Source organism: Nocardioides ultimimeridianus, from assembly GCF_054777895.1.
This window is the reverse complement of record NZ_BAAHAB010000017.1, coordinates 167,787-222,402: the sequence shown is the minus strand read 5'-3', so window position 1 is coordinate 222,402 and position 54,616 is coordinate 167,787. Positions and strand designations below refer to the sequence as shown.

General features: G+C 72.3%; 55 protein-coding genes and 1 tRNA gene (1 of these 56 running past the window's edge). 22 read left to right on the top strand and 34 right to left on the bottom strand.

Annotated features, from left to right (window positions below; translation table 11 throughout):
* Positions 1-46 precede the first annotated feature (46 nt).
* Entirely contained in the window at positions 47-1,150 is a 1,104-nt protein-coding gene (locus tag ACYU8V_RS16425; protein WP_460848868.1) for a HoxN/HupN/NixA family nickel/cobalt transporter, read from the top strand.
* A gap of 7 nt (positions 1,151-1,157) precedes the next feature.
* Here the strand turns inward: ACYU8V_RS16425 and mftF are convergent, their stop codons facing one another.
* From mftF to mftA, 7 genes are read right to left on the bottom strand one after another with little or no spacing between them, the layout of a single operon-like run.
* On the bottom strand, positions 1,158-2,546 hold the full coding sequence (mftF, locus tag ACYU8V_RS16420; RefSeq protein ID WP_460848865.1) for a mycofactocin biosynthesis glycosyltransferase MftF: 1,389 nt from the start codon (positions 2,544-2,546) through the stop codon (positions 1,158-1,160).
* Positions 2,543-3,283 (bottom strand): mycofactocin-coupled SDR family oxidoreductase, encoded by a 741-nt coding sequence (locus ACYU8V_RS16415; RefSeq protein WP_460848863.1) that lies wholly within the window; start codon positions 3,281-3,283, stop codon positions 2,543-2,545. The genes mftF and ACYU8V_RS16415 overlap by 4 nt, the downstream gene beginning before the upstream one ends.
* Positions 3,280-3,978 carry a mycofactocin biosynthesis peptidyl-dipeptidase MftE gene (gene mftE / locus ACYU8V_RS16410; RefSeq protein WP_460848861.1) on the bottom strand — a complete coding sequence of 233 codons (699 nt, stop codon included), beginning with the start codon at positions 3,976-3,978 and terminating at the stop codon, positions 3,280-3,282. Before mftE ends, ACYU8V_RS16415 begins: the two co-directional genes overlap by 4 nt.
* A gap of 5 nt (positions 3,979-3,983) precedes the next feature.
* A complete protein-coding gene (mftD, locus tag ACYU8V_RS16405; RefSeq protein WP_460848859.1) occupies positions 3,984-5,213 on the bottom strand; it encodes a pre-mycofactocin synthase MftD in 1,230 nt (409 codons plus the stop codon).
* Positions 5,214-5,219: 6 nt separating this feature from the next.
* Positions 5,220-6,425, bottom strand: coding sequence for a mycofactocin radical SAM maturase (gene mftC, locus ACYU8V_RS16400; RefSeq protein WP_460848857.1), 1,206 nt, complete (start codon positions 6,423-6,425; stop codon positions 5,220-5,222).
* The gene (mftB, locus tag ACYU8V_RS16395) at positions 6,422-6,709 is read right to left on the bottom strand and encodes a mycofactocin biosynthesis chaperone MftB (RefSeq protein WP_460848856.1); all 288 of its coding nucleotides are present in this window, start codon (positions 6,707-6,709) and stop codon (positions 6,422-6,424) included. The genes mftC and mftB overlap by 4 nt, the downstream gene beginning before the upstream one ends.
* A complete protein-coding gene (gene mftA / locus ACYU8V_RS16390; protein ID WP_460848853.1) occupies positions 6,709-6,810 on the bottom strand; it encodes a mycofactocin precursor MftA in 102 nt (33 codons plus the stop codon). Before mftA ends, mftB begins: the two co-directional genes overlap by 1 nt.
* Positions 6,811-6,936: 126 nt before the next feature.
* Here mftA and mftR point away from each other — a divergent pair, with 126 nt between their 5' ends.
* Entirely contained in the window at positions 6,937-7,536 is a 600-nt protein-coding gene (gene mftR, locus ACYU8V_RS16385; protein ID WP_460848852.1) for a mycofactocin system transcriptional regulator, read from the top strand.
* A 48-nt stretch (positions 7,537-7,584) separates the two neighbouring features.
* A complete protein-coding gene (locus tag ACYU8V_RS16380; protein ID WP_460848850.1) occupies positions 7,585-8,772 on the top strand; it encodes a flavin monoamine oxidase family protein in 1,188 nt (395 codons plus the stop codon).
* Here the strand turns inward: ACYU8V_RS16380 and ACYU8V_RS16375 are convergent.
* Genes ACYU8V_RS16375 through ACYU8V_RS16355 form a run of 5 tightly spaced genes read right to left on the bottom strand, consistent with a single transcriptional unit; the run spans position 8,764 to position 14,357 of the window.
* Positions 8,764-9,690 (bottom strand): alpha/beta fold hydrolase, encoded by a 927-nt coding sequence (locus ACYU8V_RS16375; protein ID WP_460848849.1) that lies wholly within the window; start codon positions 9,688-9,690, stop codon positions 8,764-8,766. The genes ACYU8V_RS16380 and ACYU8V_RS16375 overlap by 9 nt on opposite strands.
* Positions 9,687-11,156, bottom strand: coding sequence for a wax ester/triacylglycerol synthase family O-acyltransferase (locus ACYU8V_RS16370; protein WP_460848848.1), 1,470 nt, complete (start codon positions 11,154-11,156; stop codon positions 9,687-9,689). Before ACYU8V_RS16370 ends, ACYU8V_RS16375 begins: the two co-directional genes overlap by 4 nt.
* On the bottom strand, positions 11,153-12,757 hold the full coding sequence (locus ACYU8V_RS16365; protein ID WP_460848847.1) for an AMP-binding protein: 1,605 nt from the start codon (positions 12,755-12,757) through the stop codon (positions 11,153-11,155). The genes ACYU8V_RS16370 and ACYU8V_RS16365 overlap by 4 nt, the downstream gene beginning before the upstream one ends.
* On the bottom strand, positions 12,754-13,551 hold the full coding sequence (locus ACYU8V_RS16360; RefSeq protein WP_460848846.1) for a lysophospholipid acyltransferase family protein: 798 nt from the start codon (positions 13,549-13,551) through the stop codon (positions 12,754-12,756). The genes ACYU8V_RS16365 and ACYU8V_RS16360 overlap by 4 nt, the downstream gene beginning before the upstream one ends.
* A complete protein-coding gene (locus ACYU8V_RS16355) occupies positions 13,548-14,357 on the bottom strand; it encodes an esterase/lipase family protein (protein ID WP_460848844.1) in 810 nt (269 codons plus the stop codon). The genes ACYU8V_RS16360 and ACYU8V_RS16355 overlap by 4 nt, the downstream gene beginning before the upstream one ends.
* 169 nt (positions 14,358-14,526) lie before the next feature.
* Between ACYU8V_RS16355 and ACYU8V_RS16350 the strand changes: the two genes are divergently transcribed.
* On the top strand, positions 14,527-14,715 hold the full coding sequence (locus ACYU8V_RS16350) for a hypothetical protein (protein WP_460848843.1): 189 nt from the start codon (positions 14,527-14,529) through the stop codon (positions 14,713-14,715).
* A gap of 3 nt (positions 14,716-14,718) precedes the next feature.
* Here ACYU8V_RS16350 and ACYU8V_RS16345 read toward each other — a convergent pair whose 3' ends face one another.
* Positions 14,719-16,311 carry a helicase HerA-like domain-containing protein gene (locus tag ACYU8V_RS16345; protein WP_460848842.1) on the bottom strand — a complete coding sequence of 531 codons (1,593 nt, stop codon included), beginning with the start codon at positions 16,309-16,311 and terminating at the stop codon, positions 14,719-14,721.
* Between the two features lie 37 nt (positions 16,312-16,348).
* Here ACYU8V_RS16345 and ACYU8V_RS16340 point away from each other — a divergent pair, with 37 nt between their 5' ends.
* The 5 genes from ACYU8V_RS16340 (at position 16,349) to ACYU8V_RS16320 (ending at position 19,607) form a co-directional block, all read left to right on the top strand.
* Complete coding sequence (locus tag ACYU8V_RS16340; protein WP_460848841.1) at positions 16,349-16,645, top strand: type II toxin-antitoxin system VapB family antitoxin; 297 nt, start codon at positions 16,349-16,351, stop codon at positions 16,643-16,645.
* 9 nt (positions 16,646-16,654) lie between these two features.
* Positions 16,655-17,176: a LytR C-terminal domain-containing protein gene (locus ACYU8V_RS16335; protein WP_460848839.1), complete on the top strand. Its 522-nt coding sequence runs from the start codon at positions 16,655-16,657 to the stop codon at positions 17,174-17,176.
* A gap of 97 nt (positions 17,177-17,273) precedes the next feature.
* The gene (locus ACYU8V_RS16330) at positions 17,274-18,950 is read left to right on the top strand and encodes a C2 family cysteine protease (RefSeq protein WP_460848838.1); all 1,677 of its coding nucleotides are present in this window, start codon (positions 17,274-17,276) and stop codon (positions 18,948-18,950) included.
* Positions 18,943-19,233, top strand: coding sequence for a hypothetical protein (locus ACYU8V_RS16325; RefSeq protein ID WP_460848836.1), 291 nt, complete (start codon positions 18,943-18,945; stop codon positions 19,231-19,233). The genes ACYU8V_RS16330 and ACYU8V_RS16325 overlap by 8 nt, the downstream gene beginning before the upstream one ends.
* Positions 19,230-19,607, top strand: a complete 378-nt coding sequence (locus ACYU8V_RS16320; RefSeq protein ID WP_460848835.1) for a hypothetical protein — start codon at positions 19,230-19,232, stop codon at positions 19,605-19,607. Before ACYU8V_RS16325 ends, ACYU8V_RS16320 begins: the two co-directional genes overlap by 4 nt.
* Positions 19,608-19,622: 15 nt before the next feature.
* Here the strand turns inward: ACYU8V_RS16320 and ACYU8V_RS16315 are convergent, their stop codons facing one another.
* Complete coding sequence (locus tag ACYU8V_RS16315) at positions 19,623-21,128, bottom strand: potassium/proton antiporter (RefSeq protein ID WP_460848833.1); 1,506 nt, start codon at positions 21,126-21,128, stop codon at positions 19,623-19,625.
* Between the two features lie 69 nt (positions 21,129-21,197).
* On the opposite strand from ACYU8V_RS16315, the gene ACYU8V_RS16310 reads away from it, so the two are divergent.
* Both ACYU8V_RS16310 and ACYU8V_RS16305 read left to right on the top strand, forming a co-directional pair.
* On the top strand, positions 21,198-22,679 hold the full coding sequence (locus tag ACYU8V_RS16310; protein WP_460848832.1) for an FAD-binding protein: 1,482 nt from the start codon (positions 21,198-21,200) through the stop codon (positions 22,677-22,679).
* 70 nt (positions 22,680-22,749) lie between these two features.
* Positions 22,750-23,925, top strand: a complete 1,176-nt coding sequence (locus ACYU8V_RS16305; protein WP_460848831.1) for an aminotransferase class I/II-fold pyridoxal phosphate-dependent enzyme — start codon at positions 22,750-22,752, stop codon at positions 23,923-23,925.
* Between the two features lie 10 nt (positions 23,926-23,935).
* Here ACYU8V_RS16305 and ACYU8V_RS16300 read toward each other — a convergent pair whose 3' ends face one another.
* Together ACYU8V_RS16300 and ACYU8V_RS16295 are read right to left on the bottom strand one after the other, a co-directional pair.
* The gene (locus ACYU8V_RS16300; RefSeq protein ID WP_460848829.1) at positions 23,936-25,360 is read right to left on the bottom strand and encodes a vWA domain-containing protein; all 1,425 of its coding nucleotides are present in this window, start codon (positions 25,358-25,360) and stop codon (positions 23,936-23,938) included.
* The gene (locus tag ACYU8V_RS16295; protein WP_460848828.1) at positions 25,357-26,226 is read right to left on the bottom strand and encodes an AAA family ATPase; all 870 of its coding nucleotides are present in this window, start codon (positions 26,224-26,226) and stop codon (positions 25,357-25,359) included. Before ACYU8V_RS16295 ends, ACYU8V_RS16300 begins: the two co-directional genes overlap by 4 nt.
* A gap of 185 nt (positions 26,227-26,411) precedes the next feature.
* Between ACYU8V_RS16295 and ACYU8V_RS16290 the strand changes: the two genes are divergently transcribed.
* The gene (locus tag ACYU8V_RS16290; RefSeq protein ID WP_460848827.1) at positions 26,412-26,774 is read left to right on the top strand and encodes a hypothetical protein; all 363 of its coding nucleotides are present in this window, start codon (positions 26,412-26,414) and stop codon (positions 26,772-26,774) included.
* A gap of 40 nt (positions 26,775-26,814) precedes the next feature.
* Positions 26,815-27,111, top strand: a complete 297-nt coding sequence (locus ACYU8V_RS16285; protein WP_460848826.1) for a metal-sensitive transcriptional regulator — start codon at positions 26,815-26,817, stop codon at positions 27,109-27,111.
* On the opposite strand, the gene ACYU8V_RS16280 is transcribed toward ACYU8V_RS16285, so the two are convergent.
* Genes ACYU8V_RS16280 through ACYU8V_RS16265 form a run of 4 tightly spaced genes read right to left on the bottom strand, consistent with a single transcriptional unit; the run spans position 27,108 to position 30,260 of the window.
* Positions 27,108-27,881 (bottom strand): hypothetical protein, encoded by a 774-nt coding sequence (locus ACYU8V_RS16280; protein WP_460848824.1) that lies wholly within the window; start codon positions 27,879-27,881, stop codon positions 27,108-27,110. The two genes, ACYU8V_RS16285 and ACYU8V_RS16280, sit on opposite strands and share 4 nt — an antisense overlap.
* 1 nt (position 27,882) lies before the next feature.
* Entirely contained in the window at positions 27,883-28,689 is an 807-nt protein-coding gene (locus ACYU8V_RS16275; protein ID WP_460848822.1) for an ABC transporter permease, read from the bottom strand.
* Positions 28,686-29,612 carry an ABC transporter ATP-binding protein gene (locus ACYU8V_RS16270; RefSeq protein WP_460848821.1) on the bottom strand — a complete coding sequence of 309 codons (927 nt, stop codon included), beginning with the start codon at positions 29,610-29,612 and terminating at the stop codon, positions 28,686-28,688. The genes ACYU8V_RS16275 and ACYU8V_RS16270 overlap by 4 nt, the downstream gene beginning before the upstream one ends.
* A 36-nt stretch (positions 29,613-29,648) precedes the next feature.
* Positions 29,649-30,260, bottom strand: a complete 612-nt coding sequence (locus ACYU8V_RS16265; protein WP_460848820.1) for a DedA family protein — start codon at positions 30,258-30,260, stop codon at positions 29,649-29,651.
* A 73-nt stretch (positions 30,261-30,333) separates the two neighbouring features.
* On the opposite strand from ACYU8V_RS16265, the gene ACYU8V_RS16260 reads away from it, so the two are divergent.
* Both ACYU8V_RS16260 and ACYU8V_RS16255 read left to right on the top strand, forming a co-directional pair.
* On the top strand, positions 30,334-31,029 hold the full coding sequence (locus ACYU8V_RS16260; protein ID WP_460848819.1) for a response regulator transcription factor: 696 nt from the start codon (positions 30,334-30,336) through the stop codon (positions 31,027-31,029).
* Between the two features lie 35 nt (positions 31,030-31,064).
* Positions 31,065-32,426 (top strand): sensor histidine kinase, encoded by a 1,362-nt coding sequence (locus tag ACYU8V_RS16255; RefSeq protein WP_460849003.1) that lies wholly within the window; start codon positions 31,065-31,067, stop codon positions 32,424-32,426.
* Here the strand turns inward: ACYU8V_RS16255 and ACYU8V_RS16250 are convergent.
* From ACYU8V_RS16250 to ACYU8V_RS16230, 5 genes are all read right to left on the bottom strand, one after another.
* A complete protein-coding gene (locus tag ACYU8V_RS16250) occupies positions 32,423-33,382 on the bottom strand; it encodes a matrixin family metalloprotease (RefSeq protein ID WP_460848818.1) in 960 nt (319 codons plus the stop codon). The genes ACYU8V_RS16255 and ACYU8V_RS16250 overlap by 4 nt on opposite strands.
* Before the next feature lie 88 nt (positions 33,383-33,470).
* Positions 33,471-34,439, bottom strand: a complete 969-nt coding sequence (locus ACYU8V_RS16245) for a class F sortase (RefSeq protein ID WP_460848817.1) — start codon at positions 34,437-34,439, stop codon at positions 33,471-33,473.
* The gene (locus ACYU8V_RS16240; protein WP_460848815.1) at positions 34,381-35,304 is read right to left on the bottom strand and encodes a hypothetical protein; all 924 of its coding nucleotides are present in this window, start codon (positions 35,302-35,304) and stop codon (positions 34,381-34,383) included. The genes ACYU8V_RS16245 and ACYU8V_RS16240 overlap by 59 nt, the downstream gene beginning before the upstream one ends.
* Positions 35,305-35,518: 214 nt before the next feature.
* Positions 35,519-36,331, bottom strand: a complete 813-nt coding sequence (locus ACYU8V_RS16235; protein WP_460848814.1) for a hypothetical protein — start codon at positions 36,329-36,331, stop codon at positions 35,519-35,521.
* Positions 36,332-36,444: 113 nt separating this feature from the next.
* Positions 36,445-36,534, bottom strand: a tRNA-Ser gene (locus ACYU8V_RS16230).
* A 134-nt stretch (positions 36,535-36,668) separates the two neighbouring features.
* Here ACYU8V_RS16230 and ACYU8V_RS16225 point away from each other — a divergent pair.
* The 3 genes from ACYU8V_RS16225 to ACYU8V_RS16215 all read left to right on the top strand — a co-directional run bounded on the left by ACYU8V_RS16225 (position 36,669) and on the right by ACYU8V_RS16215 (position 39,855).
* Entirely contained in the window at positions 36,669-37,877 is a 1,209-nt protein-coding gene (locus ACYU8V_RS16225; RefSeq protein WP_460848813.1) for a GAF domain-containing protein, read from the top strand.
* An 86-nt stretch (positions 37,878-37,963) separates the two neighbouring features.
* A complete protein-coding gene (exaC, locus tag ACYU8V_RS16220) occupies positions 37,964-39,487 on the top strand; it encodes an acetaldehyde dehydrogenase ExaC (protein ID WP_460848812.1) in 1,524 nt (507 codons plus the stop codon).
* Positions 39,487-39,855 (top strand): DUF779 domain-containing protein, encoded by a 369-nt coding sequence (locus ACYU8V_RS16215; protein ID WP_460848810.1) that lies wholly within the window; start codon positions 39,487-39,489, stop codon positions 39,853-39,855. Before exaC ends, ACYU8V_RS16215 begins: the two co-directional genes overlap by 1 nt.
* On the opposite strand, the gene ACYU8V_RS16210 is transcribed toward ACYU8V_RS16215, so the two are convergent.
* Both ACYU8V_RS16210 and ACYU8V_RS16205 read right to left on the bottom strand, forming a co-directional pair.
* Positions 39,824-40,288, bottom strand: a complete 465-nt coding sequence (locus ACYU8V_RS16210) for a nucleoside deaminase (protein ID WP_460848809.1) — start codon at positions 40,286-40,288, stop codon at positions 39,824-39,826. The two genes, ACYU8V_RS16215 and ACYU8V_RS16210, sit on opposite strands and share 32 nt — an antisense overlap.
* Positions 40,289-40,311: 23 nt before the next feature.
* Positions 40,312-40,803, bottom strand: a complete 492-nt coding sequence (locus tag ACYU8V_RS16205) for a tRNA adenosine deaminase-associated protein (RefSeq protein WP_460848808.1) — start codon at positions 40,801-40,803, stop codon at positions 40,312-40,314.
* 157 nt (positions 40,804-40,960) lie between these two features.
* Between ACYU8V_RS16205 and upp the strand changes: the two genes are divergently transcribed.
* The 3 genes from upp to pntB all read left to right on the top strand — a co-directional run bounded on the left by upp (position 40,961) and on the right by pntB (position 44,686).
* Complete coding sequence (gene upp / locus ACYU8V_RS16200; RefSeq protein WP_460848807.1) at positions 40,961-41,602, top strand: uracil phosphoribosyltransferase; 642 nt, start codon at positions 40,961-40,963, stop codon at positions 41,600-41,602.
* Between the two features lie 133 nt (positions 41,603-41,735).
* A complete protein-coding gene (locus ACYU8V_RS16195; RefSeq protein ID WP_460848805.1) occupies positions 41,736-43,265 on the top strand; it encodes a Re/Si-specific NAD(P)(+) transhydrogenase subunit alpha in 1,530 nt (509 codons plus the stop codon).
* 2 nt (positions 43,266-43,267) lie between these two features.
* Positions 43,268-44,686 (top strand): Re/Si-specific NAD(P)(+) transhydrogenase subunit beta, encoded by a 1,419-nt coding sequence (gene pntB, locus ACYU8V_RS16190; protein WP_460848803.1) that lies wholly within the window; start codon positions 43,268-43,270, stop codon positions 44,684-44,686.
* A gap of 125 nt (positions 44,687-44,811) precedes the next feature.
* On the opposite strand, the gene ACYU8V_RS16185 is transcribed toward pntB, so the two are convergent.
* The 5 genes from ACYU8V_RS16185 to ACYU8V_RS16165 all read right to left on the bottom strand — a co-directional run bounded on the left by ACYU8V_RS16185 (position 44,812) and on the right by ACYU8V_RS16165 (position 50,624).
* Entirely contained in the window at positions 44,812-46,167 is a 1,356-nt protein-coding gene (locus ACYU8V_RS16185) for a cytochrome P450 (protein WP_460848801.1), read from the bottom strand.
* A 91-nt stretch (positions 46,168-46,258) separates the two neighbouring features.
* Complete coding sequence (thpR, locus tag ACYU8V_RS16180) at positions 46,259-46,831, bottom strand: RNA 2',3'-cyclic phosphodiesterase (protein WP_460848800.1); 573 nt, start codon at positions 46,829-46,831, stop codon at positions 46,259-46,261.
* Positions 46,832-47,548, bottom strand: coding sequence for a VIT1/CCC1 transporter family protein (locus tag ACYU8V_RS16175; RefSeq protein WP_460848799.1), 717 nt, complete (start codon positions 47,546-47,548; stop codon positions 46,832-46,834). It abuts the gene before it with no gap.
* Between the two features lie 137 nt (positions 47,549-47,685).
* On the bottom strand, positions 47,686-48,831 hold the full coding sequence (locus ACYU8V_RS16170; RefSeq protein ID WP_460849002.1) for an acyl-CoA dehydrogenase family protein: 1,146 nt from the start codon (positions 48,829-48,831) through the stop codon (positions 47,686-47,688).
* Positions 48,832-48,878: 47 nt separating this feature from the next.
* Entirely contained in the window at positions 48,879-50,624 is a 1,746-nt protein-coding gene (locus ACYU8V_RS16165; RefSeq protein WP_460848798.1) for a serine/threonine-protein kinase, read from the bottom strand.
* Positions 50,625-50,891: 267 nt separating this feature from the next.
* Between ACYU8V_RS16165 and ACYU8V_RS16160 the strand changes: the two genes are divergently transcribed.
* Positions 50,892-53,042: a sensor histidine kinase gene (locus ACYU8V_RS16160; protein ID WP_460848796.1), complete on the top strand. Its 2,151-nt coding sequence runs from the start codon at positions 50,892-50,894 to the stop codon at positions 53,040-53,042.
* Here ACYU8V_RS16160 and ACYU8V_RS16155 read toward each other — a convergent pair.
* Together ACYU8V_RS16155 and ACYU8V_RS16150 are read right to left on the bottom strand one after the other, a co-directional pair.
* Positions 53,032-53,673 (bottom strand): LuxR C-terminal-related transcriptional regulator, encoded by a 642-nt coding sequence (locus ACYU8V_RS16155; RefSeq protein WP_460848795.1) that lies wholly within the window; start codon positions 53,671-53,673, stop codon positions 53,032-53,034. The genes ACYU8V_RS16160 and ACYU8V_RS16155 overlap by 11 nt on opposite strands.
* A 58-nt stretch (positions 53,674-53,731) precedes the next feature.
* On the bottom strand, positions 53,732-54,616 hold the end of the coding sequence (locus tag ACYU8V_RS16150) for an MMPL family transporter (RefSeq protein WP_460848794.1). Its footprint extends 1,287 nt past the window's final position; only the last 885 of its 2,172 coding nucleotides appear in the window; its start codon lies beyond the right edge, outside the window; the stop codon is at positions 53,732-53,734.

Sequence of the window (54,616 nt, the reverse complement as noted above, 5' to 3'; positions counted from 1 at the left end):
CAAGGGATTCGCAATAGCGTCGAGGTCCCGACCAGGAGGAGCAGCGATGTCCCAGGCAGTCTCGAGCAGTGTCCGTCGGATCCGCATCCGCGTCGAGCCGCAGCTCGCCGCGATGGCCGCGGTCGTCGTCGGGCTGCACGCCGCCGGTCTCGGGCTGCTGCTCGCGTGCACCACGCGCCACGACGTGGCCGGCGGCTCCGCGATCGGCGTGGGCACCGGCGCGCTGGCCTACTCCCTGGGCCTGCGGCACGCCTTCGACGTCGACCACATCGCGGCGATCGACAACGCCACGCGCGCCATGGTCCGTCGCGGTCGTACGCCGTACTCCACCGGCTTCTTCTTCGCCCTGGGGCACTCCAGCGTGGTGTTCGCGATGACGCTGCTGCTGTGTACGAGCGTCCGGGCCTTCGCCGGCCCGCTGCGGGATCCCGGCTCGGCCCTGCACGTGTGGACGGGCGTCATCGGCGCGGGCGTCTCGGGCAGCTTCCTGCTGCTGATCGGCCTGCTGAACCTGGGCGTCCTGGTCAACGTCACCCGGGTCTTCCTCGACCTGCGCCGGGGACGGTACGACGAGGGGCGGCTCGAGCAGCTGCTGTCGGACCGCGGTCTGCTGAACCGGCTGCTCGGCCGGGCCCTGCGCCGCGTGGACCGGCCGTGGAAGCTGTACCCGCTCGGCCTGCTGTTCGGTCTCGGCTTCGACACCGCGACCGAGATCGGCCTGCTGGTCCTGGCGGTGTCGGCGGGCGGCGCGCACCTGCCGGTGTGGGCGATGCTGTCGCTGCCGCTGCTGTTCGCCGCCGGCATGGCCCTGCTGGACACCGTGGACGGCGTGCTCATGTGCCGCGCCTACGGGTGGGCGTTCGTCCGGCCGGTGCGCAAGGTCTACTACAACCTGACGATGACGGCGCTCTCGGTGTTCCTGGCGCTCTTCATCGGCCTGCAGATCGTGATCCAGCTGCTGGGCCGGACGTTCGGGCTCCACGACGGTGTGTGGGGATGGGCGGACCAGGTCGACCTGCAGACGGCCGGCTATGTGGTGGTCGTCGTCTTCCTCGTCGTCTGGGGCGTCGCCGCGGCGATCTGGCGGTTCGGCCGGATCGAGCAGCGCTGGACGGCCCGCACCGATCAGGCGACCCACCAGCCGTCCTGAACCCGGATCAGCCGCGGTGGCGCAGCCACCGGACCTTCAGGCAGCCGGGGTCGCGGCGGCGGATGGCGCCCCACCACAGCCCCGACCCGTAGGCGAGGTCGTCGAGGCGCCGGGCCACCAGCGCGGTGGCGGGATGGACCCCGGTGCGCTCCCGGAGGAACAGGGCGAGGTCGAGCAGCACGGCCGTGGCGACCGCCCGCCGCGCCTTCGCGCTGACCACCGCACCCACGAGCCCCACCGGCCACCAGTGCCGCAGCAGCAGGCCGGCCTCCTGCCGGACCGCCCAGCCCAGGCCGCGCAGGGACAGGCGCGCGGCCAGACCACGGGATCCCTCGTCGACGGGCAGGACCTCCGCCAGGCGGCGGGCGGTGGACGCGACACCGACGGCGGCGACCGGCACCGACCACCAGCGGCGCTGCAGCAGAGCCGCTGCGCTGATCGCCATCGGCACCGAGAGGACCGCGGGTGCGACCTTGTCGCCGTGGCTGGTGGCGAGCGGGGCGCCGCCGGTCCCGTAGAGGAACTTGCGGCCCAGCCAGTCAGCCACCGTCGTGCGGGTGTCGTGCCGCGCCACGCACGACGGGTCGTAGCGGACGACGTGCCCCGCCTCGACCAGCCGCCACACCAGGTCGACGTCCTCCGCGACCCGCCAGCCCTCGCGGAAGCCCTCGCCGAGCAGGGCCGTGCGGCCGACCAGGCAGGCCGAGGGCAGCCAGCCGACCGCCGCGCCCGGGCGCACCGAGCACGGACGCGAGCCGAGGTCGAGGGAGGACGCCGCGGCGTCGTACCGCTCGAACCAGCGGGGTCGGGCGGACCGCGGGCGACCGACGACGGTCGGGCCCACCAGGGCGACGCGAGGGTCGGCGCAGTGGCGAGCGAGCTCGCGGAGCGTCGCGGCATCGACGACGACGTCGGAGTCGACGAACCCGACCAGCGGGGTGTCGACGACCGCCAGGCCGGCGTTGCGGGCGCCCGCGGGGCCCCGGTTGTCGGGCAGCGACACCAGCCGCGCGCCGTGACGGCGTACGACGTCGGCCACGGCCCGCCGGTCCAGGGACGCGTCATCGACCACGACCACCGGCAGCGGCCGCAGTGCCGCGAGGCACCGGTCGAGCTGGTCGGCGCGGTCGCGCACCGGGATCACCACGGTCAGGTCCTCGGCACCGTGGTGCCCGAGGACGGGATCGGCGAGGTTCGCGTCGAGCAGCCGGCGGGCCAGCAGGTCGGACCGGGCGTCGCGCACCCGCACCCCGGCTCCGGCGATGAGGTCCCGCGCGGCACCGGAGAGCCGCAGCGACGTCGTCGGCGACCCGCCGACCAGGACCGCGCCGCCGTCGGCGTGCAGCACGTCGGGCCGCAGCCGGACCTCGAACCCGTCGGGGAGCACACGGGTCATGGCGCGAAGCCTCCGTCGGCGTGGACGACGGAGCCGTTGAGCAGGGCGCCGTCCGGGCCGGCGCAGTGGGCGATCGTGGCGGCGACCTCGGCCGGCTCGAGGATCCGGTGCAGCAGCTGGTTGCCGGCGAACGCGTCCACGTCGGGCATCCCGTAGAGGGCGGCGGTCGCCCGCAGCATCGGCGTACGCGTCGAGCCCGGGGAGACGGCGCAGGCGGTGACGCCGGTGCCGACCAGGTCGGCCGCCAGGCCCTTCACCAGGCCGACGACCGCGTGCTTGGCGGCGTTGTAGGCGGCGAGCCGGTAGAGCCCGTGACTGCCCGCGGCCGAGGCGATCGCGACGAACCGGCAGCCCGCGGGCTCGGGGTTCGCGAGCATCGCGGGCACGGCCACGGCTGCGGTGTTCCACACGCCGCGGACGTCGACGTCCCACAGCAGCTGCAGGTCGGCGTCCGGCGTGTCCCACAGCGGTACGCCGCCGGCGACGACCGCCGCCGCGGCCACCACCGCGTCCAGCCGTCCCCACCGGTCGCGGGCGTCCTCGACGCAGTCGGCGAGCGCTGTCCGGTCGCGCACGTCGGCCACCCTCGTCACCACCCGCGCGCACCCGGCCAGCCGCTCAAGGGCGCAGCCGCGGTTGTCGACGGCCAGGACGTGGTGACCCTCGGCCGCGAGCCGGTGCACGGTCGCTGCGCCGATGCCGCCGGCGGCCCCGGTCACCAGGACCACCCGGCTCATGGCACGGCTGACAGGGCGGGGGCTCCGACCAGGCCGACGACGTCCCGGACCATCCCGGCGAGGATCGCGGCCCCCTCCTGGGCGCTCGCGCCGGCCGGGTCGCCGAGGACCCCGTTCGCCGACACGACCTTCACCCCGCCCTGCATCATCCACGGCAGGAGCTGCCGCAGGCTGGCGGTGTTCCCGGCCTCGGCCCGGTCCAGCCGGACGTCGGCGGGGCGCAGGTGCAGCATCAGCGAGGTCTCGGTGCGGCCCGCGTGCAGGTCGACCTCCTCGGTCGCGCACGGGATCCACGCGACGTCGTGCCCCTCGTCGACCAGCTGCCGGGCTGCGCCGCGCAGGGCCGCGACGTTGCCGCCGTGGGCGTTGACGAAGACCACCCGCCGGGCCCAGGTCCGCATCGAGCGGGTGAGCTCGACGAGGACGTCGTGGAGGACGCTGGTGCCGATCGAGCTGGTGCCGGCGAAGTCCTGGTGCTCCCCGCTCGACCCGTAGCTCAGCGCGGGCGCGACCAGGACCCGGCGCCCCCCGGCCGCCAGCTCCGCAGCCGCGCCCGCGGCCACGGCCTCGGCGATCGCGGTGTCGGTGTCGAGCGGCAGGTGCGGGCCGTGCTGCTCGATGGACCCGACGGGCACCAGGACGACCAGGTCCCCCTCGAGCTCGGGCCACACGGCGGAGGAGAGCCGGGTCGCCACCGCACTCACCCCACCGGGACCGGCGTCGGTACGCCGAGGGCGCGGTCGAAGCCGTCCGGGATGAGCAGGTGCTCGGGCCGCAGCTCGGCGGTGGAGGAGAGGCTGAGGCCGCGCAGGGCCGAGTCGATGCCCCCGGACAGCACGTCGAGGACGTTCTCCACGCCGGCCTGGCCGTTGGCCGCCAGGCCCCACAGGTAGGCACGGCCGATGAGCACCGCCTTGGCGCCCAGCGCGAGGGCCTTGACCACGTCCGAGCCGCGTCGTACGCCGCCGTCCATCACCACGTCGATCTGCTCACCGACCGCCTCGGCGATGGGGCGGACCATCCGGATCGCGGCCGGGGTGCCGTCGAGGTTGTTGCCGCCGTGGTTGGACACCGAGATGCCCGCGACGCCGGCGTCGACCGCACGCAGCGCGTCGTCGACCCGGCACACGCCCTTGAGCACGAACGGGGTGCCGGAGATCTGCGCCCACGTCTCGCGCATCCATGCCACGTCGTCCCAGCTCGGCGGCGGGGTGGTCATCCACTCGTAGTAGGCACCGAAGAACGTCGGGCCCTTGGTCTGGCCCGGGGGTGCGAGGTTCGGCGCGGTCAGGTCCGGGATCTCCCCGGTGCGCCCGAACTGCCAGAGCCACCGCGGCTTGGTCGCCACCTTGGGCGCCATCCGGACCATCGTCCTCAGGTCGACCTTCTCCGGGATCTCGGGGCTGCCCCAGTCGCGGCCCATCGAGAAGGACCAGTCGAGGGTGGCGATGAGCCCCTTGCTGCCGGCCGCGTGAGCGCGCTGCATCCGCTGGATCATCGTGTCGCGGTCGCCGGTCCAGTACATCTGGAAGAAGGTCGTCGCGCCTGTGCTGCAGACCTCCTCGACGGACTTGGAGGCGAAGTTCGACAGGCCCATGATCGTGCCCCGGGCTGCTGCCGCACGCGCGACGGCGACCTCACCGTCGGGGTGCACGGCCTGTACGCCGGTGGGGCTGATGATCACCGGCAGCCCGATCTGCTGCCCGAAGACCGTGGTGGCCTGGCTGCGCTCGGGCTGCTGGCCGACCACGTGCGGGGCGAGCCCGAGCTCGGCGAACGCGGCCTGGTTGTCGGTCACGGACTGGCCGCGCTCGGAGCCGGCCACGAGGGCGCCGTACACCGGCTGCGGCAGCCGCCTCCTCGCGCGCTCCTGCGCGACCGCGACCGACTCGAACCAGGGGTTCTGCTTCCAGGGGTTCTCGATCTTCATCGTCTCTCAGCTCTCGGGGTCGAAGCCGGCGAGGGGGCTCTCGGCGCACGCCGACACGGGCGGGCGGGTGAGCAGCTGGAGCATCACCGGCTGGTTGCGGGTCGGGTTGGTCTTGGAGTGGTCCTGGGACGCCGCGGGGATGGTCCTGTCGCCGGCCAGGGCGTGCTCGCCGTACCCCTGGACGCACTCGGGGTCGGGGCCGTCCAGCGGCAGGCCGGTGAAGAACTTCGCCGCCATGCAGCCGCCCCGGCACGAGTCGAAGAACTGGCACGAGGAGCAGGCGCCACCGGTCTGCGGGGACCGCAGCTCGGTGAAGAGCGGCGAGGTCTGCCAGACCTGCTGGAAGCCGCCCTCGAGCAGGTTGCCCGCATGGAAGTCGTCGTGGATCGCGAAGGGGCACGCGTACACGTCCCCGACGGGGTCGATCAGGCACACCACCCGCCCCGCGCCGCACAGGTTCAGCCCGGGCAGGGACTCGCCGAACGCGGCCAGGTGGAAGAACGAGTCCCCGGTCAGCACGTCCTCGCCGTGGGCCATCAGCCAGTCGTAGAGCTCGCGCTGCTGCTCGGGGAGCGGGTGCAGCTCGTCCCACACGTCCGCACCGCGACCGGACGGCCGCAGCCGGGTCAGCCGCAGCGTCGCGCCGAAGCGATCCGCGAGCGCCTTGAACTCGTCGAGCTGGCCGATGTTCTCCCGAGTGCAGACCACCGAGATCTTCGCGTCCTCGAAGCCGGCCTCCTGCAGGTTCGCCAGGGCGCGCAGGGCCATGTCGTAGGAGCCGGGGCCGCGGACGTAGTCGTTGACCTCCGCGGTCGCGCCGTCGAGAGAGATCTGCACGTCGACGTAGTCGGTGGAGGCCAGGAACGCCGCGCGCTCGGGGGTGATGCGGACCCCGTTGGTGGAGAACTTCACGCCGACCTGGTGATCCACGGCGTACTCCAGCAGCTCCCAGAAGTCCGGGCGGATCGTCGGCTCGCCGCCGCCGATGTTGACGTAGAAGACCTGCATCCGCTGCAGCTCGTCGATCACCGCCTTGCACTGCTCGGTGGACAGCTCGCGCGGGTCGCGGCGGCCGCTGGAGGACAGGCAGTGGGCGCACTCCAGGTTGCAGGCGTAGGTCAGCTCCCAGGTCAGGCAGATCGGGGCGTCCAGCCCGTACTCGAACTGCTGCACCAGCGGCCCGGTCTGCGGGCGCTCGATCATCGTGGTCATGCGACGCTCTCCTCGATGGCTCGCGGGCGGATCATGTCGGTCGCGGCCAGGCCGCGGAGGGCGGCGGCGTACGCCGCGTGCTGGGAGGCCGGGACACCCGCGGCCTCGAGCGCGGTCCGTACGTCGGGCGCCTCACCGAGACCCCGCACCACCGCGACCAGCTCAGGGCGCTTCAGGAAGGTCAGCTTCCGGTTCCCGAAGTGGTAGGCCAGCGCGCCGAACGGCTCGGGCCGCAGCGCCACCGACGGCGACAGCGCCCACGGCTCTCCCAGCATCGCGTCCATCAGTACACGCCACACATGCCGTCGATCGAGACCTCCTCGATCAGGTCCTCGGCGACGTCGGCGCTGCTGTGCTGCTCCTCGATCTTGTCCATGTTGTCCATCTCGGCTCCTCTCTCCTGCGCTGTTCCTGGGTGATCTGACCCCGCCGACGCTATTGGCACCGGTGGCCAAATAGACCCGCCGAACGGAGGGGTTCAGGGGCTCGCCGGATCGATAGTTTTCCCAAGGTGTCGACCGGTCGGGACGTCTCCAGCACGCGCGGTCGGCGGGGCGCCACGACGCACGCCGACATCGAGCAGGCCGCCTTCTCGCTGTTTGCGCGCGACGGCTTCGCGGCCACCACCCTGCAGGCGATCGCGACCGAGGTCGGCGTGGGGCGACGTACCCTCTTCCGCTACTACCCGAGCAAGAACGACATCCCGTGGGGCCGCTTCGCGCGCACCCTCGAGGGGTTCCGCTCCCTGCTCGGGGCCATGCCCGCGGGCGCGGCCGTGCACGAGGCGGTGCACCGCGGGGTCCTGGAGTTCAACCGGTTCCCGGCGGAGGCCGGGGAGCACCACCGCGAGCGGATGCGGCTGATCCTGCGCACTCCCGAGCTGCAGGCCCACTCGGTGCACCAGTACGCCGCCTGGCGGGCCGTCATCGCGGAGTACGTCGCCGCCCGCCGCGGCTGCCTGCCGACCGACCCCGAGCCGCTGCTGGCCGGGCAGGTCAGCCTGTCGCTGGCGTTGACCGCCTACGAGCTCTGGCTGCCCGCCGAGGACGCCGACCTGCTGGAGATCCTGGAGCAGACGATGGCGGGGCTGCGGACTTACCTGACCGGGTAGGGAATCACAAGGCTGTTCTCGGCGGCCGACTTCGCCGATACTCGGCAGATGAGGATCGTGGTTGTCGGTGCCGGCCTGGCCGGGCTCGCTGCGGCCTGGACCGCGTCCGCCGACGGCCACGACGTGACCGTGCTCGAGGCCCGCGACCGCGTCGGCGGCCGCACGTGGTCCCACGAGATCGCCCCCGGTGTCGTGGTCGAGCGCGGCGGCGAGTGGATCGACGCCGACCAGCACACCATCCGCCGGTTCTGCGCGGACCTCGGGCTGCCGATCGCCCCGCACGGCGTCAGCTTCCACCGCCGGATGGTCCGCGGTCGGCTGCCCGGCCTGGACGAGCTCGAAAGCACCCTCGAGGCCGTCAGCAAGGAGATCCCGCCCGAGGACTGCTCGGTGAGCGAGGCGTTCGAGGCGGCTCTCGGTGAGCGGTACGCCGAGGACCCGGCCTACCTGCGGATCGTGACCTCGACCGCGGGCGACCCGGCCCGGGCGAGCGCGCGCTTCCACGTCGCGCGCGCCGAGGCGGCCGGGATCGACGGCGCCGGGCGGGTCGTCGGCGGCAACCAGCAGATCAGCCAGGAGCTCGCGCACCGGCTCGGATCGGTCCGTCTCGGAGCCGCGGTGACGACCATCGGCGGCGACGGCGTCGGGCTCGCCGACGGCAGCACCGTGCCGGCGGACCGGGTCGTGGTCGCCGTACCTCTCGCTCTGCTGGACACCCTCGCCTGGACCGACGGGTTCCCCGACCGGTGGCGCGAGGGCCTGGCGCACGTCGCCACCGGCACGGCCGCGAAGCTGTCGCTGCCCGCCACGCGCAACCGTGCGCGCGGGGTCCAGCACCCGCAGCACGCGTGGTGGGCCTGGAACTCCCTGGACTACTCCGGCCGGGCCGGCCTGGCAGCGGTCTCCGCCTTCGCGGGCGGCGACGCCGCGCGCACCGCGCTCGGCGTCGAGCACGGCCCGGAACGCTGGACCGAGGAGGTCCGCACGCTGCGCCACGACCTCCGGCTGCGGCCCGAGCACGCCCTGCTCACCGACTGGGCGAGCGAGCCCTGGACCGCGGGCGGCTACTCCCACGTCCTGGTCGGCCACACCGAGACCGCGAACGCGCTGCTCACCGAGCCGGTCGGCACCGTGGTGCTGGCGGGCGAGTACACCGACCCCGAGGACTCCGGCACCATGAACGGCGCCTTGGCCAGCGGGGTCCGGGCCGCCCGGTCCCTCGGGTCGTCAGGCTGAGCGGTCGGAAAACGCCTCGCTCAACCTGACGACCTCGTCGATGAGGTCGAGGAACACCGGCCGCCAGCGGTCCAGGTCGAAGATCAGCGAGGTGTGACCGCCCGGCGACTCCCGCACGACCGCGTCCGGGATCCGGCCCGCCAGCTCGCGCTGCCGCGCGGTCGGGATCGCGTGGTCGCGGGCCGTTACCAGCACCCCGGTCGGTACGCCGACCGCACCGATCCACCCCGTCGAGTCGAACCGCCCCAGCTCGGCCATGACGACCGGCAGCGACCACAGGCTGGTGGTGCGCAGCTCGGCCAGGCACCAGTCGCGCAGGGCCAGCTCGGCGACAGGCGGGGCGACGCCCTCCAGGTGGGCTCCCACCCGGTCGGCGGCGACCTCGGCCAGCCCGAGGTTCAGGGCGCGCAGGGTCGCGAAGAAGATCCGCTCCCCCAGGTGCCCCTGCCACTGGGCGGCGGTGGAGCAGAGCACCAGCCCGGCGACCCGGTCCGGGTGCCGGTGCCACAGCACCTGGGCGCTCGCGCCGCCCATCGAGTAGCCGACGACCACCGCCCTGGCGATGCCGAGCGCGTCGAGGACGGCGACGCCGTCGTCCGCGCAGTCGTCGAGCGAGAAGCCCGCCGAGCGGATGCCGCGCCCGTGCCAGCGCTGGTCGAAGGTCACCACCCGGTAGCGCTCCGCGAGCTCGGCGAGGACCGCGAACCAGGTCAGCGGCCCGGTGGTCGCGATGCCGTGCATGAGCAGCAGCACGGGCGCGTCCGGGGACGGGCCCGGCAGGTCCACGACGTACGTCGTCCCCCGGCCCGGCAGTTCGAGAGGTACGCCGGCGGGCGGCACGGCCACGTCCGGCACCGCGCCCTCGGTGAGCCGCCGGAACCCGTCCAGCGCGTAGCGGCCGAGGAGCTGGAAGGTCATGCACTCTCCTGCGAGTCGGTGGAGCCGGCGCGATCCGGGGAGCCCGCGGTGGAGCCGGGCTCGGGCGATCCGAGCAGCTCGGCCAGCGCGGCGGGCAGCAGCCCGGCCAGCACCTGCACGTCCGGCATCAGGTCCGGGCAGGCGAGCAGCGAGAAGTTCATCCGGTCGACGTAGGACCACACGGTGACGTTGAGGCCGATGCCCTCGGTGAGCGGCCCGACGCTGAACACGTCGGCGAGCTGGGCGCCGGCGATCTTCACCCGCTCGCGCGGGCCCGGGACGTTGGACACGATCGCGTTGAACGCGGGCGGGTGGAAGCGCGCGCCGCGGATCCGCGAGTAGCCGCGCACCGCGGCCGCGAACGGCGCCGGCGGGCTGAACTGCGACCACTCCATCAGCGCCGACCCGAGCGTCTGCGAGATGGCCTTCGCGTGCCGGGTCGTCGTCGAGATCGCCTGCAGCCGCGCGGCGGGGTCGTCGATGTCGGTGGCGAGCGTGGTGAACAGGTTGGACACGTTGTTGCCCATCAGTCGCGGCTCGACGCCCGGCGCGTCGAGGCCGACCGGGACGCCGGCGAGCAGCGAGGAGCGCGGGTTCTCGTCGTGCAGGTCCAGCCACCGGCGCAGCGCACCGGAGACCACGCCGAGCACGACGTCGTTGAGGGTCAGGCCCGCGATGTCGGCGTGCACCGAGCGCACCCGCTTCAGGTCGGCGATCGGCATGCTGGCCGTCGCGAAGCTGCGGCGCGGGGTGAGCGGGCCGTTGAAGGAGGTCCGCGGCGCGTCCTTGACCGGCAGCGGCACACTGCCGTCCATCCCCCGGCGGTAGCGCAGGACCGCCCGCAGCCGCGTGAAGGTGCTGGCGATCAGCCGCGGGAACACCAGCAGCTGCCGCGCCCCGTCGCGGAGCGCGTGCCGCACGAGCAGGCTGCGGCTCGGGTCCTCGGCGCCGTCGTCGTCCTCGACGTAGACACCGGTCCGGGTGTCGGTCGAGCTGACGTCCATGATGTTGGCGAGCATCGCGTTGGCGGCCAGCCCGTCGGCCATCGCGTGGTGGATCTTGCCGACGATCGCCACCCTGCCGTCGGCCAGGCCCTCGCAGAGGTGCAGCTCCCACAGCGGCACCCGGCGATCCAGCGGGGTGCTGCAGATCCGGCCGATCAGCCGCTCCAGCTCGCGCATCGAGCCGTCCCCGCCGACCCGGTGCCGGAAGAAGTGCCGCCCCGGGTCGATGGTCCGCTGCGTCACGAGCACCGGGTGGTGCAGCCCGAACGGCACCGGCACCACGCGACGCCGCATCGCCGGCAGCATCCGCAGCCGCTCGGTCATCAGCGGCACGAGCCGCGCGAAGGTGTTGTCCGGCGACGCCTCGAGGATTGCGATCTTGAGGGTGTGCATGTGCATCGTCGGGGTCTCGAGATAGAGGAACCCCGCGTCCCCACCCGGCATCCGTGCGATCGCGCTCATGCCGACACCCCCGGCAGCTCCCGTACGACGACCTTGCCCGACGCGTTGCGCGGCAGCTCCTCCAGCAGTACGACGTCGCGCGGCACCTTGTAGCCGGCGAGCCGTGACCGCACGTGGCCCCGCACCGCCTCCGGGTCGACGGCACCGGCACCGACCGGGACGACGTACGCCGCCAGCCGCTGGCCGTACGCCGCGTCGGCGACCCCCACGACGACGACCTCGCGCACCTCGGGGAGCTCGCCGATGGCCCGCTCGACCTCGACCGGGTAGACGTTCTCGCCGCCCGACACGATCATGTCGTCGTCGCGGCCGACGACGAAGAGGCGGCCCTCCGCGTCGAGCCGGCCGACGTCGCCGGACACCATGTAGCCGTCCAGCGACTCCTTGCCGCCGCCGGCCGTGTAGCCGTCGAACTCCGACGCGCCGCGGACCAGGATCCGGCCCACCTCCCCGGTCGGGACGTCGCGCCCCAGGTCATCGACGAGCCGCAGCGTCGTGCCCCGCACCGGCCGCCCGGCCGTGTCCGGCGCGTGCCGCAGGTCCGCCGGCGACGCGACGCTGATCTGGCCGGCCTCGGTGGCGTTGTAGCTGTTGTAGACCACGTCGTCGAAGCGGTCCATGAACGCGATGACCGCCTCGCCGCGCATCCGCGAGCCGCTCGCGGACACGAAGCGCACCGAGGCCAGCGAGTAGCGGTCGAGCACCGACGAGGGCAGCTCCATGATCCGCTCGAGCATCACCGGCACCAGCGCGATCCCGGCCGCTCCGTGCCGGTCGGCGAGCGCGAGCGTGGCCTCCGGGTCGAAGCGCCGCCGCAGCACGACCGTGCAGGACATGGTCGCCGCGATCACCAGCTGCCCGAAGCCCCAGGCGTGGAAGGTCGGCGCGGCCACCACGACGGTCTCGCGGGCGCGCCACGGGATCCGCTCCAGCATCGCGGCCAGCTCCTCGGGCCCGCCGCCGCTGCGGCTGGCGCCCTTGGGCGTCCCGGTCGTGCCGGAGGTCAGGAGCACCACCCGACCCGGCGCGACCACGGGCGCCGTCTCGCCGCGGTGCGCGTCGATCACGGCGTCGACGGTCGCGCCGGACTGCGGGGAGTCGACCCAGGCGACGACCTCGGTCAGCCCAGGGATCCGCGACCGCGCCTCGGCGACCAGCCCCGCGAACTCCTCGTCGTACACGATCAGCGAGCCCTGCTCGCGCTCCAGCACGTCGGCCAGCTGGGCCCCGGAGAACCCGGTGTTCAGCAGCAGCGCCGGTACGCCGAGCCGGCCGGCCGCCAGCAGCGCGTCGACGAAGCCGCGGTGGTTGCGGCACAGGATCGCCACCGACGCCGGCTTCGCTCCCGCGACCGCCACCAAGCCCACCGCCAGCGCGTCGGCCCGCTCCTGGATCTGGTGCCAGGTCAGCGCCCCGCGCTCGTCGATCAGCCCGATCGCGTCGGGGCAGCGGTTGGCGGCGAGCGCGAAGCCGGTCGTGGCGTGCGGGCCGTAGCGGCGCAGGATGCGGGCCATCCCGGCGTACCGGTCGGGGCGCATCGGGCCGATCATCCCGCTGCGCAGCAGGTGACCGGTCGACCAGAGCTGGGTCCGCAGGCTCATCCGAGCACCGGCAGCTTCCGCTCGCGCGCGAGCCGGTCGAGGGCGTCCTGCATCCGGCCGCGCACGACCTCGTCGATCTCGGCCACGGCGGCATCGTCCGGTTCCGGCCCGAAGTCCGCCGGGTCGATCGGGTCGAGCACCTCGGTCACGATCTTGGTGGGCAGCGGGACGTTGCCGACACCGGCCGGCATCAGCCCGAACGGGAACCCGAAGGTCAGCGGCAGCAGGTCGGTCCGCATCACCTTGCGCAAGGGCGAGAGCCGGCCGAGCCACTGCCCGCGGGTGATATGGAACTGGGCCTCCTGGCCGCCGATCGACACCACCGGCACGATCGGTACGCCGGCGCGGATCGCCGTGCGGACGTAGCCGGTGCGCCCGGCGAAGTCGATCCGGTTGGCCTTGAGCGTCGGGCGGAAGGTGTCGTAGTCACCGCCGGGGAAGACGATGGTGACCGCACCGGACTCCAGCACCTCGTGGGCGCTGGCGCGGTCGGCCGGCACGAAGCCGAACTTGCGGAAGAAGGGGCCGGCGACACCGGTGAACAGCATGTCGTGGGCCAGGCAGTACAGCGGCCGCTCGGCGCCAAACTGCTCGGCGAAGGCCACGGCGATGATCGGCACGTCCATCGCGAGCATGCCGCCGGAGTGGTTGCCGACCATCAGCGCGCCGCCCTCAGGCACCCGCTCCATGCCGCGCACCCTGGACCGGAAGTAGCCCTTCATCGCGACCTTGAGCAGGGGCAGCGCCGCGGCGATGTACGCCGGGTCGCGCTCCTCCAGCGCCCCGCCCGTCATGCCCCGACCCACTTCCGGGCGAGCGTGGTGCGCCAGGAGAACCCCCGCCAGTCCGCGGGGTCCTGGCAGAGCCGGTCGACGACGACGTCGAGCACGAGCGGGTTCGCCACCATGCCGACGTGGCTGCTCGGCACCTCCACGTTCTCGGCCGGCGGCGCGGTCGCGGGCTCGACCGCACACCCGCGCCACGGCACGATGCCGTCGGTCCGCGACCAGACCGCCGTGCAGGGGACCGGCACCGGGCCGCGCAGCAGGTCGACCATCGGGCGCGCCCGGTCGGAGATGCCGTGCTTGCGCCGCGAGCGCTCGAACATCGCGGTGGCACGGGTCCTCTCGCCGTCGGCCCGCCAGGGCGAGCCGAGACACACGACCTGCCGGACGTCGTCGGGATAGGTGTGGGCGAGCCAGCGGGCGAGCACCCCGCCGAAGCTCCATCCCACGATGCTGATCGGCTCGTCGTACTGCTCGCGCAGGGACTCGAACCGCTCGATGAGGCCGTCCACGAGGTCGTCGGTGAGGCCGATGTTGGCGCCCTGGCCCCAGCCGTGGACCCGGAAGCCGTGGCGCTTGAGGTGGCCGCGCAGCCGTCCGGTCATGCCGTCGGTGGCCCGGAAGCCCGGGATCACCAGGACCGGGCGGCCCTCGCCGCTCGGCCGGCGCGGCGCGACCGCGTCGACGACCTTGGAGGCGGTGAGCTCGCCGACGACGCGCGGCAGCTCCAGCAGCGTCAGGGCGCGGTGCGGTGCACCGCCACGCCGGTCGGCCCCGTCGGCCCGGCCGGCCTTCTCACCCTCGAAGTCGTACATCGGTCCCCCACTGCGGCAGCTCGAAACAAGAACACGTTCTAGTTTTGAGTATGCGGGAGTTCGCGGCGTCGCGCCAGCCCACGGCCACGTGAGCGGGCTCACGGGCCGCGTCACCGAGCGGTAACCCGCGCTCAATCTGCCGGTACGACGGCGCGCGCACCCTGGATCCATGAACGAGAACACCGCACAGCACCAGGGATCCGAGCCCACCCCGATCGACGAGCGGGTCGCCCGCCGCGCCGCCCTGCGCGAGAAGCACACCCAGGGCCTCGCCAAGCTGATGGGCGAGCGCAGCGACCTGCGCGGCGTCCACGCGCTCGCCGACTTCGTCGACGAGTCGCTCCGCTGGACCGCCTGACCGCTAGCGCCGGCCGGTCTTGAACATGCCCCGCGCGACCTCGGACGCGGCGGTGCGCATGAACTGCTTGAACGCCGACGACTTCACGACGCTCATCACGATCTCGCCGGCCTGCTCGCCCTTCGACGGGCCGGCGGGAGCGGGCGGGGCGGGAGCGGGCGCAGGAGCCTGACCCGCGGGCGCCTCCTGGGCCTTGGCGGCACCCTCCTCCAGCTTCTTGGCGAGGATCTCGCGGGCGGACTCGCGGTCCACGACCTCGCCGTACTTCGCGGCCAGCGGGCTGGCCTTCACCGCGGCCGCCATCGCGTCGGCGGCGTTCGGGCCCATCAGCGACTCGGGCGCCCGCAGCCGGGTCCAGGCGACCGGCGTCGGCGCCCCGCGCTCGTCCATGACCGTCACGATCGCCTCGCCGATGCCGAGGCCGGTGATGACCGCGCCGAGGTCGGCGTACGCGCTGTTGGGGTAGGTGCTCACCGTGGCCTTGAGCGCCTTGGCGTCGTTGGGGGTGTGCGCGCGGAGCTGGTGCTGGACGCGCGAGGCGAGCTGCGCCAGCACGTCGTCCGGTACGTCGGTCGGCGACTGGGTCACGAAGAAGACGCCCACGCCCTTGGAGCGGATCAGCCGCACGGTCTGGGCGATCTGGTCCAGGAAGTCCTTCGAGGCGTCGTGGAAGAGCAGGTGCGCCTCGTCGAAGAAGAAGACCAGCTTGGGCTTGTCGGAGTCGCCGACCTCGGGCAGGTCGTGGAAAAGGTCGGCGAGCAGCCACATCAGGAAGGTCGAGAAGACCGCCGGCTTGTCCTGCAGGTTCGGCAGCTCGACGAGGTTGATGACGCCCTTGCCGTCGGGCGTGACCGCGAGCAGGTCGGCGGAGGCGAACTCGGGCTCGCCGAAGAACGCGTCGGCGCCCTGGTCGCCGAAGGCGATGAGCTCGCGCAGGATCACGCCGGCCGTGGCCGACGAGAGCCCGCCGAGGTCCTTGAGGTCCGCCTTGCCCTCGTCACTGGTCAGGTGCTGGACGACGGCGCGCAGGTCGGCCAGGTCGAGCAGCGGCAGGCCGGCCTGGTCGGCGTAGTGGAACACCAGCCCCAGCGAGGACTCCTGGGTCTCGTTGAGGCCCAGGACGCGCGAGAGCAGGAGCGGGCCGAAGGCCGAGACCGTCACCCGGATGGGTACGCCGGTGCCCTGCCCGCCCAGCGCGAAGTACTCCACCGGGAAGCCCTTCGCCTGCCAGTCCTGGCCCACCGACCTGGCCCGCTCGGTCAGCTTGTCGCTGCTCTCGCCCGGGACGGCGAGGCCGGACAGGTCGCCCTTGATGTCGGCGGCGAAGACCGGCACGCCGGCCGCGGAGATCTGCTCGGCGAGCAGCTGCAGGGTCTTGGTCTTGCCGGTGCCGGTCGCGCCGGCGACGAGGCCGTGCCGGTTGAGCATCGCGAGCGGGATCCGGATGTGGGTGCCGGTCAACGTCGTGGCGTCGACCATCAGGCCGCCGAGCTCGAGGGCGGCGCCCTGGAACTGGTAGCCGGGGGCCACGGCGGCCTCGATCGGGTTCGCGGCCGGCGTGGTGGCCGGGGTCGCGGGCGTCTGCGCGTCGGTCATGGCGCACAGCGTAGAGCCGGGAACGTAGAATCCGACGGTGATCTTCAAGCGGGTGGGGGACGGCCGGCCGTACCCCGAGCACGGGCTGTCGGCGAAGGCCTGGGCCCAGGTCCCGCCGCGCCAGGTCCGCCTGGACGAGCTGGTCACGACCAAGGACACCCTGCAGCTGTCGTCCCTGCTCGACGAGGACTCCACGTTCTTCGGCGACCTGTTCGCCCACGTGGTCCTCTGGCAGGGCGAGTACTACCTCGAGGACGGCCTGCACCGTGCGCTCCGCGCGGCCCTGCAGCAACGCAATGTGCTGCACGCGCGTGTCGTGCGGATGGAGGGGTAGGACTCCCGCATGGATCTGCAGACCAGCAGTCGGTCGACTGCGACGATCGGCGTGCTCGCGCTCGTCCTGGTGCTCGCCACCGCCTGGGCCTGGCACAAGGTGACCGCGCCCTTCCCGACCAGCACGGTCGCCGCCGTGCCGATCTGCCAGGACACCACGGTGGCGGCGGGTGAGCGCGTCCGGCCGCGGATGGTGCTGGTCAACGTCCTCAACGCCGGCACCACGGTCGGCCTGGCCCAGAGCACCCAGGCCAAGCTGGCCGACTTCGGCTTCGCCGCGGGCAAGCGGGGCAACACTCCGCACGTGCGCAAGGCGCTGACCGCGGAGATCTGGACCGACAACCCCAAGGGCGCGGCCACCGAGCTGGTGGCGTCCTACCTCGGCTCCGACGTGCGCGTCGTCCACCGCTACTCCGACTACCCCGGCATCACCGTGGTGGTCGGCGACGCCTTCGGCAAGGTGCAGCAGGGCCTCCCGTCCCTCCGGGCCGCGGCCGACACGACCGTGTGCGAGCCGACCGCCGACTACTGATCGCGCTCTCCGCGTTTGAGTGCGTGGTTCGCCGGACATCGTCACCAGGTACGGCGCGCCCCGGCGCCGTGCGTCTCGGTACCGGTGGAGGACGTCCGTGGCATCGCCGTTCGAAGACTTCCGCGATCTGCACGGGAGCACCCCGCAGGCCATCCTCGAGGCGGCGAACCTGCCCAGCGCGCACGCCCAGCAGCTGGCCCAGCTCGGCAAGGACCTGCTGACCGACGCCCGGCGCAGCGACGCGGCCACCGTCGGCGACCTCCAGCAGATCCGGCAGGTCCCCGCGGACGCGGCCGGGCACGCCACCCGGCTCAGCTGCGCCGGCGAGCTCGCGGCCGCCTGCCTGCGCCGGTTCGGCACCTCCGCGCAGACCTTCGACCAGCAGGTCGAGGCGCTGAACACCGACGTGGCGGCAGCGCCGTACCTCGCGATGCTCGACCCCAGGAACTGGGGCCACGAGGACCAGCTCGACCCGGTGCACATCCGCAGCGAGAAGAAGGCGGCGCTGCAGGGCACCTACGAGAAGTACGTCGCCCAGCTCGACGCCAGCGCCGCCTCGACCGCGCTGCTGCTGAAGTCGGACCCGAACGACCGCAACGTGATCAGGACCCTGTTCCGCGAGGGCTTCATCCCGCTGGCGGCGATCTCGGACTGGCCCTCGCTCGGGCTGACCAGCGGCGACTACGCCGCCTACTACAAGGCCGTGCTGGCCGGGCTGCCGCCCGACGTACAGGCGCGGATCCAGAAGGCGCTCGGCGACCTGAAGTCGGCCTCCGGCGGCTCGAAGCCGTACCTGGACCCCGCGCTGCTCGAGGCCCTCGACGGCCTGTCGCCCAGCGAGGCCGGCATCGTCGTCGGCCTGATGAGCGATGAGGACCTGGATCGCTTCAACACCGCGCTGGGCAAGTCGGGGTGGCCGCTCGGCGGCCTGACGACCGACCAGCGGATCGCGCTGGCGAACCTGCTGCTGCCGACGCTGCCCCTGTTCGAGGCCCAGCGGCTCTCCCAGCACCTCACCGAGATCCAGCCGGTGATGAGCGGCACGGAGGGGTCAGGCAACGAGGACCAGAAGGATCTGCACTGGAAGTGGGTCGACGGCGAGCTGATCCCCTACGGCTCCACCGATCCCTCCCAGATCCAGCAGGGCGACCTCGGCGACTGCTGGTTCCTGGCGGGCCTGGGGGCGCAGGTGCACGCTGACCCGTCCTTCGTGCAGGACCACGTGCACGACAACGGCAACGGCACCTACACGGTGACCTTCTACCGCGACGGCGAGCCCACGAAGGTCACCGTCGACTCCGCCCTGCCCACCAACAGCTGGGACCAGACCGCGTTCACCCATGATCCGGGTGGCGGCAAGTGGGTGCAGATCTACGAGAAGGCCTACGCGCAGTACAACGGCGGCTACAGCTCCATCGAGGGCGGGTACGGCGACCACGCCCTCAAGGACCTGACCGGCGAGCACGCCGCCAAGCACGATGACGACGACTACTCCGCATCCGACCTGCAGAGCCTGTTGGCCTCAGGCCACGCGATCACCGCCGGCAGCGACAGCCACCACAGCGGCTTCCTGTGGCTGCACAGCGACGAGACCTTCCCCGACCACCACGACCTCGTGACCAGCCACGAGTACGTCGTGGTGAGCGCGGGCGACGGCAAGGTCACCCTGCGCAACCCGTGGGGATCGAACCAGGAGGGGATCCCGGACGAGGTCACCCTCAGCGAGGATGACTTCCACCAGCACTTCGGCGAGGTGAGCGTGGGAGATGAGTGAGAGCACGATGCCCGAGCAGACACCGGGCAGCACCCGGATCATCCAGGGCCACCAGGTGACCGACCGGCACGGCTGCCGCTTCGGCGTACTCGACTTCAACCCCGACACCACCGACCCCGCCCTCGCGCTGCTGGTCCGCGGCCCCGACGGGGCCGTCGTCGGGCGCCCCGTCTGCCGTGCCGGCGTGGAGCTCGCATGCGGGCAGGGCCGGTGGCACGTCGCGCAGGTGCGGACCGAGGACAAGGTGTACGTCGACCTCCTGCCGGTCGAGGAGGACCGATGAGCGGCCCGCGCGCGGCCGTGCTCGCGACCCTCCTCCTGCTGGTGCTGACCGGCTGCGGCAACGGTGGCGGCGGCGTACCCGACTTCCAGCCCGCGCCCGGCAAGGTCCGGGTGACACCGGCGCCGGCCAGCGGCGGCCGCAACGTGACCCGACCGGCCAACGTAACCGTCGGCGGCACGCCGGTGCTCGTGGTGCTCCGCGACGTGACCGACGGCCGCGCCTCGCTCGCCATCACCCCGCGGCCCACCGACCCGGAGCCGGGCCGCTCGGCCCTGGCCACGCTGGGCTCGGGTCAATCGACGCGGGTCGCCGGCCTGACCGTGACGGTCGACGGCATCTGGGGCGACACCGTCGACGTCGAGGTCACGCACTGACCCACCGGTGGTGGGCTAGTGCTCCTGCTGGTCCCCCACCCACTGCGCGAGGCGGCCGTGCAGGCTGACCGCGCGCAACCGGCGCTCGGTGTCCTCCCGCAGCCGGCGCGGGGTCACCACGATCAGGTCGTCCCCGTGGCGCAGGGAGGTACGCCGCTCCGGCACCATCGTCTCGCCGTCGCGCACCACCATCGACACGTTCGCCCCCACGGGCAGGCGCAGCTCGCCCACCTCGACGCCGTGCAGCTTCGAGACCGGGCTGATGGTGACCACCAGCAGGTCCGCCGCCACCCGGTCCAGCGGCGCGGCCTCGACGTCGATGCCCCGCGGCTCGGAGCGACGGGCCACCCGGAGCACCCGCGCGACCCAGGGCAGCGTCGGCGCCGTCACCAGGGTGTCGATCACGACCAGCACGAAGACCACGTCGAAGAGCCGGGTCGCGCCCGGGACCGCCTCCGCCAGCGGGATCGTCGCCAGCACGATCGGCACCGCTCCGCGCAGCCCGGCCCAGGACAGGAAGCCCAGCTCGGCCCAGGGCATCGGCCGCACGACCGAGCTGATCACGACCGACAGCGGGCGGGCCACGACGGTGAGCACGATCCCGACCACCAGCGCGGTGCCGACCGTGCCCCAGGAGATCCGGCCGGGCGACAGCAGCAGGCCGAGCATCACGAACAGGCCGATCTGGGCCAGCCAGGCGAGCCCCTCGACGAAGGACCGCGTCACGGCCCGGTGCGGGAGGTCGGTGTTGCCGAGGACGAGTGCGGCGACGTACACCGCCGCGAAGCCGCTGGCGTGGACGGCCGTGGCGGCGCCGTACCCGATCAGGGTCAGGCAGAGGACCGCGATCGGGTAGAGGCCGGAGGACGGGAGCGCGGCGCGGCGCATCACCCACGCGCCGCCGACGCCGGCGGCGAGGCCGATGACGACGCCCGCGACCAGCTCGTAGACGACGATCCCCGTCGTGCCGAGCTGGCCGTGCTGGCCGACCGCACCCGAAGACACCAGGGTCACCAGGACCACGGTCGGCGCGTCGTTGAGGCCCGACTCGGCCTCGAGCGTGCCGGTGATCCGCTTCGGCAGCGGGACCACGCGCAGCACCGAGAACACCGCCGCCGCGTCGGTGGGCGAGCAGACCGCACCGAGCAGCACCGCGAGCTCCCAGGAGAACCCGAGCAGGAAGTGGGCGCCGACCGCGACCACCCCGATCGAGATCAGGACGCCCACGGTCGCCAGGGAGAGCCCCATCCGCATCGCCGGGCGCGCCTCGCGCCAGCTCGTGGTCAGGCCGCCCTCGGCGAGGATGATCGCGAGGGCCGCGAAGCCGAGGGCGTGCGCGAGCTCGGCGTTCTCGAAGGCGATGCCGAATCCGGACTCCCCCAGCACGACGCCCATCAGCAGGTAGAGCAGCAGGCTGGGCAGGCCGGCGCGCGAGGAGATCCGCACGGCCAGCACCGCCAGGAGGGTGACGGACGCCCCGACCAGCACGAACGAGTCGAGCTGGTGGACATCGAAGGTCACGGTCACTCGGCTTTCGTCGGGTGGCAGGGCTCCTAGTCTATCGGTAGAACATGTTCTACATTTGCTGTCATGACCGCACCCGGCCTCGCCGTCCCCGCCACCGTCCCGGAGAGCGAGCTGCCCGCCGAGGCGCCGTCGTACGACGTCGTGGTGGTGGGCTTCGGCATCGCCGGCGGCTGCGCGGCCCTCGAGGCGGCGCGGGCGGGCGCGCGGGTGCTGCTGCTGGAGCGCGCTGCCGTGCACGGCGGGACGTCCTCGATGTCGGGCGGCCATTTCTACCTGGGCGGCGGTACGCCGGTACAGGTCGCCACCGGGCATCCCGACTCCGTCGAGGCGATGGTCGACTACCTGGTCGCGTCCACGAAGGACCCCGACAAGGACAAGATCCGCGCCTACTGCGAGGGATCGGTCGAGCACTTCGCGTGGCTGGAGGCCCTCGGCTTCGAGTTCGAGCGGTCCTTCTACCCGGAGAAGGCCGTCATCCAGCCCGGCACCCAGGGTCTGATGTTCACCGGCAACGAGAAGGTGTGGCCGTTCCGGGAGCAGGTCCCGCCGGCGCCCCGCGGCCACAAGGTGCCGGTGCCCGGCGACACCGAGGGCACCCGGATCGTCATGGACCTGCTGCGGCAGCGCGTCGAGGAGGCCGGGGTCGAGGTGCGCTTCGAGACCGGCGCGACCAACCTGGTGGTGTCGGACGACGGCTCCGTCGTCGGCCTGGCGTGGCGGTCCTTCGAGGAGACCGGGATGGTCCGCGCCGGCGCCGTGGTGATCGCCGCGGGCGGCTTCGTGATGAACCCGGACATGGTGGCCCGCCACACCCCGGCCCTCGGCTCGAAGCTGTTCACCCTCGGATCGACGTACGACGACGGGTTGGGCATCCGCCTCGGCGAGTCCGTCGGCGCGGCCCTGGAGAACATGGACGAGCCGTTCATCACCGCTCCGTTCTACCCGCCGTCCTCGCTGGTGAAGGGGCTGATCGTCAACCGCGAGGGGCAGCGGTTCGTGAGCGAGGACAGCTACCACGCGCGGACCTCGCACGCCGTGATGCAGCAGCCCGGGCAGTCGGCGTACCTCATCGTCGACAGCGCGCACTACGGCGAGTCGCAGATGCCGCTGGTGCCGCTCAAGGACGGCTACGAGACCGTCGAGGAGATGGAGGCCGGCCTCGGCCTGCCCGCGGGCTCGCTGGTCGCCACCATGGCCCGCTACAACGAGCACGCCGCGCGCGGCGAGGACCCCGACCTGCACAAGCACCCCGACTGGCTCGCGCCGCAGACCCAGGGCCCGTGGGCGGTGCTGGACCTGACCCTCGGCGTCGCCCTGTACGCCGGCTTCACCCTCGGCGGCATCTCGGTCAGCGTGGACGGCGAGGCGCGGCGACCCGACGGCTCGGTCATCCCCGGCCTGTACGCCGCCGGCGCCTGCGCCTCGAACATCGCCCAGGACGGTGCGGGCTACTGCTCGGGCACCCAGCTCGGCGAGGGCTCGTTCTTCGGCCGGCGGGCGGGCCTGCACGCCGCGAGTTCTGGCGTCGGGTCCCGCGAATCCTGACTTCTGGTCGACCCAAACCCTGGCTTCGGTCGACCAGAAGTCTGAACTCGCGTAGATCTAGGCTGGCTGAGTGATCTCCCGTCTCGCCGCCGCCCAGCGGGCGAACGTCCCGCCGTTCCACGTCATGGACCTGCTGGCGGCCGCGGCCGAGCGCGCCCGCACGCACGGCGACCTGGTCAACCTGTGCGCGGGCCAGCCCTCCACCGGCGCCCCGACCCCGGTCGTGGCGGAGGCGACGCGGCTGCTGGGCTCCGGCGACCCGCTGGGCTACACGCCCGCGGTCGGGATCGCCGAGCTGCGGGAGGCGGTGGCCGGCCACTACGGCCGGTGGTACGACCTCGACGTCGACCCGGACTCCGTCGTCCTCACCACCGGCAGCAGCGGCGGCTTCCTGCTGGCCTTCCTGGCCGCGTGCGAGGCGGGCGATCGGGTGGCGATCGCGCGGCCGGGCTACCCCTGCTACCGCAACGTGCTGGCCGCCCTCGGCTGCGAGGTCGTGGAGATCGACGCCGGCCCCGCCACGCGCTTCCAGCCGACCGTCGCGCAGCTGGAGGCGGCCCACGCCGCCACGCCCCTGACCGCGCTGGTCGTGGCCAGCCCGGCGAACCCGACCGGCACCATGCTGCTGCCCGAGGAGCTCGCCGCGATCGCGGCGTGGTGCGCGTCGGCCGGGGTCCAGCTGATCTCCGACGAGATCTACCACGGCATCTCCTACGGCGGCGCCGGCTCGCGCGACCACAGCGCCTGGGAGACCAGCCGCGAGGCGGTCGTGTTCGGCTCGTTCTCCAAGTACTTCTCGATGACCGGCTGGCGGCTCGGCTGGATGCTCGCCCCGGAGCGGCTGCGCCGCGCGGTCGACGTCCTCACCGGCAACTTCTCCATCTGCCCGCCGGTGCTGGCCCAGCGCGCGGCGATCGCGGCGTTCACCGAGGCGTCGTACGCCGAGCTGGACAGCCACGTGCAGCGCTACGCCCACAACCGCGAGCTCCTGCTCGACGGCCTGCGCGGCCTGGGGATCACGTGGCTCGCCCCCGCCGACGGCGCCTTCTACGTCTACGCCGACGTCGGCCACCTCACCGAGGACTCGATGGCCTTCGCCCACTCGCTGCTGGCCCGCTCCGGAGTCGCCGTCGCCACCGGCATCGACTTCGACACCGCCGTCGGCAACCGCTTCCTGCGGTTCAGCTTCGCAGGGACCACCGCCGACATCGAGGAGGGCCTGGCCCGCCTGGGGACCGCCCTGTAGATCCCTTGCGTCAGACCAGGTCGTGGACGAAGTCGCTGAGCTGCTCGAGGTTGCGGCACTCGATCATCTCGACGATCTTGCTGTACGTCGGGGCCGCGGAGTCGCCCGTGCCCCAGTTGCGCTGGTGCTCGGGGTTGAGCCAGTAGGCCCGGCGCACCGAGCCGACGAGCCGGCGCAGCGTCTCCTCGTGCAGGTCGCTGTAGTTGCTGCGGGCGTCGCCGAGGATGAGGAGCGTGGTCTTCGGGGTCAGCGTGTCGGCGAAGCCCTCGTGGAACTTGCCGAAGGCGCGGCCGTAATTGGTCCGGCCCCACAGCGCGGCGTGCGCGGTGCTGGCGGCGAGGTCGGTGAGCACGTCGGCCGGGTCCGCGCCCGGGCGGAAGTACGGCGTCACCTCGTGCACGTGGTCGATGAAGGTGAACGCCCGCATCGACGCGAAGGCCTCGCGCAGGGCGAACATCAGCAGCAGGGTGAACTGCGCGAAGTTCGCGACCGAGCCGCTCACGTCGCACAGCACCACCAGGTCGGTGCGGTGCGGCCGCTTGGGCTTGTGGTGGGTGCTGATGGGTACGCCGCCGGTGGCGATCGAGGCGCGGACGGTACGCCGGAAGTCGAGCGGCCCGCGCCGCCGCGAGTGCTGCTCCTTGGCGAGCCGGACCGCGAGTCGCCGCGCGAGCGGGAAGATCTCCCGGCGCATCTCCTCCAGGTCCGACTTCCGCGCCGACATGAACGCGAGCTTGTCGATGCTGGGCCGGATCGCGACGTCGGCGATGTGGTCCGGCCCCTTCTCCTCGGCGATCCGGCGGCGGGCGTCGGCCTCGACCTGACCGGTGAACGTCCCGATCCGCTGGTTCGCGACCCGCTCGGCGGACTCCCGGTCCATCTCCCCCAGCAGCCCCTGCGCGATCTGGTCGATCAGCTCCTGGGGCGCCACCCGCTGCAGGGCCGTGTACGCCGACCACGACGACATCCCCGGGCCACGACCCGGCATCGCGCCGAACCGGCCGACCATCTCGGCAGCCATGCGGCGCATCTGCTCGTCGTCGTACTCCTCGGCCTGCAGCTCCTCGGCGAGCCGGTCGCGGAACTCCCGCAGCGCCTGCGCGTCGAGGGTGGTCGACGTGTCGCGCTCCTCGTCCTCCGCGTCCACGCCACCCGCTCCCGACGACGCCCCCGCGGCCCCGTCCCCCACCAGCGCGGGGAAGTAGACGTCGAAGAGCGCGTCGAAGGTGGTGCGGTGCGACTGCTTCTTCAGCAGGGTTGCCGCCAGCGCGTCGTGGACGGTCTCGCGCGAGCCCCACCCGATCGCCGACAGCGCCGCGACCGCGTCGAGGTCCTCGGCCAGCGAGACCGACAGCCCGGCCCCGCGCAGCGCGTGCACGAACCCGAGGTGCCGGTCGAGCAGACCGGACCCGGCGGGCTCGGGGCGGACGGTCACCGCGACGCCTTGAGCCGGAGCTCCTTGATCGCCCGCTCGTGGTCGGACTGGTGCTTGAGGACCGCGCCCAGCGTCGAGGCGATCGCGGCCTCGTCGAGGTTGCGGATCTCCAGGGCGATCAGCGTGCGCGCCCAGTCGACGGACTCCGCGATCGAGGGCGCCTTCTTCAGCTCGAGCTCGCGCAGCCGGCCGACGGTCGCGACCAGCTGCTCGGCGATCGCGTCGTCCAGGTCGGGCACCTGCGCCTGCAGGATCTCCCGCTCGCGGTGCGCGTCGGGGTAGTCCAGGTGCAGGTAGAGGCAGCGGCGCTTGACGGCCTCGGACAGCTCGCGCGAGGCATTCGAGGTGAGGACCACGAACGGCCGCCGCGTCGCCTCGACGGTGCCGAGCTCGGGGATGGTCACCTGGAAGTCGCTGAGCACCTCCAACAGCAGGCCCTCGACCTCGATGTCGGTCTTGTCGACCTCGTCGATGAGCAGCACCGTCGGCTCCTCGCGCCGGATCGCGGTCAGCAGCGGCCGGGTCAGCAGGAACTCGTCGGTGAAGATCGCGTCGTGGGTCTCGCTCCAGACCTGGTCGTGGTTGACCGCCTGGATCGCGAGCAGCTGCTTCTTGTAGTTCCACTCGTACAGCGCGCGCGCCTCGTCGAGGCCCTCGTAGCACTGCAGCCGGATCAGCTCCGCGCCCGTCGCCCGCGATACCGCCTTGGCCAGCTCGGTCTTGCCGACGCCGGCCGGCCCCTCGAGCAGGAGCGGCTTCTCCAGGCTCCCGGCGAGGTACGCCGTCGTGGCGGTCGCCGCGTCGGCGAGGTAGCCGGCCGCGGTCAGTCGATCGGCGGCATCGGCAGGGGAGGCGAACCAGGTCATGGCCCCATCCTGCCAACACCGCGGGCGACCCGTGTTCCAGGTGGTCCCGGTGGTGCGGGTGGGGGTAGATCACACCCGAACAGCCGTGATCTCGCGTGACCAGGACCGCTGCGCGTCGTTGAGATCCATGTCCGGCCCCCGCACCCCGCGCACCAGCGCTGACCACATGAGAGAACGAGGTTGCCGTGACTGTTGTGCCCGTCTCGGGCCGCCCTCTCTGGGCGACCCTGGCGCTCTCCGCACGCACCGCCCTGACGACCGGGGCGCTGGTCCTGCTGTTCGGCCTCGGTGCGGTCAGCGTGATCGCGCAGCCGCCCGCGCACCCTCAGGAGCTCGGCCTCTCGGCCCGCCCGCTGGGCCACATGATGACGAAGAACCGCTGCTCCTACACCGGCTTCGACTCCTCGGTGATCCCGAGCAAGGCCATCGTCCGCGACACGACCGGACGCAACCGCCTGGTCAGCTTCGACGACGGCTGGGACGTGTTCACCGGGAAGAAGACCGGCGAGCTCGTCGCCGTGTGCCTCGGCCCGGAGCACGCGGGCTGACGCACCCTCCGACATACCACCCCGGGGTATCCTGGGCGGCGTGAGCGAGGAACACCAGCACGGCTACTCCGCCGAGCGCGACGCCTTCCTGAAGCGGCTGCGCCGGATCGAGGGCCAGGTCCGCGGCCTGCACCGGATGGTGGAGGAGGACCAGTACTGCATCGACATCCTCACCCAGGTCAGCGCCACCACGAAGGCGCTCCAGTCGGTCGCCCTGGGCCTGCTGGAGGACCACCTCGAGCACTGCGTCGCGGATGCTGCCCGCAGCGGCGGCCCCGAGGCCGACGCGAAGATGAAGGAGGCGGTCGACGCCATCGCCCGGCTGGTGCGCAGCTAGCGCTGCACCGTCACGTCTGTGGGTGACGGCAGCACCTCGCCCTTCCCGCGCACCGTGTAGGTCACGCCCGTGGCGCCCGCGGGCAGCGCGCCCGGGAAGGTCAGCTGGGCCGTGGCGGTCTCGGTGATCGCGAAGTCGGCGGACCCGAGCGACGTACCTCCGGCCACTGCGGTGACCGTGCCCGTGCACCCGCCCGCACCCGGCCCGCAGAGCAGGTCGACGCCGACGTGCCCGGACGCGTCGGGCGTCACGGTGGTGTTGGTGATCTTGAGCTCCGGCACATAGGTCACCCCGTTCGGGGTGTTGTCGCCCTCGGGGTCCAGGCACCCGTCGAACTCGTACGCCGGGTTCGCGACCGTGCGCCCCGAGGCGTCGGTGATCGTCTGGTAGCCCACCAGCGACGAGGGCGCGCCGACGGTGAAGCAGCCGTTGGTGTGCACGGTGACCTCGAGTTTGCCGTAGCCCGCGGACGGCATCGGGACGCTGGGGTCGTTCCACTTGGCCAGGCAGACCCAGGTGGTGCCGGGGCCCGACTGGGGGATCCCGGGGCCCTTGTCGCAGTAGGTCTTCGTGCCCATGCTCGCCGGGGTCACGCCCTGGTGCCCGAGCAGCGTCGCCTCGCGGGCGTAGACGTTGTCGAACGCGGCCGTGACCGCGTCCTCGAGCCGGGGGCGGGTGATCGCGCTGCCCCCGCCGGTGGCGATGGCGACTCCCGCCAGCCCGCAGGCGAGCAGGAGCACGATGGCGAAGGTGGTGATGATGCGGCGCATGTCAGCCTCCGGTGATGTCGCGACGGCGGACGATGGTCCAGGACAGGGCGAGCGCGAGCACGGTCCAGCCCGCGCTCGCGATCAGGCCGTGCACGAGCGGCCCGAAGAACTGTGGCGCGGTGAGGAAGCCGTGCCAGGACTCGAAGGCCGTGCTGGGCAGGTAGGGCCGCAGGGCCTCGGCCCCGCCCATCGCCCCGACCAGCTGCAGCACGAAGCCGAGCACGACCGGGCCGGCGATGCCGATGGCCGCGTTGCGCGACCACGCCGACAGCAGGATGGCCAGGGCGGTGAAGGCGATGACCGGCGGCACCGCGTTGAGCCAGGAGTACGCCGCCAGCCGCCAGGCCTCCGACGCCGGGATGAGCTGCCCGGTCAGGCCGGTCAGCGCGCCGTGGCCGCCGACCAGCACGCTCGTCACGATCGTCGAGGCCCCGAGCACGAGCACCGCGAGGACACCGAACCCGACCGCCGCGATGGTCTTCGCCGAGAACACCGAGGTGCGGCTCACCGATCGGGTGAGGATCGTCTTCCAGGTCCCGTGGTGGTCCTCGCTGGCGAAGATGTCGCCGGCGACGATCGCGGTGAGCAGCGGCAGCACCCACTGGGCGGCGTACCCGAGGACGAGCAGCGCGAGCGCGAAGCCGTTGGTGGTGGCGTAGCGGCCGAACAGCGTGTCCTTGGGCGGGTTGCCCTGGGCGTGGATCGCGAGCGCGATCGGCAGCGGCGCGATGAGCGCCCCCACCAGCACGCACCGGGTCCGCCACTGGGCGGCGAGCTTGCGCAGCTCGAAGGTCAGCGCGGCCCTCATCGGCCCTCCTCCGGGTCGGCGTCGGTCAGCATGAAGAACAGGTGCTCCAAGGGGGTCTGCAGCGGGGTCAGCTCGCGCAGCTCGATCCCCGCGTGCACCAGTGCGGCGACGTACCCCGAGATCGCGTGCTCGGGTCCGACGGCGGTGAGCCCGTGGGTATCGGGGTCGCGCGTGACGGTGACGTCGGCCGGCCGGAGCCCGGGCGCCGCAGCGTCGTCGCTGGTGCGCAGCGTGTAGCCGGGATCGGGAGCCATCTCCCGCAGCGCGTCGACGGTGCCGTGGAAGGCCACCTTGCCGCGGCTCATGATGGTGACGTTGTCGCAGATCTCCTCGACCTCGTCCATGTGGTGCGAGCTGAGAAGGACGCTGAGGCCGCTCGCGGCGAGCGACTTGACCAGCGCCCGCATGTCGCGGATGCCGCCGGGGTCGAGGCCGTTGGCGGGCTCGTCGAGGACGAGCAGCTTGGGTTCGCGCAGCAGGCACGCCGCCACCCCGAGCCGCTGCCGCATGCCGTAGGAGTAGCCGCCCACCTTGCGGTCGGCGCGGTCGGCCAGGTCCACGATCGCGAGGACCTCGTCGACGAGACCGTCGCGCACCCCGCCGTCGAGCCTGGCGAGGCCCTCGAGGTTCTGCCGCCCGGTGAGGTAGGGGTAGAACCTCGGGCTCTCGATGAACCCGGCGACCCCCTCCATCATCGCGACCCCGTCGTTGTCCCAGGTCCGTCCGAAGACGGTGATCTCCCCCGCGTCCGGCCGGATCAGGCCGAACAGCATCCGCAGGAAGGTGGTCTTGCCGGCGCCGTTCGGCCCGAGCACGCCGTACACCTCGCCGGCCGCGACCTGGATCGAGATGTCGTCGACGGCGAGCACCGAGCCGAAGCTCTTGGTGACACCGACGGCGTCCACCGCTGGTTGTGTGGTCATGCCCGCGAACGTAGGGCCGCCGGGATGAGGGGAGCGTTAAGAGACCGCAGCGCGCCTGCGGCGCAGGAGGTACGCCGCCACCACCGGCAGCGTCCCGACGACGACGATGCCGACCGAGAGCAGCTCGACGTGGTCGGCGATCAGGTCGACCGTGCCGAGGTAGTAGCCGGCCACCAGGAACGCCGCCACCCACACGAACCCGCCGATCACGTTGTACGTCGTGAACAGCCGCCGCGACATGGCTGCCGCGCCCGCCACGGGCGGGGTGAAGCAGCGGGCCAGCGGGACGAAGCGGGCCAGCACGACCGCGCGCGGGCCGAACCGCTCGAAGAACCGGTGGGCACCCGCGAGGTGGTGCCGGTTCAGCCACCGCCGGTCGCCCGCGAACAGGCCCGGCCCCCACCGCGACCCGATCAGGTAGCCGACCTGGTCGCCCGCGCTCGCCGCCACGAACGCGCCGAGCACGACCAGCCACAGCGGCAGCCGGAGGTCGCCGGAGGCGACCAGGATGCCGCCGGTGAACAGCACCGCGTCGCCGGGCAGGAAGAAGCCGACCAGCAGGCCGGTCTCGGTGAAGAGCACCGCGAACAGCAACGGGGCGCCCCACGCGTGCAGGTGCAGCATCGCTGCGGTGATCACCGCGGTCACAGGAGCACACTAGGGTCGATGGAGCCCGAACGTGGCGTTGTGCGGGGTTCGGGGAGTGCGAGGAGGCGGGTCGGTGCGGATCCTGGTCGCTGAGGACGACGTCCGGCTGGCCGAGGTGCTCGAGCAGTCGCTCGCCGAGGCCGGGTGGGAGGTCGAGGTCGCGCACGACGGGACGGCGGCGTACGGGCGCGCGCTCCCCGGCGGTCAGCCGTACGACGTGCTCCTCCTGGACCGGATGCTGCCCGGGATGGACGGCGTGACGGTGTGCCGCAAGCTGCGCGACCTCGGCCTGGTGACGCCGGTGCTGATGCTGACCGCGCGCAGCGACGTGCGCGACCGGATCGACGGGCTCGACGCGGGCGCCGACGACTACCTGCCCAAGCCCTTCGACCTCGACGAGCTGCTGGCCCGGCTGCGCGCGCTGCACCGGCGGACGTCGTACGACGACGATGACGCGATCCTGCAGGTCGGCGACCTGCGCGTCGATCCCGGCGCACGGCGCGTGTTCCGCGGCGACAGCGAGATCGAGCTGTCCGCGCGCGAGTTCGACATCCTGCACCTGCTGGTCGGCCGCGCGGGGAAGGTCGTGTCGCGCTACACCATCCTGGAGGAGGTGTGGGACGGCGAGACCGACCTGCGCAGCAACGTCATCGACGTCTACCTCGCGACGATCCGCGGCAAGATCGACAAGCCCTTCGACACCAACACCATCACCACCGTGCGCGGCGCGGGCTACCGCGTCGAGCTGCCGGGGGGCACCCCGTCGTGAAGGTACGCCGGAGACTGCACCGGCTGCCGCTGCGGATGCGACTGGTGGCGGGGTTCTCCGCCGCGATGCTGGTGGTGCTGCTCGCCGCGGGCGGGTTCGTGTACTGGCGCGTGGAGTCCACCCTGGACCGCGAGCTCGACACCCAGCTCACGCAGGCGACCTCCACGATCCGGCCGCTGCTGGAGGGAACGACGGTCCGGAACGAGGCCGAGGCGGAGGCGACCGGGGTCGGCTGGCAGGTGGTCGACGCCCAGGGGCGGCCGCTGAGCCGCGGCGGCGCGGCGCCGACCCATGCCCTGGTCGACGCGCGCCGGCTCGCGCGCTCGGGACGCGACCCGATCATCGACATCGGCGACATCCTCGACACCACGGCCACCTGGCGCGTGCAGATCACGCCGCTGGGATCGACGTACCTCGTGGTGGAGGTGCGGCGCGACCACCGCGACGAGGCGCTGCGCGAGCTGCTCCTGCAGCTCGCGGTCGCCGGCTTCGGCGCCCTCGTCGTCACGTCGGTGGTCGGCGACCTGCTGGCCCGGTTCGCACTGCGGCCGGTGGAGCGCTATCGGCGCCGGGCCGAGGAGATCGCCGGCGGGGCCGGGCAGCTGCGCCTCGACGTACCCGAGGACCGGGACGACGAGGTCACCCGGCTGGGGCACACCCTCAACGACATGCTCGCCGTGCTGGAGGAGGCGGTGGAGCGGGAGCGGCACTTCGTCAATGACGCCAGCCACGAGCTGCGCACGCCGCTGACGCTGCTCAAGTCGCGCATCCAGCTGGCCCGGCGCCGCGACCGCACCATCGAGGAGCACGAGCGGATCCTGGACGAGTTGGCCATCGACGTGGGGCGTCTGGCGGCGCTCGCCGAGGACCTTCTCGCGCTCGGATCGGTGGCGGCGCAGCACGGCGTCAGCGTCGACGCGACCCGGGTCGCAGCGGCGGTGGTCGAGCACCGCCGGGTCGCGGACCCGCGGCGCGCCGCCCAGCTCGAGGTCGCCGTGCCGCCGACCCCGCTGCTGGCAGCGATCACGTCCTCCGCGCTCGAGCGGATCGTCACCAACCTGGTCGAGAACGCCTTCCTGCACGGCCGGCCGCCGGTCCGCGTGAGCGTGGAGGAGGCCGGCCCGGGCTGGGTCCGGATCGAGGTCGTCGACGCCGGCGACGGCATGACGGACGAGCTGCTGCACCGCGCCACGGGCAGGTTCACCCGCTCCGACGAGGCCCGGTCACGCCCCGGCGCCGGTCTCGGACTCGCGCTGGTCGAGCAGCTCGTGGTCGCCGCGGGCGGTCAGCTCCGGCTGTGTGCGGGCGGCCGGCACGTGTCGCACGGCGTACCGGCCCCCGTCGCGTGCGCCCACGGCGCCACCATGACGGCGACGGTCCTGCTGCCGCAGGCCTAACGAAGGCAGCCCTGGTCGGCGCCGAGCTGCTGGAGGCCGGTGAGGTCGCCCCAGCCGTACCGGCCGTAGGACCACGGCCCGAGGACGGGGTACATGATCTCGGGCTTCGCGCCGACGTGCATGAGGCCGACGGCGTGGCCGATCTCGTGCAGCAGCAGCGAGCCGCGGGAGGGGCCGTTCTTGAACCCGGAGGTGAGCTTCTTCCACCAGCCCTTCTCCAGCGAGACGCCGCCCGAGGCGATGATCTTGGCGCCCGAGCCGGAGGTCACCAGCGCTCCCTCGCCACCCAGCCCGGCGATGCCCTTGATCGCGGGCACGGTGCTCGCGGTGACGAAGGCGAAGTACAGCCCCGACGACGGGACGCTGCGGTTCCAGGCGCCACCGAACGGCAGCACCTTCGAGCCGCCGGCGTACGAGAACCGCAGCCCGGTGGCGGCGTGCACCTTGCGCAGTGCGTTCTTGATCAGCTTGAGGTTGGTGCTCGGCATGCCGGCCAGGTTGACCCGGTACCTGATGACGGCGCAGGGGTTCCAGCGGTAGCCGTTGTCGGAGGTGATGCTCTGCCCCTTGGTGCCCTGGGGCGTGTACGGCGGCAGCACCCGGACCGTCTTCGCGTCGCCGTCGATCTCGCCGCCGAGCAGCCCGGACGCCGGCGACATGGCGCGTACCGTGCGGATGCCGTAGTAACTGGTCGGCACGCGGAACTTGAACGCCGCACCGCTGCCGGACTGGCCGGAGATGGTCAGCCACACGCCGCCACGCAGGACCTGGAGCACGGCCACGCGGCCGCTCGGCGCGGTGCCGGTCAGGTAGAGCGCCGAGCCGGCCTTGGTCGTGCTCGGCAGTGCGTTGACCTGGAGCCCGAGATTGGACGCATGACCGGGAGCGGCCTCGAGCACCGTGGCGAGGACGGTGCCGGCGAGGAGGGCGGCCAGGAACATCACGTAGCGCTTCATCGCGTCGGAGCCTAGGGCCTGACCAGCGTGTTTGTGACCCCCGTTACAAAGATCCAGCGGAATGTTGCGGGCAGATAGTCCCGGGTGACTAGTTCGTCATGACCAGGCGCTGCTTGCGTCCGGCGGTCGCGCAGTCCTGGCACGGGTACCAGTAGGGCAGACCCGGGGCCTCGAGCCCGCCCGGCGAGGACGTGCTGGGGGCGGGGGTCGGGGTCGGGGTCGGGGTCGGGGTCGGGGTCGGGGTCGGGGTCGGGGTCGGGGTCGGGGTCGGGGTGGGGGTCGGGGTCGGCGTCGGGGTCGGCGTCGGGGTGGGGCTGCGCGTCGGGGTCGGCGTGCTCGACGGGTGCAGGTGCGCGTGCCGGGTGGTCACCATCGGCTCGGCGATGACCACCGTGTTGCCGTGGTAGACGAACTGCCCGCCGTCCCACCCCGCACAGGTCACCAGCACCAACCGCGACGGGCCGTCGTGGGCGAAGAGGTCCGGCGCCTCCCGGGCCAGCTGCGCGACGCTGAGGTAGCGGACCTCGACCACCCGGTACACGATCGGGCCGGTGCGGGTGTCGACCTCGATCTGGTCGTCGACCGTGAGGTCGCCCAGGTTGTCGAACACGCCGCCGCCGGTGTGCACGGTATGCCCGGTGATCAGCACGTTGCCGCGGCGGGCCCCGGGACGGCGCCCCGCCCGCCACCAGCCGACCTCGCTGACGTCACCGGGCGGGGTCAGGACAGCACCCTCCGCCACCAGCGGTACGACGGGCGCACGGACCCCGAGCGCGGGGATGATCAGCCCGGTCGGCCGCGACGGGTGCGGCAGCGGCGCGATGGGGCTGCCCGTGGTCGGCGCCTCGAACGGCGCGACCGGGTAGCGCGCTGCCGCGGTGGGCCCCGGGGCCGGCTGACCGGTGTGTCCGGGCAGCGCGATCGCCGCGACCGCCAGGCCTGCCGAGAGCAGGATCAGGGCGATCGCGGCGATGACGCGGCGCTGTGCGTTGGTCAGGTCAGCTCCGGCGAGAGGTGCGGCGGCGGGGCAGCAGGCCGATCGCGCCGAGCAGGGCACTCAGGCCCGACAGGGCCAGGAGCGGCCAGCGCTCGGAGTGCTGCTGGGTGCTCGCCGAGGTGGGCAGGGTGACCAGACCGGACTCGATGCGGGTCGGGACGACCTTGCCGGGCTGGGGCGAGCTGGACTCGGTGGCGCTGGCGGTCGGCGTGTAGACGCTCTCCGGGTTGCCGCCGCCGGTCTGGGTCGGGATGGTCGGGCCGCCTCCGGTGGGCGTGGTCGCCGCGCTGGTGGCCTCGGTCGTCGGCGGGGTCGTCGCCTCGGTGGTCTCGGTCGTCGTCTCGGTGGTCGTCTCGGTGGTCGGCGGAGTCGTCGCAGGCGTGGTGGCCGGAGGCGTCGTCGGCGTACCGCAGCCGGCGAACCAGAACGTCTTGTGCTTGACGTCGCTGCCCTTGCTGTCGGTCGTGTTGACCGTCAGCGTCACGTGGTAGCCCTGGTTCGGCTGCGGCACGATCGAGGCGTCCGGCGTCAGCGTGTAGGCCTCGACGTGGTCCAGCTTCTTGCCACCGGTGAAGCTCGGGGTGGTGTCACCGGAGACCGCGACGCCGCCGCTGGTCGGGTCCTGCATCGTGAAGGTGACGGTCGCGTGGGCGGTCTTGTCGAAGTTGTACCACTGCACGGTGAAGACGCAGCCCTGGTGCGGCTGGTTGTTCGGGACGTTGTCCACGTCGCCGACGTTGGCGATCTTGACCGTGCCGTTGTTGCCGGGCGCGGCGGAGGCCGGGTTGGACACCAGACCCGCCATCCCGAGCGCGGCGAAGCCGGCGATGCCGGCAGTCAGGGCGACGGCGGAGAAGCCACGGCGCACGGCCGAGGTGGTGCTGGTGCGGCGTGACTCACGCACGCGGCTGAAGTTGGCAGCCATCGGTCAGGTCCTTCGGTCGACGATCAGGAAGCAGAGGTCGGCAAACTCGGACCCGGACCGAGGAGCGCTCCATCAAGACTGCCCCCAGTACCCAGGACAACATCCCTGAATCGGGATTTCTTTACCTGTTACAACGATTCTTTACTCAGGTTGCCCACAGATTCGCTGCGCTGACGGGCAAACGTGTGGCGCACGCCACGATCGACGACGAGAACTACGGTCCCGGCCGCAGCCGGATCTGTGCCACCAGCCGCTCGTAGTCGGCCCGGCTGTCGGCGTACACGGTGACGTCCCAGGGCACGCGCACGTCGACGTAGTAGACGACGACCTTGTACGACGCGTTCGGCGACGCCACCCGGCGGGCGACGGTGCCGGCGACCGGCGCCGGCAGCCGTCCGGGCAGGAACTCGGGCGCGTAGTTGCGCAGCATCTGGGCGTGGTTGCCCCACCCGGAGTAGTGGAAGTGCGGGAGGCACCACGACGCGGCCTGCCGGCTGTCGCCCTCGGCACCGCGGATGCCGCACGCCGAGGGGAACACCCAGCGCAGGCCCGACGTGCCGGCGGGCCACCGGCAGGTCCCGGTCGTGGGGCCGCCGTACCAGCAGGCGTGCGGGGAGGTGCTCGAGGTCGCGCCCGAGGTCGGTGCCGGGCTCGGCCCGGAGGATGCGGATGTGGCGGGCTGCGTCTCGACCGGCGTACCCGTGCTGGTGGTCGTGCCGTCGGAGCCGCCGCTCGCGAGGAGCATCCAGCCGCCGCCGACCGCCGCGCCGAGCAGCAGCACGATCGCCACCACGACCGCGACGACCGGCTTCCTGCTCCGGCGCGGTGGCGCGGGCTGGTAGGCGGGGAGCGGCTGCGCGAAGGACGGCGGCGGGGGTGGGGGTGGCAGCAGGGTCGGCGGGACCGCCACCGCCGGGAGCGGTACGCCGAGCGGCGTACCGCATGACGCGCAGAACGCCTGGCCCGGAGTGTCTGCCTGCCGCCCGCACGCGCGGCAGAGCATGCCCACCGTCGGCTGCTCGTCCATGTCTGCGCCCTCCCCCGCTCGCTGCCGAACCGCAGGCTAGGGCATCGCGCAGGCGCCGGAGGCGGGAACGCACGAGACCCCGCCCGGATGCTCCGGACGGGGTCTCGTCGTGGTGGCGGTGCTGAAGGGATTTGAACCCTTGGTGGACTTGCGCCCACAAACGCTTTCGAGGCGTTCTCCTTAGGCCGCTCGGACACAGCACCGTCGCTGAGATTACCGGAGCGGCTCGGGCGGCTCCGAATCGAGGTCACCTTGCAACGTGGTTGCAACGTTCCCGGAGGGACGGTCGGACCTTCTACCCTGGCCAGCCCCGGAGCCACCGATGTCTACTGGAGCCATGAGCACCGAACGACCCGCGATGCGCGCCGACGTCGCCGCGTCGTGGGAGCGCTCGGCGGCGGCCGGCGTCGAGATCGACCGCACGGAGGCGCCGATCACCCTCGACACCGCGGACGTGCGCGGCCGGCGCGAGGCGCACCCGCTCGCCCGGGTCTACCCGCTGCTCGACGACGTCCTCGGCCAGGCGGTGCGCGACTGCGGCGCAGTGATGGCGCTGGCCGACGTCGAGGGCAACCTGCTGTGGGTCTGCGGCTCCTCGTCCACGCTGCGGCAGGCCGAGCGGATCGGGTTCGTCGAGGGCAGCAACTGGGACGAGCGCATCGCCGGCACCAACGCCCCCGGGCTCACCCTCGCCACCGGCCGCGAGGCCACCGTCACGCGAGCCGAGCACTTCCGCTCCGCCGTGCGCGGCTGGTCCTGCGCCGCGACGCCGATCCACGACCCCGGCACCACCCAGCTGCTCGGCGTCCTCGACGTGACCGGCGACGACAAGATCGTCGTGCCGCAGACGATGGCCATGCTGCGGGCGGCCGCCCGGCTGGCGGAGGCCGAGCTGGCCCGCGCGACGATGCCCACCTCGGCACGGCAGGCCGGATCCGGCGTCCACCTCGTGCTGGAGCTGCTCGGTCGCGCGGAGGCGATCCTCACCGTCGACGCCGGCCTGGGCCAGGTGAGCCGACTGCGGCTCTCGCGCCGGCACAGCGAGCTGATGGCGCTGCTCGCGGCGGCCCCGGGCGGGATGGGCGGCGACGAGCTCGGCGTCCTCCTCTACGAGGACGACCGCCCGTCGGCCGCGTCGTCCACCCTGCGCGCCGAGCTCAACCGGCTGCGCAACCTGCTCGGCGACGAGCTCCTCGCGTCCCGCCCCTACCGCCTCACCAGCAGCCTCACCGGCGACTGGCTCGCCGTGACCGCACAGCTGGCGGCCGGCGACGTCCGCGCGGCCATGCGGGCGTACGGCGGTCCGCTGCTCCCCCGATCGACCGCACCCGGCGTCGTGGCGATGCGCGACGAGCTCGAGTCGATGCTGCGGCGCGCGGTGCTCGGCAGTGGTGCGGCCGACCTGATGTCGGCATGGACCCGGTCCGCCTGGGGGCGCGACGACTACGAGATGTGGGAGGCCCAGCGCCGCGCCGTACCGGCCACCTCGCCGCTGCGTGCCCTCGTCGACGGTCAGCTCGACCGTCTGGACCGGGAGCTCGCGTAGCCGCAACCTGCCTGCAACGTGGCGATTCCTAGCGTGTGATCACGGTCACGAACGGTGGCCGATCCCCGATCCTCCAGGAGCCTCGCATGACCGTCTACGCAGCCCCCGGGCAGCCGGACTCACTCGTCACCGTCCAGTCCCGCTACGGCCACTTCATCGGCGGCCAGTGGGCCGACCCGATCAAGGGCCAGTACTTCGAGAACATCTCGCCGGTCAACGGCAAGCCGTTCACCGAGATCGCCCGCGGCACGGCCGAGGACATCGAGGCCGCGCTCGACGCCGCCCACGCCGCCGCGCCCGCCTGGGGCAAGACGTCGGTGACCGAGCGCGCCAACATCCTGCTCCAGATCGCCGACCGGATGGAGGCCAACCTGCCGGCCCTCGCCGTCGCCGAGACCTGGGAGAACGGCAAGCCGGTCCGCGAGACCCTGGCCGCCGACCTGCCGCTCGCCGTGGACCACTTCCGCTACTTCGCCGGCGCGCTGCGGGCCCAGGAGGGCACCCTCGGCGAGATCGACGAGAACACCGTGGCCTACCACTTCCACGAGCCGCTGGGCGTCGTCGCGCAGATCATCCCGTGGAACTTCCCGATCCTGATGGCGGTCTGGAAGCTCGCGCCCGCCCTGGCCGCCGGCAACGCCGTGGTCCTCAAGCCCGCCGAGCAGACCCCGTGGTCGATCCTCAAGCTGATCGAGCTCGTCGGTGACCTGCTGCCGGCCGGTGTCCTCAACATCGTCAACGGCTTCGGCGTCGAGGCCGGCAAGCCGCTGGCCTCCAGCAACCGGGTCGCCAAGGTCGCCTTCACCGGCGAGACCACGACCGGGCGGCTGATCATGCAGTACGCCAGCCAGAACATCATCCCGGTCACCCTCGAGCTCGGCGGCAAGAGCCCGAACATCTTCTTCGAGTCCGTGGCCGACCAGCGCGACGCCTTCTACGACAAGGCGCTCGAGGGCTTCGCGATGTTCGCCCTCAACCAGGGCGAGGTCTGCACCTGCCCGTCCCGCGCGCTCGTGCAGCGCTCGATCTACTCCGACTTCGTGCACGACGCCGTCAAGCGCGTCGAGGCGATCAAGCAGGGCAACCCGCTCGACGACACCACGATGATCGGCGCGCAGGCCAGCAACGACCAGCTCCAGAAGATCCTGTCCTACCTGGAGATCGGCCGCGAGGAGGGCGCCAAGGTCCTCACCGGCGGCGAGCGCAACATCCTCGGTGGCGACCTCGCCGAGGGCTACTACGTCAGCCCCACCGTCTTCGAGGGCGACAACTCGATGCGGATCTTCCAGGAGGAGATCTTCGGCCCGGTCGTCTCGCTGACCGGCTTCGACGAGGAGGCCGACGCCCTCAAGATCGCCAACGACACCCTCTACGGCCTCGGCGCCGGCGTGTGGTCGCGCAACGGCTCGCAGGCGTTCCGCGCCGGCAAGGAGATCCAGGCCGGCCGCGTCTGGACCAACTGCTACCACGCCTACCCGGCCCACGCGGCCTTCGGCGGCTACAAGCAGTCCGGCATCGGCCGCGAGACCCACAAGATGATGCTCGACCACTACCAGCAGACCAAGAACCTGCTGGTGTCGTACGACGACAACGCCCTGGGCTTCTTCTGATGCCCGATCGGGTCGCGGTCACCGACGAGGCGGCGGAGCTCCTCCGCCGCCTCGTCGGCACGCACGGTCCGGTGATGTTCCACCAGTCCGGCGGCTGCTGCGACGGGTCGGCGCCGATGTGCTACCCGGACGGCGAGTTCCTGCTGGGCGCGGCCGACATCCACCTCGGGGACCTCGACATCGGCCTGGAGCGGCCGGTGCCGGTGTGGATGTCGCGCGCCCAGTTCGAGTACTGGTCGCACACCCACCTCACCATCGACGTGGTCCCGGGCCGCGGCGCGGGCTTCTCGCTCGAGGCGCCCGAGGGGGTCCGGTTCCTGATCCGGTCGCGGCTGTTCAGCGACGCGGAGGCGGCGGCCCTGGGCTGAGCCGACGCTGGGCCGCGAAGAACTCCTCGAGCAGCGCGGCCGACTCCTCGGCCCGCACCCCCGCCAGCACCTCGGGACGGTGGTTCAGCCGCCGGTCGCGGACGACGTCCCAGAGCGACCCGACCGCGCCGGCCTTGTCGTCGTACGCCCCGAAGACGAGGCGCTCGACCCTCGCCAGCACGAGGGCGCCGGCGCACATGGTGCACGGCTCGAGGGTGACGACGAGGGTGCAGCCCTCGAGCCGCCACTCGCCGCGGTGCCGCGCGGCCGCGCGCAGGGCGACGACCTCGGCGTGGCCGGTGGGGTCGGCGTCGGCCTCGCGCACGTTGTGGCCGGTGCCGATGATCTCGCCCTCGGGCGAGAGCACCACCGCACCGATCGGTACGTCGCCGGTCGCCAGCGCCGCGCGCGCCTCATCGAGCGCGATCCCCATGGGACCGCCCCACTCCGCGGTCCTCACGCCGAGGCGAGCCCCACGACGTCGTCGAACCGCTCGCCGAAGCCCAGCAGCCGCGCCACGTCCGAGAGCAGCTCGTCGGGATAGGCCTCGTCGTCGTCGAGCAGCTCGGCCAGCGCGGCCGCGTCGACGCCGAGGTCGCTGAGCAGGTGCATGTCGCCGGCCGGCTCGGGCTCGTCCTCGTCGTCCTCCGGCAGCGGCAGGCCGAGGAAGGACACGACCGAGGCCGCGAACTCCCAGTCCGTGGCGGCGGTGACGTCGGACAGCAGGACCCTCGTCTCGTGCGGGTCGACGCGGACGATGACGAAGAAGTCCTCGTCCACCGCGACCATCCCGACCGCCCCGGAGTCGCTGGGGAAGCGCCGCAGCGCGTGGCTCAGCGCCTCGACGTCGGCCAGGTGCTCGGGGATCATCTCGGCGACGTGCCAGTCGCCGCCGTCGACGTACGCCGCGACCGCGAAGTCGAGCTCGTCGCTGAACTTCTCGCTCACCACGCCCTCCTCCACGCACCGGTACTGCATCGGACACTGCACGGCTGGTGTCCAGAGTGACACGGGGATCGCCCCCGGGCCAGAGGCTTTCGGCATCGGATCAGGCTGCGCAGAGCGGGAACACGCCGGAAACACCGGGAGGCATAGGGTTGCCCGCATGCGGATCCAGGTCGTCGACCACCCCCTGGTCGCCCACAAGCTCACCGTCCTGCGCGACCAGTCGACGCCCAGCCCGACCTTCCGGCTGCTGACCGACGAGCTCGTCACGCTGCTGGCCTACGAGGCCACCCGCGACGTCCGCGTCGAGGAGGCCGAGGTGGTCACGCCGGTCGCCACGACGACGGGCACCCAGCTGTCCTACCCGCGACCGCTCGTCGTACCGATCCTGCGGGCGGGCCTGGGCATGCTCGACGGGATGATGCGGCTGCTGCCGTCGGCCGAGGTCGGGTTCCTCGGCATGGTCCGCAACGAGGAGACCCTCGAGGCCGTGACGTACGCCGAGCGGCTGCCCGACGACCTGACCGGCCGCCAGTGCTACGTGCTGGACCCGATGCTCGCCACCGGAGGCACCCTGGCGGCGGCGATCCGCTTCCTCATCGACCGCGGCGCCGACCACATCACCGCGCTCTGCCTGCTCGCCGCGCCCGAGGGCTGCGCGCGGCTGGAGGAGGAGCTCGCCGACCTCGACATCCCGATCGCGGTCGTCACCGCGGCGATGGACGAGCGGCTCAACGACAAGGGCTACATCGTGCCCGGGCTGGGCGACGCGGGCGACCGGCTGTATGGCCTCGCGCAGTGACCCGTCCCCTGACCCACGGGTAACAAGATGTGGCCTGGCTCACGCGCTCACGTCACACGTAAGACGGGTCCTCAACAGGCGTGCTCCTGTGTAGGTTGAGGCGCACTTGTGCCCCTGCCACCAGGAGGAATCGGTGCTCATCGGCATCCCCCGTGAGTCGAAGGCCGGCGAGACCCTCGTCGCCGCGACCGCGAAAACAGCGACCCAGCTCAAGGGCCTCGGCTACGACGTCATCGTCGAGTCGGGCGCCGGAGACGCTGCCGACCAGCCGGACAGCGCGTTCCAGGCGGCCGACATCCGTGTCGGCACCTCGGAGGAGGTGTGGGCCGCCGACGTCGTCGTGAAGGTCAACGCCCCCACCGACGAGGAGATCGCCCGGCTTCGCCAGGGCGCCACGGTCATCTCGATCATGGCCCCCGCCCGCTCGCCGGAGCTCGTCTCGAAGCTCGAGGCGCAGGGCGTGACCGCGCTGGCCATGGACGCCGTGCCGCGCATCTCGCGCGCGCAGTCGATGGACGTGCTGTCCTCGATGGCGAACGTCGCGGGCTACCGCGCGGTCGTCGAGGCCGCCCACGAGTTCGGCCGGATGTTCACCGGCCAGGTCACCGCGGCCGGCAAGATCCCGCCCGCGCGCGTCTTCGTGGTCGGTGCCGGTGTCGCCGGCCTGGCCGCGATCGGTGCCGCGTCCGCGATGGGCGCGGAGGTGTTCGCCTTCGACGTACGCCCTGAGGTCGCGGAGCAGGTCGAGTCCATGGGCGCCCGCTTCGTCTCGGTCGAGATGGAGCAGGAGGTCTCCTCCGACGGCTACGCCAAGGAGATGACCGAGGCCCAGGTCGCCGCCACCGCCGCGATGTACGACGAGGAGGCGCGCGCCGCCGACATCGTCATCACCACGGCGCTGATCCCCGGACGCCCGGCCCCGTCGCTGATCACCGCCGAGACCGTCGCCGGCATGCGCGGCGGCTCGGTCATCGTCGACATGGCCGCCGCCAACGGCGGCAACGCCGCCGGCACCGTCGCCGACCAGAAGGTCGTCACCGACAACGGCGTGACGATCCTGGGCTACACCGACCTCGCCGGCCGCCTGGCCGCACAGACGTCGCAGCTGTACGGCACCAACATCGTCAACCTGCTCAAGCTGCTGACCCCGGAGAAGGACGGCGCGCTGACGCTGGACTTCGACGACGTCGTCCAGCGCGGCATCACGGTGGTGCACAACGGCGAGGGCATGTGGCCCCCGCCGCCGGTGCAGGTCTCCGCGGCTCCTGCGGCCCCGGTCGCCGCGCCCGAGCCGAAGCCGGAGAAGGCGCCGATGGCGCCCGGCACCAAGGTCGGCATCGTGCTCGCCGCGATCGCGCTCTTCTGGCTGGTCAACGCGACCGCGCCCGGCGACATCCCGCGCCACTTCATGGTGCTGATGCTCTCGATCGTCATCGGCTACTACGTCATCGGCAAGGTGGCGCACGCGCTGCACACGCCGCTGATGTCGGTCACCAACGCGATCTCCGGCGTCGTCGTCGTCGGCGCGCTCATCGAGCTCGACACCAACGACGCGACGATCCGCATCGTCGCCACGCTCGGCGTGCTGCTCGCGTCCATCAACATCTTCGGTGGCTTCGCGGTCACCCGTCGCATGCTCGCGATGTTCAGCAAGGGGCACTGATCATGGACATCACCTCCATCTCCAGCGCGGCGTTCATCGTCTCGTCGCTGCTCTTCATCCTGTCCCTCGCCGGGCTCTCCAAGCACGAGTCCGCCAAGAGCGGCCTCACCTACGGCATGGTCGGCATGGCCATCGCGCTCGTCGCCACGCTCGCCTCGGTCATCAAGGACTCCGAGTACGTCGACCAGCGCGCCCTGACCCTGATCCTGATGTTCGCGGCCGTCGTCATCGGTGCCGCGATCGGGCTCTGGCGGGCCAAGATCGTCGAGATGACCGGCATGCCGGAGCTCATCGCGATGCTGCACTCGTTCGTGGGTCTGGCCGCGGTCCTCATCGGCTGGAACGGTCACCTGGAGGGGGCGTCGTACAGCCTCGCCAGCCTGAACAACATCCACGCGGCCGAGGTCTCCATCGGCATCTTCATCGGTGCGGTCACCTTCACCGGCTCGATCGTCGCCAACCTGAAGCTGTCGGCACGGATGAAGTCGGCGCCGCTCATGCTGCCCGGCAAGAACTTCATCAACCTCGGCTCGCTGGTCGTCTTCGCCATCCTCACCGTCGTGTACGTCGTCACCAGCGACCACGGCACGCAGGGGATCATCCTCGGCGTGCTGACCGCGCTGGCGCTGTTCCTGGGCTGGCACCTGGTCGCCTCCATCGGCGGCGGCGACATGCCGGTCGTGGTGTCCATGCTCAACAGCTACTCCGGTTGGGCCGCCGCGGCCGCGGGCTTCCTGCTCAACAACGACCTGCTGATCGTCACCGGCGCGCTCGTCGGGTCCTCCGGTGCGTACCTGTCCTACATCATGTGCAAGGCGATGAACCGCTCGTTCATCTCCGTGATCGCGGGCGGCTTCGGCATCGAGGCGCCGTCCGGCGACGCGGTCGACTACGGCGAGCACCGCGAGATCGACGCCGAGGGCGCCGCCGACCTGCTGGCCAACGCCAAGTCGGTCGTCATCACTCCGGGCTACGGCATGGCCGTGGCGCAGGCGCAGTACCCGGTCGCCGACATGACCGCCAAGCTGCGCGCCAAGGGCATCGACGTACGGTTCGGCATCCACCCGGTCGCGGGTCGCCTGCCCGGCCACATGAACGTGCTGCTGGCCGAGGCCAAGGTCCCCTACGACATCGTGCTCGAGATGGACGAGATCAACGAGGACTTCCCCGAGACCGACGTCGTCCTGGTGATCGGTGCCAATGACACCGTCAACCCGGCCGCGGCCGAGGACCCGTCGTCCCCGATCGCCGGCATGCCGGTGCTCGAGGTCTGGAACGCCAAGGACGTCATCGTCTTCAAGCGCTCCATGGCCACCGGGTACGCCGGCGTCCAGAACCCGCTGTTCTTCCGCGACAACAGCCAGATGCTGTTCGGCGACGCGAAGGACCGGGTCGAGGACATCGTTCGAGCACTCGGCTGATCGCCTCGCGAGGCGTCACGTCTGCACCCTCGAGACGTCACAAGTGAACCGAGACCGCGGTGGATCCCACCGCGGTCTCGGTCATTTGTGACGTCTCGGTGGGTCATTCGTGACGTCTCGAACGTTCACATGCGACGCCTCGCGATGCCGGCGCGCACCGGCTCGGTCGGGAACAGCGTGATGGCCGAGTTCACCGCGACCCGGTCCGAGGCGATCCGCGACTCGATCTCGAACTCGCCGACGAGCATCGCGACGGCGGCCACCGACTCGAGCATCGAGAAGTGCTGGCCGATGCAGGCACGCGGGCCGGCACCGAAGGGCATCCAGGCGTACCGCCCGACCGGAGCGCCTCCGAGGAACCGCTCGGGACGGAACTCGTCGGGCTCGGGCCACAGGTCCGGATCGTGGTGGATCGACCAGATCGAGGCGGCGATGTCCGCGCCCGCCGGGATCGCGTAGCCGTCGACCACCGCGTCCTCGCTGAGACGCCGGCCGACGAACGGCGCCGACGGGTAGAGCCGCATGGCCTCCTGCAGGACCGCCGTCGCGATGGGCAGCTCCGCGTGGACCTGCGCGGGCGTGAGCCCGGCGCCGCCTCCGACGGCCCGCACCTCGTCGCGCACCTGCTGCTGGACCTCCGGGTGCCGGCCCAGCAGGTGGAAGGCGAAGGTCAGCGCGGACGACGTGGTCTCGTGACCGGCCAGCAGGAAGATCAGGATCTGGTCGCGCACCTCGGAGTCGCTGAGCCGCTCCTCGCCGTCACGGGCGCTGAGCAGCAGCGAGATGAGGTCGTCGCCCAGCTCGCCGGTCGAGCGGCGCAGCGCGATGATGCGGTCGACGACGTCGTACAGACCCTGCTGGGCCGAGCGGGTGTCCCGGTTGATGCGCAGCGGCCACGACAGCGGGAGCTTGCCCCCGAACGCGGCGCGCTTGAGGATCCCCCGCTGCGCGACCGGGAACTCGGAGGCGATGACCCGCTCGAGCTCGTCGAGCTCCTCGCCGAAGAGCACCCGGCCGACGATGCGCAACGTCAGGTGCGTCATCGCCGCGTGCAGCTCGACCTCCTCCGCGGACCGCCACTGGACGGCGAGCGCCTCGATCTCCTCGAGCATGATCTGCAGGTAGCCGTCCACGCGCGCCCTGGTGAAGATCGGCTGGACGAAGCGCTTCTGCCGCAGCCAGTCCTCGTCCTGCGCGGTGAGGATGCCGTCGCCGAGCACCTGGCGGAACTCCTGGTAGAGGGTGTTGTCCTTGCGGAAGTTCGGTGCGGTCTTCGCGCTGAACACCACCTCGGCCGCGGCGGCGGTGTGGACGAGGTAGATCGAGTTGCGCAGCACCGGCGGCCCGACCTCCAGCCGTACGACGGGCCCGGTCGCGCGGGTCGAGGCGACGAACCCGACCCGGTCGTTCAGGAACTGCTCGACACCCCGCATCAGCCCCCTCGTCGGGTGCAGCGGCGGTGCGATGGCTTCGTCGGTCATGACTACCCCCTGTTCGGCGGCGCGTCAGCGGCCGGCGAGGCGAGCGTAGGGCCGCCAAAACCGGCACGACAAGGGTGCTGGCACGACCCCGTCAGAGGGGGATCTCGGCCAGCGTCTCGTAGCGGGGCGTGCGGTTCGGGCCCTCGCCCAGGTGCGAGGCGATCACCGCGACCTCGTAGACCGGCCACGACGGGCCGTCATAGGTGTCGAGGACGTGGACCCACCGGCTCACGTCGGCCTTCTGCCGAAGCCGGGCGACGGTCAGGTGCGGGCGGAAGCGGCCGCCGTCGACCTCGACGCCGGAGACGACCGCGGCGTTGCGGGCACGGCCCGCCATCCGCTCGAGCACGACGTCGGCCGCCTCACTGACCGGCCGCACACCGAGCGCGAGGGCCCGGGCGCTGGCCACGTCGGGGAACGCGACGGCGCCGCCGAGGCGGAGGTCGGGGATCGGCGTACCGCTCAGGCCGTCGGCCAGCCGGTCGACGTACGGGTCGACCAGGTGCTGCTCGACCGACTCCATGAACGCGAGCGTGATGTGGAGATGCTCGGGCCGCGTCCAGCGCAGCCCGTCGTCCGTGTCGCGCCGCGGGTCCAGGAAGTGGTCGAGGTGCTCGACGACGTCCTCGGGAGGTACGACGGCGGCGAAGACGCGGAGGCCCACTCAGCCCACCCGGGTGCCGAGCAGGCTGCCGATCGTGAGGGTCACCGCCATCGCGAAGACCCCGCCGAGGACGTTGCGGATCACCGCGGGCAGCGGTCGCGCGTAGCCGAGCTTGGCCGAGAAGAAGCCGGTGAACGCCAGCGCGACGGCGACCGCGATGCCGGTGACGAAGAAGCGCTCGGGCGAGGGGAGCAGGATCGTGAGCAGCGGCAGCAGCGCACCGATCGAGAACGACACCATCGACGCGAGTGCGGCGTTCCAGGGATTGGTGACGTCGTCGAGGTCGATGCCGAACTCAAACTCGGCGTGGGCGCGCAGGACGTCCTTCTCCGTGAGCTGCTCGGCGGCCTCGCGCGCGACCTCGTGGGACAGGCCCTTGCCCTCGAGGATCTCGGTGAGGTGGTCGAGCTCCTCCTCCGGCATCCGCGCCAGGTCGTGCCGCTCCTTCTCGATCAGCGACAGCTCGGCGTCACGCTGGGTGGAGACCGAGACGTACTCCCCCGCCGCCATCGACAGCGCTCCGGCCACGAGGGCCGCGACCCCGGCGATGAGGATCGCGGAGCGGTCGTTGGTCGCGCCGGCGACACCCATCACGATGCCGGCCGTCGACACGATGCCGTCGTTGGCGCCGAGGACACCGGCCCGCAGCCAGTTCAGCCGGTTGCTGAGGCCCTCGGTGTCACCGTGCTCGTGGACGATCTCTTCGGTTGCCACCATGCCCTCCATCGTTCCTGGCGCCGTGACCGCTCGCAACAAAGGTGAGGCTGGGCTGCCCGTCAGTCGTACCTGACGAAATGGCCCCGGATCCGCAGGATCCGGGGCCATCCGATCAGGTACGACGCGCAGGCGGCTCGCTACAGACCGAGCTCGCGGCCGATGAGCTCCTTCATGATCTCGTTCGAGCCGGCCCAGATCTTGGTGACGCGGGCGTCGCGCCAGGCGCGGGCCACGCGGTACTCGTTCATGAAGCCGTAGCCGCCGTGCAGCTGCACGCAGTGGTCGAGGACCTCGGACTGCACCTGCGAGGAGTACCACTTGGCCTTGGCGGCCTCGACGGCGGTGAGCTGCTTGTTCGCGTGCGCGGCCACGCACTTGTCCATGTAGGCCTCGGCGACCTCGATCTTGGTGAACAGCTCGGCCAGCAGGAACTTGTTGTGCTGGAAGGTGCCGATCGGGGCGCCGAAGGCCTGGCGCTCCTTGGTGTACTGCAGGGTCTCGACCAGGATCTGCTTGGCGTGCGCGACGTTGGCGACCGCACAGCCGAGCCGCTCCTGCGGCAGCTTCTGCATCATGTGGATGAAGCCCATGTTGAGCTCGCCGACGATCTCGGCGTCGGTGACCCGCACGTTCTCGAAGAACAGCTCGGCGGTGTCGGACTCCTCCATGCCGACCTTGTCGAGCTTGCGGCCGCGGCTGAAGCCCTCCTTGGTCGCCTCGATCCCGAACAGGGTGATGCCCTTCGGGCCCTTCTCCGGGTCGGTGCGGACGGCGGTGATGAACAGGTCGCCGGAGTAGCCGTTGGTGATGAAGGTCTTCGAGCCGTTGATGACCCACTCGTCGCCGTCGCGGACGGCCGTGGTCTTCAGCGCGGCGAGGTCCGAGCCGCCCGACGGCTCGGTCATGCCGATGCCGGTGAGGATCTCGCCCGAGGCGCAGCCGGGCAGCCAGCGCTGCTTCTGCTCATCGGTGCCGAGCTCCACGATGTAGGGCACGGTGATGTCGGAGTGGATCCCGTGGCAGGTCGGGTACGCCGCCCCGACCCGGGCCAGCTCCTCCTGGAGGATCGCCTGGAAGCGGTAGTCGCCGGCGTCGGAGCCGCCGTACTCCTCGGGGATCTGCAGGCCGAGCATGCCGTTCTTGCCGGCGTCGAGCCAGAACTCGCGCGGCAGCGACTTGGCCGCGATGTGCTCGTCGGTGTGCGGCAGGACGGACCGCTCGATCCAGGTCCGCGCCGACTCGCGGAAAGCCTCGTGGTCCTCGTCGTAGATGTCACGCTTCATGCTCATGCGGCGCACTCTACCGGCCGGTAGCGGGCCTGCGAACCGCGCTATCCACCGTTGTGCAGGCGCCTCAAGAGCTTGTCCAGATCTATGAATTCGCCCTTGCGCGGAGCGGTGATCGCGGACTCCTGGTCGAACTCGGAGAACGTGAAGGTGTCGTTCTGGTCGTCGGTCGTGCGGACCATGTAGTGCGGCTCCGCGACCCGCACGTAGACGATGTCCCAAGCGGTGCTGCTGTTGTCCTCCTCGCGCACCTTGACCGCGTCCTCGCCGTTGATCCGGACGATGCCCTCGTTGGTGTCGGTGGCGTTCTCGCGGCCGTCGCGCTCGAGCAGCTTGTCGAGGTCGCAGACGTCGTCGAAGGTGCCGCGCAGGCTGTTCATCAGCAGCCACTTGTCGCCGACCAGGCGCAGCAGCGCGTCCGCCGAGCCGGGGTCGTCGCCCTCGAGGAACTTGGCGTTCGGCTTGAGGTAGAAGTCCGTGCCGACCGCGATGATCTGCGCGCTGCCGCCGTCCTGCTGGGTCATCGAGCCGGTGCAGTCGCCGTCGCCGGTCGCGATCATGTCGACCCGCAGCTTCCCGTACTTGCTGGTCGCCACGTCGCCGGTCACCCGCGCCGAGTTGAGGACCGACATCTCTTTGTCGGAGGCGATGACGATGGCGCGCGGCGCCTGGTCGGCGAAGCCGTCGGTCGGCGGTGCCGGATCGCTCCCCGTCAGCAGGGCCGCCGCCGTCCCTCCGCCGACGGCGACGACCGCACCCAGCCCGGCGAGCGCCCACCACAGCCGGCGCCGCGGCCGCGACGAGGCCGGGCCGGGCAGTGTCGAGGGGGCCGCGACGGGCCGCGCGGGAGGCGGCGGCTGCGGCGGAGCCGGGGTGGGCGTCGGCGTGGGCGGCGGTACGTCGGCACCGCGCAGCATCGTGCGGATCGGCGCGGTCCGCGGCGCCGGCATCCGCAGCGCCGCCTGGAGGTCGTCGCGCATCGCGGCGGCCGATGCGTAGCGGGCGGCCGGTGCCTTGGCCAGCGCGATCCGGAGGATCCGGTTGGTGGCCTGGGTCATCGCGTCCGCACCGGGCAGCTGCGGCGGCGGCTCGTGCAGGTGGCCGTTGATGATCTGGTACTCGGTGTCGCCGGCGTACGGCGTGGTGCCGGTCGCCGCGGCCCACAGCACGCAGCCCAGCGAGTAGATGTCGGTGGCCACGCCCGCGGGGGCGCCCGCGTGCAGCTCGGGGGCCATGTAGTTGGGCGTGCCGACCCCCGACCGGCTCAGCCGCGTGGCGGCGGCGTTCATCCGCCGCGCGATGCCGAAGTCGCACAGGTAGGCGCGCACGCCGTGGTCGCGCAGCCGCACCAGCACGTTGCCGGGCTTGATGTCGCGGTGCACCAGGCCCGCGTTGTGCGCGTCGTACAGGCCGCTCGCGGTCTGCTCGATGACGTCCAGCGCATCCGCGAGGGGCGGTACGCCGGCGCGGTTGATCAGCGCGCCGAGGTCGCCGTCGGGGATGAGCTGGCTGGCCAGATAGAGGTAGCCGTCCTCCTCGCCGTGCGCGTAGACGGCCACGACGTGGGCCGACTCGAGCGACGCCTGCGCCTGCGCCTCGCGGGTGAACCGCTCGCGGAACTCCGGGTCGTGGGCGTAGAGCGGGGCGATCACCTTCAGCGCGACGTCGCGGCCGAGGTTCTCCTCGCGGGCGCGGAACACGATGCCCATGCCGCCCAGCCCGATCTGCTCGAGCAGCAGGAAGCGTCCGATGCGGGCACCGGCGACCGGGAAGCCTGGCGGGGACGTCACGCCGACCTTCCTACCCGAGCCGCGGGGCTTCATGCCTGCCGGGGTCCGAGGGTCGTCCCGCACGCTGCCGGGTTCCAGCCCCCCAGAACGGGAACCAGCCAGCAGGCGGGACGTCCGCCCGGACGGGCCGCATCCCCACAACACGGGCCCAGGGTCATCCAAGCCCGCGCCCACCGGTCAGGGCAGTCCACGGATGTGGGGACAGCGGAGTCGCACTCTTCGGCGTACGCCGGACGCGGGACGCTCCTCGGCCCTAGCCTTGCGAGGATGCGGTCACGACGCGCGGACACCCCGCTCCGGGAGCCCGCCTTCGACCGCTCGCTGGAGCGCGGGCTGCAGCTCGTCGTCGGCGTCGTCATCGCCGCCAAGACGGTCGTGTTCGGGTTCGAGATCGCGTCCCGGACGGACCGCACGACCGAGGTGCTCGGCCTCGCCGCGGTCGTGGTGGTCTGCGTCGGGACCGCCGCCCTGCTCTGCATCCTGGGGCGCGCCGGCTCGACCGCCGTCGCGCTGGCCACGCTGGCGCTGATCGCAGGATCGGTCCTCCCGCGCGACCACGTGCCGCTGCCGGGCGCCGCGGACTCGCCGATCCTGCACCTGGTCGAGCCGATGCTGCTGGCCGTCCTCACCCGCCGTCACCCGGCGCTGCTGATCGTCGCCCTGGACGCGCTGTTCGTGGGCCTGCGCTGGACCACGGGCGGCACGATCGGTCTGCGGTACGGCGCCCAGGAGGCCCTGTTCATCTCGGGCACCGTCATCGGCGTCGTCGTCCTGGTCCACCAGGTCCGGTCGGCGTGGGAGCACGCGGCGGCCACGCTGCGCAGCCACCGCACCACGCTGGAGGAGCCCACGCGCGCCGAGATCGAGGCGACGTCGGCCCTGCACGACGACGTGATCCCGGCCCTCATCGCGCTCGCGGTCGGCGAGAGCACCCCGGCCACCCGGGCGGCGGCCGGCCTCGGCCTGGAGGCGATGGGCACCCGGCCCGAGACACCGCGCGATCAGGGTGCGCGGGAGCAGATCCTCGAGCTGGCCGCGGGGACGGGGCTCGACGTGACGGTGTCGACCACCGGGCCCACGGTGCGGATGCCCGAGGCCGTCAACCGGGCTCTGCGCAGCGCGGTGCGCGAGGCCCTGCGCAACGTGGCGCGGCACAGCGGGCAGCGCACCGCCGAGGTGCACGTCAGCCGGCTGCCCGGCCGGATCCGGATCACGGTCGTCGACCACGGTCGCGGGTTCGACGGCGCCACCGGCGTCGGCCTGCGGATCGCGGTCACGGAACGGGTGCGGGCCGTCGGCGGCACCGCCCACATCGTCAGCAGCCCGGGCGGCGGGACGACCGTCGAGATCGGCTGGCAGACCGGACCACCGCTCGCCCGCCTGATCGGCTGGACCCGCGACAACGACCGGCTGATCCGGCTTGCGCTGGGCGATCCGGCAGGTCCCGCGCTGGGTCCGGTCGCCGCGCTCAGCGCCGGCTACCTCGCGACGGCGGTCTTCCTGGCCGTGAACAGCGGTCCGCAACCGGCGACGTACGGCGGCTTCGCCGCTGTCGTCGGCATCGTGGCGGCCCTGCTGCTCCAGATGCGCCGCGGGCCGGTGGCGTGGTGGGGCATCTGCCTGACGACGCTGGCGACCACCGCGATCCTCGCGCTTGTCCTCCCCACCGTGTCGCCGGCGGGACTGGGCGGGCTCGAGTCCTGGATCATCGAGTCGACCGCACTGCCGGCACTCGTCGCCGCGTGGCAGCAGTCGATCCGGGTCACCGTCCTGATGCTGCTCCCGAACGCGCTCGTCATCGCGGACGTGGCCCACCATGACCATCTGCCCGACTCGGTGCTTCCGCACCTGCTGCTCGTGCAGCCGCTCAACGCGCTCTTCGTCGGCACCATCGCGCTGATCTGCCGGCGCGCGGGACGGGTCGTCGACGACGCCGCCTGGCTGGACGCGGCTGCTGCCCGGGCCGCCGCGACCCGCCAGGTCCTCGGGGCTCGGCACGACGGGGTGGTGGCGACGCTCCTCGCCGGCGCGCGGGGCCAGGTGCTCGGCCCGGAGGTCGGGCGGCTGGCCCACGCCGTACGGGACTGCCTCTATCTGCCGGGACCGGCGCACGCCCGGCTGCGCGACGCGCTCGACGACCTGCGCAGGCGCGGGGCCTCGGCGGAGACGTCGATCCGCGAGGAGCCGTTCGCGAGCGATGCGCTCGCCGGAGTGCTCCGCGCGCTGGACGGTACGACTGCCCAGCGCGTCACCCTCGCGACGTCGGCCGGCCGGGCCTCGATCGTGGTGGTGCCGGGCATCGTCGGGCCGCGCGCGGCTCCGCTGCGGGCCAGCGTCAGCCGGCTCGGGTGGGAGCTGGTGGAGGACGCGGACGCGACCGTCATCAACGCGACGGCCGGGCCCTCCGTCACTCCGTGAGGTGGCCCTCCTGGCGGGCCCGGGTGATCAGGCCGTGCACGTTGCCCGGGTCCACACCGCCGACGCGGTAGGCCTCGGCCGCGCGGGCGAGATGCTCGCGCACCGTGGCCTCGCCGATCCCGAGCTGGCGGGCGACCAGCCGGTAGGGCAGGCCCTGGCTGACCGCCTGCAGGATCTCGATCTGGCGCTGGGAGAGGCGGGTCCCGAGGTGCTCGTCGGTGAGCAGCATCGAGGCGAGCGGCCCGGAGCACGCGACCTGCCCGGCCGCCGCGTCCCGGATCGCCTGGGCCAGGCTCTCGATCGGGTCGACCTTGAGGACCAGGCCGGCGGCCCCGGCCTGGATGGCGCGGCGTACCGGCACCGGACGCTCCTCGGCCGTGAACAGCAGCACCACGCACCCGGCGGCGAGCAGCCGGACCACGGTCTCCTCGGCCGGTGGCTCGCCGGGGATGTGGAGATCGAGCAGCACCACGTCCGGCACGACGTCGCCGGCGAGCAGCTCGTCGGCCGAGGCCGCGATCGCGACCAGCTCGAGGTCGTCGGCCACCCGGCCGAGGGCGGCACGCACCCCTTCGAGGACGACCGGGTGGTTGTCGATCGCCCCGACGTGGATGACGCGGGAGGCTGGCACAGCTCGATTATGTGCCAGCCCCGCGTCCGATCCGGGCTAGATGGACTTTCTCGTCGGTCTAGACCGGCTGCAGCTCCCGGTCGTCCTCGGCCGCGGACTCCTCGCGGAACCCGTACCGCTCCCACCACCGGGCCAGCGGGGCCGGCGCCCACCAGTTCAGGCCGCCGAGCAGCTTCATGGTCGCCGGGACCAGCAGGGCACGCACGACCGTCGCATCCACGAGCACCGCGACGAGCATGCCGACGCCCATCATCTTCATGAACACCACCGTGCCGAGGCTGAAGGCGCCGATCACGACCGCGAGCAGCAGGGCCGCGCTGGTGATGATCCGGCCGGACTTCTGCAGGCCGACGGCGACGGCGCGCGCGTTGCGCTCGCCGGGGCTGAGGCCGAGGTCGCGGGTGCGGTCCCACTCCTCGCGGATCCGGCTGAGGAGGAACACCTCGTAGTCCATCGAGAGACCGAACAGGACCGCGAGCATCACGATCGGGTTGGTCATGTCGAGGAAGCCCGCGGGGGTGAAGCCGAGCAGGCCGGAGAGGTGGCCGTCGCTGAAGATGAACGTCACCACGCCGAAGGCGGCCGTGATCGAGAAGGCGTTCATCACGATCGCCTTGATCGGCAGGACGACCGAGCCGAAGGCGATGAACAGCAGCGCCAGCATGACCACCACGACGATGCCGCCCATCACCGGCAGGTGGTGCTTCACGGAGGCGGCGAGATCCACCGTCTGCGCGGTCGAGCCGCCGACGAGGACCCGGGTGCCGTCCGGGGCGGTGACGGCGCGGATGTCCTTGAGGACCTGCTGCGAGGCGCCGCCCTGGGCGTTGCCGTCCCAGGAGGCGCGCACCAGGGTGACGCCGTCGCTGCTGGCGACGGGACGTACGTCGGTCACGCCGGCCACCTTGCGCAGGGAGGTCGTGTACGCCGACAGCTCGGCCGG

What these genes read in the sequence shown, in the direction of transcription:
- ACYU8V_RS16240 (WP_460848815.1), bottom strand. Translation starts at nt 35,304, where the DNA reads ATGGCTGCCAACTTCAGCCGCGTGCGTGAGTCACGCCGCACCAGCACC.
- ACYU8V_RS16225 (WP_460848813.1), top strand. Translation starts at nt 36,669, where the DNA reads ATGAGCACCGAACGACCCGCGATGCGCGCCGACGTCGCCGCGTCGTGG.
- ACYU8V_RS16280 (WP_460848824.1), bottom strand. Translation starts at nt 27,881, where the DNA reads ATGCGCCGCATCATCACCACCTTCGCCATCGTGCTCCTGCTCGCCTGC.
- upp (WP_460848807.1), top strand. Translation starts at nt 40,961, where the DNA reads ATGCGGATCCAGGTCGTCGACCACCCCCTGGTCGCCCACAAGCTCACC.
- ACYU8V_RS16160 (WP_460848796.1), top strand. Translation starts at nt 50,892, where the DNA reads ATGCGGTCACGACGCGCGGACACCCCGCTCCGGGAGCCCGCCTTCGAC.
- ACYU8V_RS16425 (WP_460848868.1), top strand. Translation starts at nt 47, where the DNA reads ATGTCCCAGGCAGTCTCGAGCAGTGTCCGTCGGATCCGCATCCGCGTC.
- ACYU8V_RS16255 (WP_460849003.1), top strand. Translation starts at nt 31,065, where the DNA reads ATGCGACTGGTGGCGGGGTTCTCCGCCGCGATGCTGGTGGTGCTGCTC.
- exaC (WP_460848812.1), top strand. Translation starts at nt 37,964, where the DNA reads ATGACCGTCTACGCAGCCCCCGGGCAGCCGGACTCACTCGTCACCGTC.
- ACYU8V_RS16345 (WP_460848842.1), bottom strand. Translation starts at nt 16,311, where the DNA reads ATGACCGACGCGCAGACGCCCGCGACCCCGGCCACCACGCCGGCCGCG.
- ACYU8V_RS16380 (WP_460848850.1), top strand. Translation starts at nt 7,585, where the DNA reads ATGAGGATCGTGGTTGTCGGTGCCGGCCTGGCCGGGCTCGCTGCGGCC.
- mftA (WP_460848853.1), bottom strand. Translation starts at nt 6,810, where the DNA reads ATGGACAACATGGACAAGATCGAGGAGCAGCACAGCAGCGCCGACGTC.
- ACYU8V_RS16360 (WP_460848846.1), bottom strand. Translation starts at nt 13,551, where the DNA reads ATGACGGGCGGGGCGCTGGAGGAGCGCGACCCGGCGTACATCGCCGCG.
- ACYU8V_RS16295 (WP_460848828.1), bottom strand. Translation starts at nt 26,226, where the DNA reads ATGACCTGGTTCGCCTCCCCTGCCGATGCCGCCGATCGACTGACCGCG.
- ACYU8V_RS16250 (WP_460848818.1), bottom strand. Translation starts at nt 33,382, where the DNA reads ATGAAGCGCTACGTGATGTTCCTGGCCGCCCTCCTCGCCGGCACCGTC.
- ACYU8V_RS16375 (WP_460848849.1), bottom strand. Translation starts at nt 9,690, where the DNA reads ATGACCTTCCAGCTCCTCGGCCGCTACGCGCTGGACGGGTTCCGGCGG.
- mftC (WP_460848857.1), bottom strand. Translation starts at nt 6,425, where the DNA reads ATGACCACGATGATCGAGCGCCCGCAGACCGGGCCGCTGGTGCAGCAG.
- ACYU8V_RS16370 (WP_460848848.1), bottom strand. Translation starts at nt 11,156, where the DNA reads ATGAGCGCGATCGCACGGATGCCGGGTGGGGACGCGGGGTTCCTCTAT.
- ACYU8V_RS16210 (WP_460848809.1), bottom strand. Translation starts at nt 40,288, where the DNA reads ATGGGGATCGCGCTCGATGAGGCGCGCGCGGCGCTGGCGACCGGCGAC.
- ACYU8V_RS16335 (WP_460848839.1), top strand. Translation starts at nt 16,655, where the DNA reads ATGGATCTGCAGACCAGCAGTCGGTCGACTGCGACGATCGGCGTGCTC.
- ACYU8V_RS16175 (WP_460848799.1), bottom strand. Translation starts at nt 47,548, where the DNA reads ATGGTGGCAACCGAAGAGATCGTCCACGAGCACGGTGACACCGAGGGC.
- ACYU8V_RS16350 (WP_460848843.1), top strand. Translation starts at nt 14,527, where the DNA reads ATGAACGAGAACACCGCACAGCACCAGGGATCCGAGCCCACCCCGATC.
- ACYU8V_RS16310 (WP_460848832.1), top strand. Translation starts at nt 21,198, where the DNA reads ATGACCGCACCCGGCCTCGCCGTCCCCGCCACCGTCCCGGAGAGCGAG.
- ACYU8V_RS16215 (WP_460848810.1), top strand. Translation starts at nt 39,487, where the DNA reads ATGCCCGATCGGGTCGCGGTCACCGACGAGGCGGCGGAGCTCCTCCGC.
- mftF (WP_460848865.1), bottom strand. Translation starts at nt 2,546, where the DNA reads ATGACCCGTGTGCTCCCCGACGGGTTCGAGGTCCGGCTGCGGCCCGAC.
- ACYU8V_RS16270 (WP_460848821.1), bottom strand. Translation starts at nt 29,612, where the DNA reads ATGACCACACAACCAGCGGTGGACGCCGTCGGTGTCACCAAGAGCTTC.
- ACYU8V_RS16320 (WP_460848835.1), top strand. Translation starts at nt 19,230, where the DNA reads ATGAGCGGCCCGCGCGCGGCCGTGCTCGCGACCCTCCTCCTGCTGGTG.
- ACYU8V_RS16325 (WP_460848836.1), top strand. Translation starts at nt 18,943, where the DNA reads ATGAGTGAGAGCACGATGCCCGAGCAGACACCGGGCAGCACCCGGATC.
- ACYU8V_RS16415 (WP_460848863.1), bottom strand. Translation starts at nt 3,283, where the DNA reads ATGAGCCGGGTGGTCCTGGTGACCGGGGCCGCCGGCGGCATCGGCGCA.
- mftB (WP_460848856.1), bottom strand. Translation starts at nt 6,709, where the DNA reads ATGGACGCGATGCTGGGAGAGCCGTGGGCGCTGTCGCCGTCGGTGGCG.
- ACYU8V_RS16365 (WP_460848847.1), bottom strand. Translation starts at nt 12,757, where the DNA reads ATGAGCCTGCGGACCCAGCTCTGGTCGACCGGTCACCTGCTGCGCAGC.
- pntB (WP_460848803.1), top strand. Translation starts at nt 43,268, where the DNA reads ATGGACATCACCTCCATCTCCAGCGCGGCGTTCATCGTCTCGTCGCTG.
- mftD (WP_460848859.1), bottom strand. Translation starts at nt 5,213, where the DNA reads ATGAAGATCGAGAACCCCTGGAAGCAGAACCCCTGGTTCGAGTCGGTC.
- ACYU8V_RS16355 (WP_460848844.1), bottom strand. Translation starts at nt 14,357, where the DNA reads ATGTACGACTTCGAGGGTGAGAAGGCCGGCCGGGCCGACGGGGCCGAC.
- ACYU8V_RS16185 (WP_460848801.1), bottom strand. Translation starts at nt 46,167, where the DNA reads ATGACCGACGAAGCCATCGCACCGCCGCTGCACCCGACGAGGGGGCTG.
- ACYU8V_RS16275 (WP_460848822.1), bottom strand. Translation starts at nt 28,689, where the DNA reads ATGAGGGCCGCGCTGACCTTCGAGCTGCGCAAGCTCGCCGCCCAGTGG.
- ACYU8V_RS16170 (WP_460849002.1), bottom strand. Translation starts at nt 48,831, where the DNA reads ATGAAGCGTGACATCTACGACGAGGACCACGAGGCTTTCCGCGAGTCG.
- ACYU8V_RS16235 (WP_460848814.1), bottom strand. Translation starts at nt 36,331, where the DNA reads ATGGACGAGCAGCCGACGGTGGGCATGCTCTGCCGCGCGTGCGGGCGG.